The sequence below is a fragment of the Streptomyces sp. NPDC093568 genome (genome assembly GCF_044764945.1).
GTDB lineage: Bacteria > Actinomycetota > Actinomycetes > Streptomycetales > Streptomycetaceae > Streptomyces.
In genome coordinates this window covers 1-57671 of sequence record NZ_JBIWJD010000015.1, presented here as the reverse complement: position 1 = coordinate 57671, position 57671 = coordinate 1, and the positions used below count along the sequence as shown (strand labels likewise).

Annotated in this window: 42 protein-coding genes and 3 pseudogenes (1 of these 45 running past the window's edge); 23 read left to right on the top strand and 22 right to left on the bottom strand. The window is 71.9% G+C overall.

Annotation, left to right across the window (positions count from 1 at the left end):
- The 4 genes from ACIRD7_RS38075 to fxsA all read left to right on the top strand — a co-directional run.
- Positions 1-199, top strand: partial view of an Lrp/AsnC family transcriptional regulator gene (locus tag ACIRD7_RS38075; protein WP_403460543.1) — the 3' end only. Its footprint begins 242 nt before the window's first position; only the last 199 of its 441 coding nucleotides appear in the window; its start codon lies off the left edge, out of view; it ends in the stop codon at positions 197-199.
- A gap of 87 nt (positions 200-286) precedes the next feature.
- The gene (locus tag ACIRD7_RS38070) at positions 287-1891 is read left to right on the top strand and encodes an amidohydrolase (protein WP_403460542.1); all 1605 of its coding nucleotides are present in this window, start codon (positions 287-289) and stop codon (positions 1889-1891) included.
- A gap of 557 nt (positions 1892-2448) precedes the next feature.
- Positions 2449-3270, top strand: coding sequence for a polyprenol monophosphomannose synthase (locus ACIRD7_RS38065; protein WP_403460541.1), 822 nt, complete (start codon positions 2449-2451; stop codon positions 3268-3270).
- A 77-nt stretch (positions 3271-3347) separates the two neighbouring features.
- Positions 3348-3917, top strand: coding sequence for an FxsA family membrane protein (fxsA, locus tag ACIRD7_RS38060; protein ID WP_403460540.1), 570 nt, complete (start codon positions 3348-3350; stop codon positions 3915-3917).
- Positions 3918-4097: 180 nt separating this feature from the next.
- Here the strand turns inward: fxsA and ACIRD7_RS38055 are convergent, their stop codons facing one another.
- The 4 genes from ACIRD7_RS38055 to ACIRD7_RS38040 form a co-directional block, all read right to left on the bottom strand.
- A complete protein-coding gene (locus tag ACIRD7_RS38055; RefSeq protein ID WP_403460538.1) occupies positions 4098-4472 on the bottom strand; it encodes an RNA polymerase-binding protein RbpA in 375 nt (124 codons plus the stop codon).
- Positions 4473-4750: 278 nt separating this feature from the next.
- Positions 4751-6109, bottom strand: a complete 1359-nt coding sequence (locus ACIRD7_RS38050) for an MFS transporter (RefSeq protein WP_403460537.1) — start codon at positions 6107-6109, stop codon at positions 4751-4753.
- A 55-nt stretch (positions 6110-6164) separates the two neighbouring features.
- Positions 6165-6935, bottom strand: a complete 771-nt coding sequence (locus ACIRD7_RS38045) for a glycerophosphodiester phosphodiesterase (protein WP_403460536.1) — start codon at positions 6933-6935, stop codon at positions 6165-6167.
- Positions 6932-7612 carry a YitT family protein gene (locus ACIRD7_RS38040; protein WP_403460535.1) on the bottom strand — a complete coding sequence of 227 codons (681 nt, stop codon included), beginning with the start codon at positions 7610-7612 and terminating at the stop codon, positions 6932-6934. The genes ACIRD7_RS38045 and ACIRD7_RS38040 overlap by 4 nt, the downstream gene beginning before the upstream one ends.
- Before the next feature lie 101 nt (positions 7613-7713).
- On the opposite strand from ACIRD7_RS38040, the gene ACIRD7_RS38035 reads away from it, so the two are divergent.
- Entirely contained in the window at positions 7714-9213 is a 1500-nt protein-coding gene (locus ACIRD7_RS38035; protein ID WP_403460534.1) for a PLP-dependent aminotransferase family protein, read from the top strand.
- Between the two features lie 34 nt (positions 9214-9247).
- Here the strand turns inward: ACIRD7_RS38035 and ACIRD7_RS38030 are convergent, their stop codons facing one another.
- A complete protein-coding gene (locus ACIRD7_RS38030) occupies positions 9248-10969 on the bottom strand; it encodes a hypothetical protein (protein ID WP_403460533.1) in 1722 nt (573 codons plus the stop codon).
- 40 nt (positions 10970-11009) lie between these two features.
- Positions 11010-11204, bottom strand: coding sequence for a hypothetical protein (locus ACIRD7_RS38025; protein ID WP_004002760.1), 195 nt, complete (start codon positions 11202-11204; stop codon positions 11010-11012).
- A gap of 325 nt (positions 11205-11529) precedes the next feature.
- Between ACIRD7_RS38025 and ACIRD7_RS38020 the strand changes: the two genes are divergently transcribed.
- The 5 genes and pseudogenes from ACIRD7_RS38020 to ACIRD7_RS38000 all read left to right on the top strand — a co-directional run.
- On the top strand, positions 11530-11922 hold the full coding sequence (locus tag ACIRD7_RS38020; protein WP_403460532.1) for an ankyrin repeat domain-containing protein: 393 nt from the start codon (positions 11530-11532) through the stop codon (positions 11920-11922).
- Positions 11923-12222: 300 nt separating this feature from the next.
- Complete coding sequence (locus ACIRD7_RS38015) at positions 12223-13641, top strand: HEAT repeat domain-containing protein (RefSeq protein ID WP_403460531.1); 1419 nt, start codon at positions 12223-12225, stop codon at positions 13639-13641.
- Between the two features lie 198 nt (positions 13642-13839).
- Entirely contained in the window at positions 13840-14970 is a 1131-nt protein-coding gene (locus ACIRD7_RS38010) for a glycosyltransferase family 4 protein (RefSeq protein ID WP_403460530.1), read from the top strand.
- Positions 14967-16127 (top strand): glycosyltransferase, encoded by a 1161-nt coding sequence (locus ACIRD7_RS38005; protein ID WP_403460529.1) that lies wholly within the window; start codon positions 14967-14969, stop codon positions 16125-16127. Before ACIRD7_RS38010 ends, ACIRD7_RS38005 begins: the two co-directional genes overlap by 4 nt.
- Positions 16124-16957: pseudogene (locus ACIRD7_RS38000) on the top strand (SGNH/GDSL hydrolase family protein); the annotation flags it as partial. The gene ACIRD7_RS38005 and the pseudogene ACIRD7_RS38000, both read left to right, overlap by 4 nt.
- Positions 16958-17260: 303 nt before the next feature.
- Here the strand turns inward: ACIRD7_RS38000 and ACIRD7_RS37995 are convergent.
- Genes ACIRD7_RS37995 through ACIRD7_RS37975 form a run of 5 tightly spaced genes read right to left on the bottom strand, consistent with a single transcriptional unit; the run spans position 17261 to position 21653 of the window.
- Positions 17261-18130, bottom strand: coding sequence for a biotin-dependent carboxyltransferase family protein (locus ACIRD7_RS37995; RefSeq protein ID WP_403460528.1), 870 nt, complete (start codon positions 18128-18130; stop codon positions 17261-17263).
- Positions 18127-18744 carry an allophanate hydrolase subunit 1 gene (locus ACIRD7_RS37990; protein ID WP_403460526.1) on the bottom strand — a complete coding sequence of 206 codons (618 nt, stop codon included), beginning with the start codon at positions 18742-18744 and terminating at the stop codon, positions 18127-18129. The genes ACIRD7_RS37995 and ACIRD7_RS37990 overlap by 4 nt, the downstream gene beginning before the upstream one ends.
- Positions 18741-19499, bottom strand: coding sequence for a LamB/YcsF family protein (locus ACIRD7_RS37985; RefSeq protein WP_403460525.1), 759 nt, complete (start codon positions 19497-19499; stop codon positions 18741-18743). Before ACIRD7_RS37985 ends, ACIRD7_RS37990 begins: the two co-directional genes overlap by 4 nt.
- 19 nt (positions 19500-19518) lie before the next feature.
- Positions 19519-20364 (bottom strand): putative hydro-lyase, encoded by an 846-nt coding sequence (locus tag ACIRD7_RS37980; RefSeq protein ID WP_403460523.1) that lies wholly within the window; start codon positions 20362-20364, stop codon positions 19519-19521.
- Positions 20361-21653, bottom strand: a complete 1293-nt coding sequence (locus ACIRD7_RS37975; RefSeq protein WP_403460522.1) for an MFS transporter — start codon at positions 21651-21653, stop codon at positions 20361-20363. Before ACIRD7_RS37975 ends, ACIRD7_RS37980 begins: the two co-directional genes overlap by 4 nt.
- 136 nt (positions 21654-21789) lie before the next feature.
- Between ACIRD7_RS37975 and ACIRD7_RS37970 the strand changes: the two genes are divergently transcribed.
- The 4 genes from ACIRD7_RS37970 (at position 21790) to ACIRD7_RS37955 (ending at position 29857) form a co-directional block, all read left to right on the top strand.
- Complete coding sequence (locus ACIRD7_RS37970) at positions 21790-22485, top strand: GntR family transcriptional regulator (RefSeq protein ID WP_403460521.1); 696 nt, start codon at positions 21790-21792, stop codon at positions 22483-22485.
- A 206-nt stretch (positions 22486-22691) separates the two neighbouring features.
- Entirely contained in the window at positions 22692-24218 is a 1527-nt protein-coding gene (locus ACIRD7_RS37965; protein ID WP_403460519.1) for a hypothetical protein, read from the top strand.
- A 52-nt stretch (positions 24219-24270) separates the two neighbouring features.
- Positions 24271-25152 (top strand): hypothetical protein, encoded by an 882-nt coding sequence (locus ACIRD7_RS37960; RefSeq protein ID WP_403460518.1) that lies wholly within the window; start codon positions 24271-24273, stop codon positions 25150-25152.
- Between the two features lie 64 nt (positions 25153-25216).
- Positions 25217-29857: a hypothetical protein gene (locus ACIRD7_RS37955; RefSeq protein WP_403460517.1), complete on the top strand. Its 4641-nt coding sequence runs from the start codon at positions 25217-25219 to the stop codon at positions 29855-29857.
- Between the two features lie 3 nt (positions 29858-29860).
- Here ACIRD7_RS37955 and ACIRD7_RS37950 read toward each other — a convergent pair whose 3' ends face one another.
- The 3 genes and pseudogenes from ACIRD7_RS37950 to ACIRD7_RS37940 all read right to left on the bottom strand — a co-directional run bounded on the left by ACIRD7_RS37950 (position 29861) and on the right by ACIRD7_RS37940 (position 33417).
- Positions 29861-31432, bottom strand: a complete 1572-nt coding sequence (locus tag ACIRD7_RS37950) for an APC family permease (RefSeq protein ID WP_403460516.1) — start codon at positions 31430-31432, stop codon at positions 29861-29863.
- A gap of 96 nt (positions 31433-31528) precedes the next feature.
- A pseudogene (solA, locus tag ACIRD7_RS37945) lies at positions 31529-32697 on the bottom strand (N-methyl-L-tryptophan oxidase).
- A gap of 78 nt (positions 32698-32775) precedes the next feature.
- Positions 32776-33417 (bottom strand): hypothetical protein, encoded by a 642-nt coding sequence (locus ACIRD7_RS37940; protein ID WP_403460612.1) that lies wholly within the window; start codon positions 33415-33417, stop codon positions 32776-32778.
- A gap of 421 nt (positions 33418-33838) precedes the next feature.
- Between ACIRD7_RS37940 and ACIRD7_RS37935 the strand changes: the two genes are divergently transcribed.
- From ACIRD7_RS37935 to ACIRD7_RS37915, 5 genes are read left to right on the top strand one after another with little or no spacing between them, the layout of a single operon-like run.
- On the top strand, positions 33839-36688 hold the full coding sequence (locus ACIRD7_RS37935) for a nitrate- and nitrite sensing domain-containing protein (protein ID WP_403460515.1): 2850 nt from the start codon (positions 33839-33841) through the stop codon (positions 36686-36688).
- Entirely contained in the window at positions 36685-37122 is a 438-nt protein-coding gene (locus tag ACIRD7_RS37930) for a roadblock/LC7 domain-containing protein (RefSeq protein WP_403460514.1), read from the top strand. Before ACIRD7_RS37935 ends, ACIRD7_RS37930 begins: the two co-directional genes overlap by 4 nt.
- A gap of 9 nt (positions 37123-37131) precedes the next feature.
- Positions 37132-37527: a DUF742 domain-containing protein gene (locus tag ACIRD7_RS37925; RefSeq protein ID WP_403460513.1), complete on the top strand. Its 396-nt coding sequence runs from the start codon at positions 37132-37134 to the stop codon at positions 37525-37527.
- A 24-nt stretch (positions 37528-37551) separates the two neighbouring features.
- Positions 37552-41202 (top strand): hydantoinase B/oxoprolinase family protein, encoded by a 3651-nt coding sequence (locus ACIRD7_RS37920; protein WP_403460512.1) that lies wholly within the window; start codon positions 37552-37554, stop codon positions 41200-41202.
- Complete coding sequence (locus tag ACIRD7_RS37915) at positions 41183-41788, top strand: GTP-binding protein (protein ID WP_403460511.1); 606 nt, start codon at positions 41183-41185, stop codon at positions 41786-41788. Before ACIRD7_RS37920 ends, ACIRD7_RS37915 begins: the two co-directional genes overlap by 20 nt.
- Before the next feature lie 155 nt (positions 41789-41943).
- Here ACIRD7_RS37915 and glpK read toward each other — a convergent pair whose 3' ends face one another.
- The 5 genes from glpK to ACIRD7_RS37890 all read right to left on the bottom strand — a co-directional run bounded on the left by glpK (position 41944) and on the right by ACIRD7_RS37890 (position 48105).
- Positions 41944-43455 carry a glycerol kinase GlpK gene (glpK, locus tag ACIRD7_RS37910; RefSeq protein ID WP_403460510.1) on the bottom strand — a complete coding sequence of 504 codons (1512 nt, stop codon included), beginning with the start codon at positions 43453-43455 and terminating at the stop codon, positions 41944-41946.
- 22 nt (positions 43456-43477) lie between these two features.
- Positions 43478-44203 carry an MIP/aquaporin family protein gene (locus ACIRD7_RS37905; protein ID WP_403460509.1) on the bottom strand — a complete coding sequence of 242 codons (726 nt, stop codon included), beginning with the start codon at positions 44201-44203 and terminating at the stop codon, positions 43478-43480.
- 479 nt (positions 44204-44682) lie between these two features.
- Positions 44683-46335, bottom strand: a complete 1653-nt coding sequence (locus ACIRD7_RS37900) for an EAL domain-containing protein (RefSeq protein ID WP_403460508.1) — start codon at positions 46333-46335, stop codon at positions 44683-44685.
- Positions 46336-46492: 157 nt separating this feature from the next.
- A complete protein-coding gene (locus ACIRD7_RS37895; RefSeq protein ID WP_403460507.1) occupies positions 46493-47683 on the bottom strand; it encodes a lipid-transfer protein in 1191 nt (396 codons plus the stop codon).
- A complete protein-coding gene (locus tag ACIRD7_RS37890) occupies positions 47680-48105 on the bottom strand; it encodes a Zn-ribbon domain-containing OB-fold protein (protein WP_403460611.1) in 426 nt (141 codons plus the stop codon). Before ACIRD7_RS37890 ends, ACIRD7_RS37895 begins: the two co-directional genes overlap by 4 nt.
- A 165-nt stretch (positions 48106-48270) precedes the next feature.
- Here ACIRD7_RS37890 and ACIRD7_RS37885 point away from each other — a divergent pair.
- Together ACIRD7_RS37885 and ACIRD7_RS37880 are read left to right on the top strand one after the other, a co-directional pair.
- Positions 48271-48766: pseudogene (locus ACIRD7_RS37885) on the top strand (M15 family metallopeptidase).
- 47 nt (positions 48767-48813) lie between these two features.
- On the top strand, positions 48814-49350 hold the full coding sequence (locus ACIRD7_RS37880; protein WP_403460506.1) for an NUDIX domain-containing protein: 537 nt from the start codon (positions 48814-48816) through the stop codon (positions 49348-49350).
- Here the strand turns inward: ACIRD7_RS37880 and ACIRD7_RS37875 are convergent.
- The gene (locus tag ACIRD7_RS37875; protein ID WP_403460505.1) at positions 49341-51719 is read right to left on the bottom strand and encodes a TIM-barrel domain-containing protein; all 2379 of its coding nucleotides are present in this window, start codon (positions 51717-51719) and stop codon (positions 49341-49343) included. The genes ACIRD7_RS37880 and ACIRD7_RS37875 overlap by 10 nt on opposite strands.
- Positions 51720-51933: 214 nt before the next feature.
- On the opposite strand from ACIRD7_RS37875, the gene ACIRD7_RS37870 reads away from it, so the two are divergent.
- Both ACIRD7_RS37870 and ACIRD7_RS37865 read left to right on the top strand, forming a co-directional pair.
- The gene (locus ACIRD7_RS37870; protein ID WP_403460503.1) at positions 51934-53901 is read left to right on the top strand and encodes an acetoacetate--CoA ligase; all 1968 of its coding nucleotides are present in this window, start codon (positions 51934-51936) and stop codon (positions 53899-53901) included.
- A 178-nt stretch (positions 53902-54079) separates the two neighbouring features.
- Positions 54080-54973, top strand: coding sequence for a hypothetical protein (locus ACIRD7_RS37865; protein ID WP_403460502.1), 894 nt, complete (start codon positions 54080-54082; stop codon positions 54971-54973).
- A 71-nt stretch (positions 54974-55044) separates the two neighbouring features.
- On the opposite strand, the gene ptsP is transcribed toward ACIRD7_RS37865, so the two are convergent.
- Together ptsP and ACIRD7_RS37855 are read right to left on the bottom strand one after the other, a co-directional pair.
- Positions 55045-56715 carry a phosphoenolpyruvate--protein phosphotransferase gene (gene ptsP / locus ACIRD7_RS37860; protein ID WP_403460501.1) on the bottom strand — a complete coding sequence of 557 codons (1671 nt, stop codon included), beginning with the start codon at positions 56713-56715 and terminating at the stop codon, positions 55045-55047.
- 83 nt (positions 56716-56798) lie between these two features.
- Positions 56799-57248: a PTS glucose transporter subunit IIA gene (locus ACIRD7_RS37855; RefSeq protein WP_403460500.1), complete on the bottom strand. Its 450-nt coding sequence runs from the start codon at positions 57246-57248 to the stop codon at positions 56799-56801.
- Positions 57249-57671: the final 423 nt, after the last annotated feature.

Below are 57671 nucleotides of genomic sequence, written 5' to 3'. Positions count from 1 at the left end.
CGACCGGTTGGCCGGGGTGCCGGAGATCGAGGCGTGCCACAGCGTCGCGGGCGACGAGAACTACATCCTCAAGGTTCGGGTGGCGACGCCGCACGAGTTGGAGGAACTGCTCGGTCGGGTCCGGGCGCTGGCGGGGGTGTCCACGAGGACGACGGTGGTGCTCTCCACGCCGTACGAGGCGCGGCCGCCGAGGGTCTGACCGCCGCCCGGGCCGTGGCCGTCCTGCGGCGGCTTTGACGTGGCCCCATGTCCGGAGCGCAAGGGGCGAGGCGCGAGACTGTTCCCCATGAGTGAGTCCAGCGCCCCGTCGAAGACCGTCCTCCTGCGCCGCGGAGAAGTCCACAGCCCCGCCGACCCCTTCGCCACCGCGATGGTCGTCGAGCGCGGCCAGGTCGCCTGGGTCGGGTCCGAAGGGGCCGCCGACGCCTTCGCGGACGGCGTGGACGAGATCGTCGACCTCGACGGTGCCCTGGTCACCCCCGCGTTCACCGACGCCCACGTGCACACCACCGCCACCGGTCTCGCCCTCACCGGCCTCGATCTGACCGGTGCGCCCTCCCTGGAGGCCGCTCTCGCCCTCGTCCGGGCCTTCGCCGCCGCCCGCCCCAACGACCGCGTCCTGCTCGGCCACGGCTGGGACGCCTCCCGCTGGCCCGGTGGCCGCCCGCCGACCCGCGCCGAGCTCGACGAGGCTTCCGGCGGACGCCCGCTCTACCTCTCCCGCGTCGACGTCCACTCGGCGGTCGTCACCACGGCCCTGCTGGACCTGACGCCCGGCGGCCTCGGTGCCGTCGACGCCCCGCTGGTCGCCGACGCCCACCACGCCGTACGCGCCACCGCGCTGGCCTCCATCACCCCCGCCCAGCGCCACGAGGCCCAGCGCGCCGCCCTCGCCCGTGCCGCCTCCCTCGGGATCGGCACCGTCCACGAGTGCGGCGGGCCGGACATCTCCTCCGAGGACGACTTCACCGGCCTGCTCCGGCTCGCCGCCGAGGAGGCCGGGCCGCGGGTCGTCGGCTACTGGGCGGAGCGGGACGTGCGCAAGGCGCGCGAGCTGGGCGCGCTCGGCGCGGCCGGCGACCTCTTCGTGGACGGCGCTCTCGGCTCGCACACCGCCTGCCTGCACCAGCCGTACGCCGACGCCGCCCACACCGGCACCGCCTACCTTGACACGGCCGCCGTCGCCGCCCATGTCGCCGAGTGCACCGAGGCCGGCCTCCAGGCGGGCTTCCACGCGATCGGCGACGCCGCCGTGACCGCCGTGGTGGAGGGCGTGCGTGCCGCCGCCGAGAAGGTCGGCCTCGCCCGCGTCCGGGCCGCCCGCCATCGCGTCGAGCACGCCGAGATGCTCACCCCGGACACCGTCGCGGCCTTCGCCGAGCTGGGCCTGACCGCCTCCGTGCAGCCCGCCTTCGACGCGCTGTGGGGCGGTGAGGACGGCATGTACGTCCAGCGCCTCGGCGCCGACCGCGCCCGCACCCTCAACCCCTTCGCGGCCCTGCTGCGCGCCGGCGTCCCCCTCGCCTTCGGCTCCGACAGCCCCGTCACGCCCCTCGACCCCTGGGGCACGGTCCGCGCGGCCGCCTTCCACCACACTCCGGAGCACCGGGTCTCGGTGCGCGCCGCGTTCACGGCGCACACGCGCGGCGGCTGGCGGGCCGTCGGTCGCGACGACGCGGGTGTCCTGGTGCCGGGCGCGCCCGCCGACTACGCCGTGTGGCGCACCGACGAACTGGTGGTCCAGGCCCCCGACGACCGGGTCGCGCGCTGGTCCACCGACCCCCGCTCCGGAACCCCCGGGCTGCCCGACCTGAGCCCCGGCCGCGACCTCCCGGTCTGCCTGCGCACGGTGGTGGGCGGACGAACGGTCTTCGTACGGCCGGGCGAGTGATCTCCCGGGGTGGCGCGAACCCGATTACTTCGCGCCGCCCCGTCGCGCGACCTGCGTATCCTCTGCGCTGACCACCAAGGGGGGTGAAAAACCGCAGGTCAAACGGCTGTTGACAGGCGGAGGCCGGGGGCCGGTAGGTTCGGCCGAGTCCACCACCGGACGCCCGACCGGACAACCGGGGAACTTCCGGGAAACCCGTCGCAACGCCGCTGGGTCAGGGACGGTGTGCCGCACCGGGGCACCGCCACTGGGAGCCAGGCTCAGCGCTCGCGCGGCGACGACGGAACTTTCCGGCCGGTCGGGGAGGTGTGACCCGGGTGGGGCCCGGGCGCTCAGTAGACAACGGCTTTCGGTCGACCCGCAGCCAGCGGGTCCCAGGTCGGCCCGAAGGGCGCCGGGCCCCCATCCGTAGCTTGGGTCCCCCGGGGCGCGGTCACGCGAAACCCACACTTACTTCGCTCTTGTGCAATCGGCACCGGCATACGAACGTGCTGTCACGTCAGCGCAGGCCGCGCCCACTATGGTGGACGTCTGCGTACGGAAGTGAAGGGGCAGCAGTGAACGACGGCGACGGGACCCTCGGGGCACAGGACCGCGAGAGGCGATTCGGGCCGCTCGGCACGGCGTTGGTGATCATTCCGACCTACAACGAGGCGGAGAACATCAAGAGCATCGTCGGCCGGGTCCGCAAGGCGGTCCCCGAGGCGCATGTGCTGGTGGCCGACGACAACAGCCCCGACGGGACCGGAAAGCTCGCGGACGAACTGGCCGCCGAGGACGACCATGTGCAGGTCCTGCACCGCAAGGGCAAGGAGGGCCTGGGCGCCGCCTACCTCGCGGGCTTCCGCTGGGGCATCGAGCACGACTACGGCGTCCTGATCGAGATGGACGCCGACGGCTCCCACCAGCCCGAGGAACTGCCCCGGCTGCTGACCGCCCTCAAGGGCGCCGACCTGGTCCTCGGCTCCCGCTGGGTGCCCGGTGGCCGGGTGGTCAACTGGCCCAAGTCCCGCGAGTTCATCTCCCGCGGCGGCAGCCTCTACTCCCGGCTCGCGCTCGATCTGCCGCTGCGCGACATCACCGGCGGCTACCGCGCCTTCCGCCGCGAGACGCTCGAAGGGCTCGGCCTCGGCGACGTCGCCTCCCAGGGCTACTGCTTCCAGGTCGACCTCGCCCGGCGCGCGGTCAAAGCCGGCTACCACGTCGTCGAGGTGCCGATCACCTTCGTCGAGCGGGAGCTCGGGGACTCGAAGATGAGCCGCGACATCCTGGTCGAGGCGCTGTGGCGGGTCACCACCTGGGGCGCGCAGGAGCGGGTGGGCAAGCTGCTGGGCCGAGCGAAGCCGTCATCGTCGCCGCAGCCCCCGAACCAGGCATAGGCGTACGAGCGCACAGGCGGCGCCGGCCGGCCCGTCCCCTTATCCCGCTCTGAGGCGGGCCCAGGCACACTGGACGCATGACGACTGGCGCACCGACCCCCACCTATCCCGCCCCGCCCCGGCGCTCCCGGCTGCGCACCTTCCTGCCGCTGGGCATCGCCGCGTGGCTGGTGCTGGAGATCTGGCTGCTGACCCTGGTCGCGGGCGCGACGAGCGGGCTCGTGGTGTTCCTGCTGCTGGTCGCCGGCCTCGTGCTGGGCTCGGTCGTCATCAAGCGGGCGGGTCGGCGGGCCTTCCAGGCGCTGAACGAAGCCCTGCAGCGCGGCGGCACCCCGTCGAGCGGCGGTGGCAACGGTCTGATGATGCTGGGCGGCCTGCTGATCATGCTGCCGGGCCTGATCTCGGACGCGCTGGGCCTGCTCCTGCTGATCCCGCCGGTCCAGAAGGTCCTGAGCCGTTCCGCGGAGCGGGCCCTGGACAAGCGCATGGGGCAGGCGGCCCCCGGTTCGTTCGGGGACGCCTTCCAGCAGGCCCGCATTCACCGCCCCGACGGCAAGGTCGTGCAGGGTGAGGTCATCAGGGACGAGCCCGGGGACACCCCGCACGGAGGCACCCAGCAGGGGCCGAAGCCGCCGCTGACGAGCTGAGCCCTCCGGGCGACGAAGGGCACGCGCAGGGCACGCGCAGGGCACCCGAAGGCCACGCCCAGGGCACACGAAGGCCACGCGCAGGGACACGAAAACCGCGGGCGCCGTACGTGAGATCACGTACGGCGCCCGCGGTTACATGCCTTGCCTGGGTCAGATGCGACCGAGGCCGCGCAGGGACTAGGCCGTCTTGCGGCTGTCCCGGGGGTGAACCGCGATGTTCATCGCCCCGGAGCGCAGAACGGCGAGACGCTCCTCGAGGACCTCTTCGAGTTCCTCGCGGGTGCGCCGCTCCATCAGCATGTCCCAATGTGTACGCGCGGGCTTGGCCTTCTTCTCCTCTGGGCCGTCGCCATCCACGAGGAGTGCCTGGGCTCCGCAGACCTTGCACTCCCACTCCGGCGGGATCTCCGCCTCGACCGAGAAGGGCATCTCGAAGCGGTGCCCCTTCTCGCATGCGTACTCCACGGCCTGGCGCGGGGCCAGGTCGATGCCGCGGTCCGTCTCGTAGCTGGTCACCACGAGGCGCGTGCCGCGAAGAGCTCGCTCACTCATGAATCGTGCCTCCCGGGCTTGTCGCCCACAGGACTGGTGTCGCTGTCGTCGTCATCCGGTCAACGTCCGGTCGGCGGTAAAGATTCCCGTTCCGCGTCACGTTCCGGGTCGTGCGTCGCCGTCGTAGCCGCAGCCTTGCTGACCAATGTCGTACCCACCGGCGCCCGGTTTGTCACATCTGCTAGCAGATGTAACCCAGCGTTTCGGCTTCTTTGACGCGCAGTAACGGTACGCCTGGCAGGCCAAACGCGTACACTACCGCCCTTTCACGCGGAACGCTAAATCGTTGTCGGGACCGGATTGCCCGCGTCATTGATCGCCCGGCGCACCGGAACCCGTGCGAGCAGGGCGAACCCGATGACGAAGAAGGCCACCAGCGAGATGATCGCGTCCCGATAACTTCCGGTCAGCTGGTAGGTGAGCCCGAACAGCAGGGGCCCCAGCCAGCTCATGCCGCGGTCGCTGATCTCGTAGGCCGAGAAGTATTCGGCCTCCTTGCCCGGCGGGACGAGGTGGGAGAACAGGGACCGGGAGAGCGCCTGACTGCCGCCCAGGACCAGGCCGATGCCGCCAGCGAGGACGAAGAACCAGACCGGGGCGCCGGCCGGCAGGAAGTACCCGGCCGCCAGCGTCACCGTCCACGCGACCAGCGAGCCGAGGATCGTCCGCTTCGCCCCGTAGATCCGGGCCAGCCGCCCCATCGTCAGGGCGCCCGCCACCGCGAGGACCTGGACCAGCAGCACGGCGCCGATCAGCGTGGACTGCCCGAGGCCCAGTTCCTCCGAGCCGTAGATCGACGCCTGGGAGATCACGGTCTGGATGCCGTCGTTGTAGATGAGGTAGGCCAGGAGGAAGGCGAGGGTCAGCGGGTGGCGGCGCATGTCGCGGATCGTCGCCGCGAGCTGCCGGAAGCCCATCGCGCCCGGCGCCCGGTCCGCCCCCTCGCCCTTGGCGGGGCGGTCGCGCAGCCGCAGCAGCGGGATGAGGGCGAAGGCGCCCCACCACAGACCGGCCGACGCCAGGCAGATCCGCACGGCCGTGCTCTCGGAGACGCCGAAGGAGTCGTGGGCCAGGTACAGCACCAGGTTCACGATCAGCATCAGCGAGCCGGAGGCGTAGCCGAAGGCCCAGCCCCGGGAGGAGACCGCGTCGCGCTCCTCGGGCGGGGCGATCTGCGGGAGGTAGGAGTTGTAGAGCATCATCGCGACCGACTGCGCGGCGTTCGCGACGATCAGCAGCAGGCCGCCGAGCAGATAGCGGTCGCCGTCCAGGAAGAACATGGCCGCGGTGGCCGTGGCCCCCAGATAGGCGGCGGCCGCGAGCAGGGGCTTCTTGCGGCCCGTGCGGTCGGCGGCCGCGCCCACGAGGGGCATCACCAGGACGGCCACGATGACCGACAGGGACACGGAGTACGCGAAGAAGGAGCCCGCGCGCACCGGGATGCCCAAGGGGTGGACGAACCCGTCCGCGTCCGCCGCCTTCTCGGCGACCGACGTCAGATAGGGGCCGAGGAACACGGTGAGCACGCTCGTCGAGTAGACGGAGCACGCCCAGTCGTAGAAGTACCAGCCGCGCTGCTCGCGGCGGCGCCCGGCGGCCTCGTCGGCCGCGTCCGTCCGCACGGTGTCGATGCCCACCCCGCGCCCTCGCTTCCCCGTGGTGATTCCGCGCGAGGGCGGAAGTCGGGCCGGGTCAGACCCAGACGCCCCGGTCCTCCATGACCTTGCGCAACGTGTCGATGTGATCGGTCATGATGCCATCGACTCCCAGGTCCAGGAGCCGGTGCATCGCATCGGGCTCGTTGATGGTCCACACGTGCACCTGCAGCCCGCGCGCGTGGGCGGCCCGGACGAAGCGGTGGTCCACCACCTGGATGCCGGACTGGGCCTCGGGCACCTGGGCGGCGACCGCCGAACGGCGCAGCGCGGCCGGCACACCCCAGGAGCGCAGCCGCAGGTTCAGCACGCCGCGGGTGCCGTACGAGGTGGCGAGGCGCGGTCCGGCCAGCCGCTGGGCGCGGATGACCCGGGCCTCGGAGAAGGAGCCGACGCAGATGCGGTCCCAGGCGTTCGTGCGCTCGATCAGCTCCAGGAAGGGGTGGAGCGCCGACTCCGCCTTGAGGTCGACGTTCCAGCGCACGTCGGGGAAGGTCTCCAGCAGTTCCTCGAACAGGGGCACCGGCTCCTTGCCCGCCACCCGGGCCTGCCGTACGTCCTCCCAGGGCAGGTCGGCGATCCGGCCCGCCCCGTCCGTCACCCGGTCCAGCGTGGAGTCGTGGAAGGCCGCGAGCTTGCCGTCGCGCGTGGCGTGGACGTCGGTCTCGATGTACCGGTAGCCCAGTTCGACCGCGCGCCGGAACTGGAACACGGTGTTCTCCAGGCCGTCCGCCGCCCCGCCCCGATGGGCGAACGGGATCGGGCCGGGATGGTCGAGGTAGGGGTGCCGTATCCGCGTGGTGCTCACGGACGCAGTATCGCTCGCCGGGGTTGCCCGGTGGCAACGACCGTGCTGCCGTCGGATGCCGCGGGGACGGCGAACACGCGCAGGAACAGCTGGGCGAGCGGGCCGATGGACAGCGCGTACAGCACGGTGCCGACGCCGACCGTGCCGCCGAGTGCGAAGCCGGTGACCACGACCGCGACCTCGACGGCCGTGCGCATCAGGCGGATCGAGCGGCCGGTGCGCCGGTGCAGACCGGTCATGAGGCCGTCCCGGGGCCCGGGGCCGAAGCGGGCGGCGATGTAGAGGCCGGTGGCCACGCCGTTGAGCAGGATGCCGGCCAGGAGGAGGGGGACGCGTACGGCCAGGGAGTGCGCCTCGGGGAGCAGGGCGAGCGTGCCGTCCATGGCGATGCCGACCACGAAGACGTTGGAGACGGTGCCGAGCCCCGGGCGCTGGCGCAGCGGGATCCACAGCAGCAGCACCGCCGCGCCGACGATGATCGAGACGACGCCGATCGTCAGGCCGGTGAGCTCGGCGAGGCCCTGGTGCAGCACGTTCCACGGTTCCAGGCCTAGTCCCGCCTCGACGAGCAGCGCCGAGCTCGCGCCGTAGAGCGCGAGCCCGATGTAGAGCTGTGACAGCCGCCGTGGGAGATGTCCCTGTACGGGCCTCTCGGCGGGTTGCTCCTGCTTGGACAAGACGTGCCCCCCTGGTGGTGGTAGTGGCCTGATGCATGACACCCTGTGGCTTGGGATGCGACGCGCTCCATGGCCAATTCGGAGAAGGTGGACTGGAAATCATGCCGCAGTGGACTTCGGCGGTGGGTGCCGCACAGCTCGCCCGGCTCCTCACCTCCCAACAGGATCGCCCGGCCGGGCCCGGCAGCAGGCGCCCGCCCGCGTACCGGGCGCTCGCCGACGGTGTCCGGCTGCTGGTCCTGGAGGGCCGCGTTCCGGTCGCCGCGCGGCTGCCCGCCGAGCGCGAGCTGGCCCTCGCTCTGTCGGTGAGCCGTACGACCGTGGCGGCGGCGTACGAGGCGCTGCGCGCCGAGGGCTTTCTGGAGTCGAGGCGCGGGGCCGGGAGCTGGACGGCCGTACCGGCCGGCAACCCGTTGCCCGCGCGCGGGCTGGAGCCGCTGCCGCCGGAGGCGCTCGGCTCGATGATCGACCTGGGCTGCGCGGCCCTGCCCGCGCCCGAGCCCTGGCTGACCCGCGCCGTGCAGGGCGCCCTGGAGGAGCTGCCGCCGTACGCCCACACGCACGGCGACTATCCGGCCGGGCTGCCCGCGCTGCGGTCGATGATCGCCGACCGGTACACCGCGCGCGGGATCCCGACCATGCCCGAGCAGATCATGGTGACGACCGGCGCGATGGGCGCCATCGACGCGATCTGCCATCTGTTCGCGGGGCGCGGTGAGCGGATCGCGGTCGAGTCGCCGTCGTACGCCAACATCCTCCAGCTGATGCGGGAGGCGGGGGCCCGGCTCGTGCCGGTCGCCATGGGCGGCGGGCTGACCGGCTGGGACATGGACCGGTGGCGGCAGGTGCTGCGGGAGGCGGCGCCGCGGCTCGCGTACGTCGTCGCCGACTTCCACAACCCGACCGGGGCGCTGGCCGACGACGACCAGCGGCGGCGGCTGGTGGACGCGGCAAGGTCGGCGGGGACGGTGCTCGTCGCCGACGAGACGATGAGCGAACTGTGGCTCGATCCGGACGTCGACATGCCGCGGCCGGTGTGCGCCTTCGATCCCGCCGGGTCGACCGTCATCACCGTCGGGTCGGCCAGCAAGGCCTTCTGGGCGGGGATGCGGATCGGCTGGGTGCGGGCGGCTCCGGATGTCATCCGCAGCCTCGTGGCCGCCCGCGCGTACGCCGATCTGGGCACGCCCGTCCTGGAGCAGCTGGCGGTGAACTGGCTGCTCGGCACCGGGGGTTGGGAGCAGGCCGTGGAGGTGCGGCGCGGTCAGGCGCGGGAGAACCGGGACGCGTTGGTCGCCGCCGTGCGGCGGGAGCTGCCCGGCTGGGAGTTCGAGGTGCCGCGCGGCGGGCTCACGCTTTGGGTGCGCACGGGCGGCCTGTCGGGGTCGCGGCTCGCCGAGGTCGGCGAGCGGGTGGGGGTCCGGGTGCCGTCCGGACCCCGGTTCGGGGTCGACGGGGCGTTCGAGGGGTATGTGCGGCTGCCGTTCACCGTGGGGGGCGCGGTGGCCGAGGAGGCCGCGCTGCGGTTGGCCGCGGCGGCCAGGCTGGTGGAGAGCGGGGCCAGCGGGGGCGGCGACACGGTGCGGCCGTTCGTGGCGTGAGCGGCGTGAGCGGTGTGGGGGTGGGTGGTGGCGGCTACGACGTCTCCGCCACCACGGCTTCCGCAGGCACGGCCTTCGCCGCCACGGGTTCTGCTGGCACGGCCTTCGCCACCACGGCTTCCGCCGGCACGGCCTTCGCCACCACGGCTTCTGCCGGCACCGGCGCCGGTTCCGGCTGCTTGTCCAGCTTGCCGAGGGGCTCGGCCTCGACGGGAGTGGTCCGCTCCGGCAGCAGGTCCAGTACGGCCTGCCGATGCGCGTCGCTCGTCGCGTCGTCGTACGGGTCCGGGGTCGCCGGCACCTGGAGTCGGTGGACCGGGCCGGTGCCCAGGCGGGCATAGCCGCGGCCGGGCGGGATGTCGGCGACCGGCGTGGTGTGCGGGGGAGCGCCGAGGACGCTTTCCAGCTGCTGGGCCGTCGCGGGTCCGAGCACGACACGCGCGCGCGTGTGCTGCCGTACGGCGTCGGACAGGGCGTCCAGGCCGTCCCACTGCTCGGCCACGACCACCGTGACGCCCGCCGCGCGGCCGTGTCGCAGCGGGACCTGGAGCAGGGACTGCGGGTCCTTGCGGTCGTCCGCGGCGGCGAGGTGGGAGAACGCGGTCGGCCGGTCGAGCAGCAGCCACAGCGGGCGCTTGGTGTCGTCCGGCGGGGGATTGCCGGCCTGGCGGGCCCGGTTCACGGCGATCAGACGCCGCTCGGTCTCCGTCGCCGCCCATTCCATGCTGGCGACCGCCCCCGCCAGCCCGCACTCGACGGCCAGGACGCCGTCGCGGCCGGTCAGGCAGGCGTACTCGCCGGTGCTGCCGCCCTCGACGATGACGACGTCGCCGTACTGAAGGGCCTGCAGCGCGATGGAGCGCAGCAAGGTCGAGGTGCCGCTGCCCGGCTGGCCCATGACCAGCAGGTGCGGCTCGGTGGAGCGGATGCCGGTGCGCCAGACGACCGGCGGGACGTCGCGCGGCTGCGCGCCGTGGGTGAGGGGCAGCGTGCGCTGCGTCCGGCTGGGGTCGGTGAAGCCGAGGACCGTCTCGCCGGGGGCCGTCACGAAGCGCTGGGCGGCGATGTCGGTGGGCAGCGGGGCGAGGACGGTGACCGTGAGCTCGTTGCCCTCCTCGTCCCAGTCGAACTGGTACTCGCGACCGCGGCCGGACTTCGTGGTCAGCAGGTGCTCGATCCGCGCACGGGCCTGCGCCTCGCCGTCGGTGAAGTAGGCGGGGTAGCGGATGAGCAGGCCGCTGATGCGTCCCGTGCCGTCGAACTCGAACTCCTCGAAGGCCTTCTCCCACGAGCCGCCGTGGGTGTACAGCGGCTCGGGGTCGTCGGCCGTGGAGAAGTAGGGGACCAGCGCCTCGTACAGCGCCCGCAGCCGCTCCCGCTGGGACTCGTCGGGGCCCTCGGGCGTGGCCGGTTTGCGGTCCCTTCCCTGCCAGGCTGCCGCCGCCATCAGGGTGATGACGGCGAGCAGCGGGCCGTACGGCACGAGTGCCACGACCAGGATCACCGAGGCCACCAGGAACAGCAGCGGTCCGCGCTTGTCCTTGGGGGTCTCGGCCCATCTGCGCCGCCCGGCCGAGGCCAGCCGGCGCAGACCACGGGTGATCGTGATCAGTGGATGGAGAACGTCAGAGGCGCTGTCGCCGGCCGTTCGGGCCAGCTCCCGGCTTCGGGCGAGCTGCGCCCGGGCCAGCTCCCGGCTCCGGGCGATCTGCGTGCTGCCTGTGCTCAGGATGCGGGGGAGGGGGCGGCGGGCCACTGCTGTCTCCTACAGGTGCGTACGGGCGGGTGGGGCGGCGTCAGAACTGGATGCCGCCCAGGAGGCTCGCGAGACTCTCGCCGCCGGCCTTGATGCTTGGGGCGATGGCCGTGCTCGCCAGATAGAACCCGAAAAGGGCCGAGATCAGGGCGTGCGACGCCTTGAGTCCGTCCTTGCGGAAGAAGATGAAGACGACGATGCCCAGAAGAACGACGCCTGAGATGGAGAGGATCATGTGAGTGCTCCTGGTTTGTGGGGACAGTCACCATGAGTACTTCCAGGCTCACAGGATGTATCCATACGATAAAAGGTGCAACTGGGTGAAAACCGGCAGATTTCCCACGGGTGGCGGAGTGTCCTTGACCGGATGAGCTTGGGTCTCGCCTCCGGTCGTGTCTGCGATGATCTTTGCCGGGTACGCGGCGGGTCATGTGCCGCGCGAGCCAGTACGCTGGCGAATCACTCGTACGGCCGAGCACCGCTCGCCGGCCGTACCCTTGGCTCCCCGGAGCCCCGCGGTTCCCCACAGTCCCCGTTCGCAGTGAGAGGCGGTCCGGCCGATGACCGAAGCCCCCGACCCCGAGGTCGTGGAGCTGGCGACCAAGATCTTCGATCTGGCCCGGCAGGGGCAGACCGAAGCGCTCGTGGCGTACGTCGACGCGGGCGTTCCGGCCAACCTCACCAACGACCGCGGCGACTCCCTGGTGATGCTCGCCGCCTATCACGGCCATTCCGACGCGGTACGCGCCCTGCTCACCCGGGGTGCCGAGGCGGACCGTGTCAACGACCGAGGCCAGACACCACTCGCCGGTGCCGTCTTCAAGGGGGAGACGGACGTCATCAAGGCACTTCTCCAGGGCGGCGCCGACCCGACCGCGGGGACCCCGTCGGCCCTCGACACGGCCCGCATGTTCGGCAAGACGGATCTGCTCGAACTGTTCGGCGCACACTGAGCCGACTGCTCTGACCAGCTAAAACACAGAAAACGGGGGAGGCGGTACAGGGCCGCCGAAATTTCGGTCGCGGCAGATGTAAGTGCCGAGTCATCATGACGTCGTGATTCACGGACGCGATGGCTGGGCAGGTGTTGCCGCACCGCGCGGGCCGTGATCGGTCCGCATGGGCCACCGACGAGAGGCAGAGGAAGATGGTCTACAGCAAGCAGGAAACGGCGGGCGCCCCGACGTGTTGTCACGCGGCCAGGTGAAGCAAGAACCCCGGTTGCGTCGACGCTTGATGTGAGGCTGTTTCCCATGTTCGAACCGGTCATAGCGCCCAGCGGTACGCTGCTCGGCCTGCTTCAGCGGGGTCGCGGCGACGGAACACTGCACGCGCTCACCGCCCCGCGCGCCGAGGCGCTCGCGGCTCTGAACCACTGTGTGCTGCGGGACCCCCGCCACGACTGGCAGGTGGAGAACCGCTCCCTGTACTACGCCCGTCTCTACCTCGACCTCAGCGGCGAGCTCGACGAGATCGAGGCGCACCTCTTCGACGTCGAGGACGCCCTCGACACCGAGGAGTCACGCACCGGGCTGGCCCTAGCCGTCCTCGGGCACCTCGCCTCCTACGGCAGGCGGGACGCCCTCGAACTGCTGCGCAGGTACGCCGCCTCGGGCTCCAACTGGGCCTGGGCGCTGGACGAACTGGCGCTCAGGGACGACGACACCGGGCTGCGCGCCCTCGCCGCGCCCGTGCTCGCCCGTTTCCCGGCCGATCCCGAGGGCGAGGCCGAGCTGGCCGCCGCCGTACGCGATGCTTTTGAGCCACGGCCGTGGCGGCTGTGGGCCGACGATCCGCGTGAGTCGATCGCCGGCCGGGTGCGTGCCGCTCAGGAAGCCGGCTGTTTCGACCGCTGGCAGCGGCAGATGCGACCTACCGGGCCCCGTCCGGGGTGGAGCGTGCAGGCCGTCTTCGACTGGGCCCAGCAGGGCATCGAGCGCGGTGCGGCGCTGCATGTGCCCGCCGCGCGGTGCCTCGTGGCCGTCGCGGGCCCCGAGGACCGGCCCGAGATCGTCGCCGCCGCCAAGGACGGCACCGACGGAGCCCGCTGCACGGCCTTGCGCTACCTCGCCGACAGCAACGACCCGGAGGCCCTGGACCTGATCGAGGCCGCTGTGGTCACCGGCTCGCTGACGGTCGTGGAGGCCGCCGTCGACGCATTCGAACGTATGCGCAGTATCGCCGCCGTCGACCGCGCGCGGGGCTGGGCCCGACGGCCCGATCCGCTGGGCGCCGCCGCCGGACGCATGCTCGCCTGCCGGGGCGGAGCCGAGGACAAGGACCTCGTCCTCGCCGCGCTACGGGAGGCCGTGCGCGGCGAAGGGCCCGACGCGCCGACCCTGTGGACCCTCGTCGACGGCACCGGACGGCTGGGCATCACCTGCGCCGCCCCCGTGCTGCGCCATGTCTACCGCGAGACCGCCTCCTCCCACCTGCGCGGCCGCACCGCCCGCGCCCTAGCCGCAACCGACCCCTCCTTCGCCTCGGGATTCGCCGTCGAGTGCCTCTGGGACTGCGAGGAGACCACCCGCGAGATCGCCGCCCGGCACGCCGAGACCGGAGACACCCGCGTCGTGGAGCGACTGCGCCGGCTCGCCGCCGATCCGGCCGAGGAGGCCGAGGTGCAGACGGCCGTACGCAGCCGGATCGGACCGGACCCGACCGCCGGCTGATCAACGAACCGCAGTTGTGTTCGCGCTGTGAACGTCGGGGAGATCCGCCCGCAGGGTGAACACGGGATGACCGGCGGGTCAGGTGCGCGTGGCCGGAACCTGACCCGCTCGGGTGCGCAGCGGAACGCTCATGGGACGTTTGTCGTTCGGAAAGATCCACTTTGACGCGGCCACGTCCAGCACGGCGACAACACGGGTATGCGTGTCGTCATCGTGACTGAATCCTTTCCCCCCGATGTGAACGGCGTGGCCCACTGCGCGCTCCAGACCGCCCGACACCTCGTCGATCGCGGTCACGCTCCCCTCGTCGTCGCACCCGCCCCGGCGCCCGGTAACAAGCTCGCCGCCCTCGCGGCGCCCTGCCCGGTCGTCCATGTCCCCTCCCTTCCGCTCCCCGGCTACCCCCAGGTCCGCGTCGCCCTCCCCAGCCGGCGCCTCGCCGCGGCGATGATCCAGCACCGCCCGGACGTCGTGCACCTGGCCAGCCCCTTCGTCCTCGGCGTGCGCGGAATGGCCGCCGCCGCCAAGCTCGGCATCCCCGCCGTGGCCGTCTACCAGACCGACCTCGCCGGATACGCCCGCACCTACATGGGCGCCGGCGAGGCGGCCGCCTGGCGGCGCATACGGTCCGTCCACTCCGCCGCCGACCTCACCCTCGTCCCGTCCAGTGCCTCCATGAACGATCTGGAGACCCACGGCGTTCCCCGGCTCAAGCTGTGGGCACGCGGCGTGGACACCGCCCGCTTCCGCCCCGAGCTCCGGGACGACAGGCTGCGCCGCGAACTCGCCCCGAACGGCGAGGTCATCGTCGGCTACGTCGGGCGGCTCGCCCCGGAGAAGCACATCGAGCTGCTCTCCGGCGTGTGCGCCACGCCGGGCGTGAAGGTCGTCATCGTCGGCGACGGGCCGAGCCAGCCCGCACTCGCCGAGGCGCTGCCCGGCGCGGCCTTCCTGGGCCGGCGCGGCGGGGACGACCTCGCCCGGATCTTCGCCTCGTTCGACATCTTCGCCCACACCGGCCCCTTCGAGACCTTCTGCCAGACCGTGCAGGAGGCCATGGCCAGCGGTGTCCCGGTCGTCGCGCCCGCCGCGGGCGGTCCGCTCGACCTGGTCGACCACGGACGCACCGGCCTGCTGGTGCCGCCGCGCGACGCCGCCGCCGTGAGCGACGCGGTGCGGTCCCTGGTCGCCGACCCGGCGCTGCGCGCCGCTTACGGGGCCGCCGGACGCGAGACGGTCGAGGGCCGCACCTGGGCCACCATCGGCGACCAGCTGATCGGGCACTACGCGGACGTGGTCGCCGCGCGCCGGGCGGTGGTGGCGGCATGACCGGCCTGCGGATCGTCCGCCTCGCGAACTTCGTCGCGCCCGCCTCCGGCGGGCTGCGCACCGCGCTGCGCGAGCTGGGCAAGGGCTTCAAGCTGGCGGGCCACGACCCCGTCCTCATCGTGCCCGGTGAGAAGTACAGCGACTGCGAGACCGAGCAGGGCCGGGTGATCACCCTGCCCGGCCCGATGCTGCCCGGCACCGGCGGCTACCGCGTCCTCGTCGACAAGCGGCGGGTCGCGACCCTCCTGGAGGCGCTCGGCCCCGACCGCCTGGAGGTCTCCGACCGCACCACGCTGCGGTGGACCGGCAAGTGGGCCCGCCGCGCCCGCGTCCCCGCCGTGATGGTCTCCCACGAGACCGCCGACGGTGTGCTGCGCACCTGGGGCCTGTCGGAGACCCTGTCCCGGCGCGCCGCCGACGCCCTCAACCTCCGTACGGCCCACACGTACTCGAGGGTCGTGTGCACCACCGAGTTCGCCGAGCGCGAGTTCGTGCGGATCGGCGCCCGCAACGTCGTACGCGCCCCGCTGGGCGTCGACCTGATGAACCGGCGTCCCACCCTGCGTGACGCCGCCCTGCGCGCCACGCACGCGCGCGCGGACGAGACACTGCTGGTGATGTGCTCCCGGCTCTCCGTGGAGAAGCGGCCCGGCACCGCGCTGGACGCCCTGGAGTCGCTGCGCCGGCGTGGAGTGCGCGCCGTGCTCGTCGTCGCCGGGAACGGGCCGCTGCGCCCGGGGCTGGAGAAGCGGGCGCAGGAGCGGGACCTGCCGGTCACCTTCCTCGGGCACGTCGCCGACCGCAGCCTGCTCGGCGCCCTCCAGGCCTCGGCCGACGTGGCCCTGGCCCCCGGGCCCGCCGAGACCTTCGGACTCGCCGCGCTGGAGGCCATGGCCTGCGGCACGCCCGTGGTGGCGAGCGCCTCCTCCGCGCTGCCCGAGGTGATCGGAACCGCCGGCGCGACCGCCGCGGACAACGGGGACGCCTTCGCGGACGCCGTGGAGATGCTCCTCGAGCGTCCCGAGCGCGAGCGCCGGGAGGCCGCACGCGCGCGTGCCGAGTGCTTCGGGTGGGGCACGGCGGTCGACGCCTTCCTCACCGCGCACGACGCTGCTCTGCCGGCGCGTCCCTTCGTGCGTGCGGAGGGCGCGGCATGAGACCGCTGCGTTACGTCGCCCTCGGTGACTCGCTGACCGAGGGCGTGGGCGATCCGCTGGGCAACGGGTGGCGCGGCTGGGCCGCGCTGCTCGCCGGAGGGCTGTCCGAACCGGCCGCCGAGTTCACCAATTTCGCGGTCAGCGGGGCACAGACGCGGGACGTGCTGGAGACCCAGCTGCCCGCGGCGCTGGACCTGCGGCCCGACGTCGCGTCCGTCCTCGTGGGCGTCAACGACACGCTGCGCAGCACCTTCGACATCGAGAAGATCGCCGAGCGCCTCGACAAGGTCTACGCGTCGTTCACCCGCCAGGGCACGGCCGTGCTCACGGCCTGTCTGCCCGACCCGGGCACGATGCTGGGACTGCCCGGGGTCCTGGGCAGCCCGCTCGCCCGGCGGCAGCGGGCCGTCAACACGGTGGTCCACACGCTGTCCGAGCGGTACGGGGCCGTGCATCTGCACGCGGTCGACGACGCCTGGATCATGGAGCGCTCGATGTGGAGCGCGGACCGGCTGCACCCCGGGGAGCGCGGGCACCGGCAGATCGCCCTGCGCTTCCACGCGATGCTGGCGAACCGGGGCATCGCGACGCAGGCCGCGCCCTCGCCCGAGCCCGAGTTCGCGCCGCCCACCAAGTCGGCGAGCGTGCTGTGGCTGGCCACCGCCGGGACCGCCTGGGTGATCCGGCGCTGCAACGACCTGCTGCCCCAGCTGGTGCGGCTCGCCGTCGTCGAGATGCGGCATCGGGCGAAGGGCACCAGCGAGCGGCTCGACCGGCGCGCGGCCCACGCGGTGTCCAAGGCGCTGGCCGCGCTGTCGGCGCCCGAGCGGGTGGGGTTGTCCGGGCATCGGTGGATGTCGGAGCCGTTGGGGGTGGCTGAGCGGTCGGGGGTGACCGAGCCGTTGGGAGTGGCTGAGCGGTTGGGGATGACCGAGCCGCTGGGAGTGCCGGGGGAGTTGTCTTTGGCGGACGGGCCGGCGGTGTCCGAACGGCGGTTGGTGCCCGAGCACCGGTCCGTATCGGAGCACCTGGCCCTGCCGGACGGCGTGTCGATGCCCGTGCCCGGACAGCGCTCGGTCCCGGGGCAGCACCCGGCACCGGAGGCGGCGTAGGGCACGCGTGCGTGCCGGGCGTCAACGGCGACGTACGGCCACGAAGCGCACCGGCGTGCCCGGTACCGCCTGGGCGGCGGCCGGGAGGTCGGCCGCGCGTACGACGGCGATCACGGGGTAGCCGCCCGTCGTCGGGTGGTCGGCCAGGAACACGACCGGCCGGCCGTCGGGCGGAACCTGGACCGCGCCCAGGACCACGCCCTCGCTGGGGAGTTCGCGAGCGAACGCCCGTTCCAGGGCGGGCCCCTCGGTGCGCAGCCCGATGCGGTTGCTCGCGGGGGAGACGCGGTACACGCGGGAGGTGAAGGCACGCAGGGCCTTCGGCGTGAACCAGTCGTCGCGCGGGCCGGGCGTCACACGCAGGACGAGTTCGGCGGGGGGCGCCGGCTGCGGGGCGACGTCCACGCGCGCGTGCCGCGGCGCCGGCTGCCCGACGGGGAGGACCATGCCGTCGGTGAGGGGAGGCGGGCCGAGGCCGGACAGCAGGTCGGTGGAGCGGCTGCCGAGGACCGGCTCGACGGCGATGCCGCCCGAGACGCCGATGTAGCTCCGGATGCCCGATTGGGCCGCGCCCACGTCCAGCAGCGCGCCCGCGGGCACGTGCACCGGGGCGCCCCAGGCGACCGGGCGTCCGTCCACGGTGACCCGGCAGGGCGCGCCGCCGATCGCCACGGTGACGGCCGAACGAGGCCGCAGACCGCAGCCGCCCAGCGTGGTCTCCAGGACCGCCGCCTCCGGGGCGTTGCCGACCAGCCGGTTGACGAGAGCCGCCGCGGGGCCGTCGAGCGCCCCCGAACGGGGAACGCCGAGGTGCGCGTGGCCGGGCCGGCCGAGGTCCTGCACGGTGGTCAGCGGGCCCGCGCGGACGACGGACAGCGCACGGTCGGTCATGAGCTCCCCACCGGAACGAAGCGCACGCGCGTGCCCGGCGACAACAGCGCGGCCGGCACCCGCGTGACGTCCCACAGCACCGTGTCCGTGGTGCCGATCAACTGCCAGCCACCGGGCGACGAACGCGGATACACGCCTGTGTACGGCCCCGCCAGTGCCACCGCGCCCCCCGGGACGGCCGTACGCGGAGTGGCCCGGCGAGGCACGTCATAGGACGGCGGCAGGCCGGTGAGATAGCCGAAACCGGGGGCGAACCCGCAGAAGGCGACGCTGAATTCGGTGCCCGCGTGGATGCGGGCCACCTCCCGCGTGGACACGCCCCAGTGCGCGGCGACGTCCTCCAGGTCCGGTCCGTCGTAGCGCACCGGGAGTTCGACGACGTCACGCGCGCGTGGGGGAGCGGGCGGCACCCGCGAGGCGGCCAGTTCGGAGGCGAGGCGGGCCGGGTCGGCCAGGCCGTCGAGCAGGACCGTGCGGGCCGCGGGGACGATCTCGCGGACCGACAGCGCGCCCTCGGCACGGCGCCGCAGCAGCTCCGCGTGCAGCGCCTGGGCCTCCTCGCCCGAGGACACCTCCACGAGCAGGGCGTCGTCACCGACCGGCAGCGCCCTCATACGAAGGCCTCCACCCGGACGCCCGACTCCTCCAGCCGCGCCCGCACCTCGCGGGCCAGCTCCACGGCGCCGGGCGTGTCGCCGTGCAGGCACAGGGAACGCGCGCGTACCTCGACCCGCGCCCCTGAGCGCGAGGTGACCGCGCCCGAGCGGACGAGGCCCACCGAGCGCGCCACGACGGCCTCCGGGTCGGTGACCACGGCACCTTCCTGGCCGCGCGGCACGAGCGTGCCCTGGTCGGTGTACGCGCGGTCCGCGAACCCCTCCGGGACGGCCGGGAGACCGGCCTTGGCGGCCACCTCCAGCAACCGCGAGCCGGGCAGGCCGAGCACGGGGAGCGTGGCGTCCGCCAGGAGCACGCCGTCGACGACAGCCCCGGCCTGCTCCTCGTCGTGCACCACGCGGTTGTAGAGGGCGCCGTGCGGCTTGACGTACGACACGCGCGTGCCCGCCGCTCGCGCGAAGACCTCCAGGGCGCCGATCTGGTAGGCCACTTCGGCCGCGAGCTCGGCGGGCGGCACGTCCATCGCGCGCCGCCCGAAGCCCGCCAGATCCCGGTAGGAGACCTGGGCGCCGATCCGTACCCCGCGCTCGGCCGCCTGCTCGCACACCCGCCGCATGGTGGCCGCGTCCCCGGCGTGGAAGCCGCAGGCCACATTGGCGCTGGTGACGACCGACAGCAGCCGCTCGTCGTCGGTGAGCCGCCAGCGGCCGAAGCCCTCGCCGAGGTCGGCGTTGAGGTCGATGGAGATCATGCGTCGGTCGTCTCCGGTGTCAGGCGACGATGCGGTACTGCTCGTCGCGGGCGTCGGTCAGGAACATCTGGCCCGGTGCGTGGGTGAGGGCGAACGGCGGGCGCGAGGCCATCACCGCGGCCTGCGGGGTGACCCCGCAGGCCCAGAACATGGGGATCTCCTCCGGCTCCAGGTCCACCGGATCGCCGAAGTCGGGCCGGCCGAGGTCCGCGATGCCGAGTGCCGAGGGATCGCCGCAGTGCACGGGGCCGCCGTGCACCGCCGGCAGCAGGCCGGTCTCCCGCAGGGCCGCCGCCACGTGCTGCGGCGGCACCGGGCGCATGGACACCACCATGGGGCCGCGCAGCCGCCCTGCGGGACGGCACTGGCGGCCGGTGACGTACATCGGGACGTTGCGGCCCTGCTCGATGTGCCGGATCGGCACCCCCGCGCGGGCCAGCGCCCACTCGAAGGTGAAGCTGCACCCGATCAGGAACGACACCAGGTCGTCCCGCCAATGGGCCCGCACGTCCGTCGGCTCGTCCACCAACTCGCCGTCCCGCCACACCCGGTAGCGCGGCAGATCGGTGCGCAGGTCGGCACCCTCGGCGAGCGGGGTCGTCCAGGAACCGGCGTCCGTGACGTCCAGGACCGGGCAGGGCTTCGGATTGCGCTGGCAGAACAACAGCATCTCGTACGCCCAGTCGGCGGGCACCGAGATCAGGTTCACCTGGGTGTGGCCCGCCGCGACCCCGGCCGTGGGGCCGGTGAGGCCGTCCCGGAAGCGGGCGCGGGCCGTTCGCGGACTCCACGCGTGCGCGTGCTCGTCGACGAGGGTGAGCGGACGGTCTTCCGTCCCGGCGGTGAGCGGACCCGTGCGGTTCACACCAGCTCCTTCCCGCGCGTCTCCGGCAGTCCGATCAGGGCCAGCGCCGCGATGCCGTAGCCGATCGCGCCGAAGACCAGCGCGCCGCCCACGCCCCAGCTGTCGGCCAGGAAGCCGACCGTGGTGGGGAAGACCGCGCCGACCGCGCGGCCGGTGTTGTAGGTGAAGCCCTGCCCCGTGCCGCGCACCGCCGTCGGGTACAGCTCGCTCAGGTACGAGCCGAAGCCGCTGAAGATCGCCGACATGCAGAACCCGAGCGGGAAACCGAGCACCAGGAGCAGGGTGTTGGCGCCGCTCGGGATGTTCGCGTACGCCAGGATGCACAGCGCCGACAGCAGCGCGAACAGCCAGATGTTGCGCCGGCGGCCCAGCCGGTCGGTGAGGTATCCGCCGGTCAGATAGCCGATGAAGGCGCCCGAGATGAGGAACGTCAGATAGCCGCCGGTGCCGACGACCGACAGTTCGCGCTCGGTCTTGAGGTAGGTCGGAACCCAGGTGGCGAGGGTGTAGTAGCCGCCCTGGACGCCGGTGGAGAGCAGCCCCGCGAAGACCGTCGTCCGCAGCAGACCGGGCTTGAAGATGGCGGCGAACGAGCCCTTCTCGCCGCCCTTCTCCCGTACGGCCACGGCCTCGGGCGCGTCGTGCACGCGGCGCCGCATCCAGATGACGAGCAGCGCGGGCAGCGCGCCGGTCCAGAACATCACCCGCCAGGCCAGGTCGTCGCCGACGAGCGTGAAGACCAGGGTGTACATGATCGCGGCCAGCGCCCAGCCGACGGCCCACGAGCTCTGGATCGCGCCGAGTGTGCGCCCGCGGTGCTTGGCGCTCGCGTACTCGGCGACGAGGATCGCGCCGACCGCCCACTCGCCGCCGAAGCCGAGACCCTGGAGGGCACGGAAGACCAGCAGGGTCTCGTAGTTGGGCGCGAAGCCGCAGGCGACCGTGAAGACCGCGTAGGTGATGACGGTGATCATCAGCGCCTTGACCCGGCCGATCCGGTCGGCCAGCACTCCCGCGAGGGCGCCGCCTATCGCGGAGACGACGAGCGTGACGGTGGTGAACAGGCCGGTCTGGCCGCTGTCCAGGCCGAAGTACGCGGCCAGCGCCACCATGCTCAACGGCAGGGTGAAGTAGTCGTACGAATCCAGGGCATAGCCGCCGAAAGCGCCCGCGAAGGCGCGGCGACCGCGCGGACCCAGGGCGCGCAGCCAGCCGAACGCGCCGTCGTCGGCGGCGCGTTCGTCAGTGGTGGGGTGGGTCAGGGCCTGCGGTGGAGGGGTCGTGCTCATGGGCACCTCGCAGAGATGGGGGGACGGAGGGTGCGGGGAACTGAGCCGTGCCGGTGCGAAGTACCGTAGAGGATTGTTCAACGATCCCTCAATACCCATGTTGTTTCGTTCTTGTGGTCTGCGATTGAATTCCGGCATGGAAGAGCACCTGACCTCACTTGCCGAGGACCGCGCGCTCCTGGGGCGGACGAGCACCGCGGAGCGGGTCTCGGACATCCTCAGGAGCCGTATCGCCGAGGGGTTCTTCCCTCCCGGCACCCGCCTGTCGGAGGACAGCATCGGCGGCGCCCTCGGTGTCTCCCGCAACACCCTGCGCGAGGCGTTCCGGCTGCTCACCCATGAACGCCTGCTCGTGCACGAGCTCAACCGGGGGGTCTTCGTCCGGGTGCTCACGGTCGAGGACGTCGAGGACATCTACCGCACCCGCGGCCTGGTCGAGTGCGCCGTCGTACGGGGTCTCGGCGCGCCCCCGCACGGCCTGGACGCGCTCTCCGAAGCCGTCGAGGCGGGGTCGCGGGCGGCGCGCGAAGGTGACTGGAAAGGGGTGGGTACCGCCAACATCCACTTCCACCGCGAGCTGGTCGCCCTCGCCGGAAGCGCCCGCACCGACGAGCTGATGCGCAGCGTCTTCGCCGAGCTGCGGCTCGCCTTCCACGTCGTGGACGACCCGAAGCGGCTGCACGAGCCGTACCTGGTGCGCAACCGGCAGATCCTCCAGGCGCTGGAGGCGGGGGACAAGAGCGAGGCCGAGAAGCTGCTCGCGGTCTATCTCGAGGACTCGCTGGAGCGGGTCGTCGAGGTCTACCGACGCCGGGTGACGAGCACGCCCTAGGGGCGCGGGGCTGTATCGATGTGCGGCTCTGCCGCGGGGGCATCGAGGTGCGGCTCTGCCGCGGGGGCATCGATGTGCGGCTCTGCCGCGTGGGCGCGAGGAACCACGGGCGACCCGCACGGACAAGATGACCCGCAGTTCCCGGCTCCCCCGGCCGAGCGTCTTCGTTTGGGTCGATGTCAGACCCAGGACCTAGTCTGTGCACCGTGACTTCGCCTGCATCGACGGACCGTGTTCCGCCCCAGCTCAGCGCGGGGCCGCGCCCCGCTCCGGGCCCGGCCGCCGACGAGGGACTGGCGCGGCGGCTGCGCGCGCTCGCCTGCACCGCGCCGCTGCACGACCTCGACACACGCAAGGCCAACCTCGCGGGCGAGTACTCGGTCTACGGCATGGCGGAGGTGGCGCTCGCCGCCATCGACCTGGTCACCCTGAACATGGACTTCGACACCGGCGCCGACCACGACCAGATAGTGGCCCGCCTCATCCCGCGCATCGCCGCCCAGGCCCCGCGACGCCCCGTCGCCGAGCACGAGCGGGTGGCCCGCTGGGTCCTGGAGAACCTGATCAACGTCGGCAGCGTGGACCGCGGCTTCCGGGCCGTCTATGGCACGTTCGCGCCGGACGGCAGCTATGTCCGCCGTGACTACGACTTCAAGCTGATCGAGGAGGTCCCGGGCCCCGGCGGCACGGTGTATCTGCGGACCACCGACGAGGCGGTCAACGTCCTCGTCGGCGCCCTCGACACCGACGTGACCAGCGCCCAGATCGCCGCCGAGGTCAAGCTGGAGGTGCTCATCAACCGCGGCCGGCTCGCCGACGCCCAGCTGGCCGCCGAGCAGGCCCGGTACCGCACCGTGCAGTACTCCGAGACACTCCGCCGCGCCCTGGACGCGACCCGGCGCAACGTCCGGGCGGTCGACTGGCTGAGCGCCGTACCGGACATGATCGCCGAGGCCCTCGACCACGTCGCCGACCGCTACCGCCACGAGAACGCCATCCTCACCAACATCCGCAAGGCCCGCGACGAGACCGAGGACCCCGAGCACAAGCGCCGCGCGGCCGAGCTCGTCGACATCGTCAAGGACTGCATCCGACGCCACACCCAGCTGCAGTCCCGCCTGCTGGAGGCCGGCCCCCTGTTCCGCGCCGAGCAGGACCGACAGGCCTTCGCGACGCCCATGACGACGTCGGGTACGGACCTGTACGGCCATCTCCTCGCGCCCGTGCTGCCGTTGCCGCTGGAGCGGGCGGTCCGGGTCACGGACGCCTTCTTCGCCCGCGGGACGGGACTGCGTACGCCGGTGTCGGTCCGGGTGGGTGATCTCGTCGACATACTGCTGACGCCGCCCGTGGAGCGGGAGCACCTGGGCGCCGAGATGCCCGAGCCCGACCTCATCGCGACACCGGACGACAGCCGGTTCAGCGAGGAGCAGCTCGCCGCGGCCATGGTCCTGCTCGACCTGCCGGCCGACGCGCCGCGCCGGCTGTCGGGCCTGCTGGCCGAGGCACGGCGGCGGGATCCCGAGCTGCCCTACCTGGTCGCGCTGTTGGCGGTGCACGCCGCCAGTCCGCCGGTGGGCACCGCCTATCGGCAGGGCGAGGAGAAGCTGCTGTTCGCCGTGGACGACGGGACCGAGCTCGACGACCCGGAGTTCGGCGGCGCCGACCTCATCGTGGGCACGGCCCTGCTGGACGCCGCGGGGATGGCGGCCGACCGAACGGAAGCCGCATGAGCCGCGCCGACCACCGTACGAACCAGCAACACCGCAGCAAGGAGCCGAAACCGTGACCGAGCACGTCGATCGGAGCGACCCGGAGGCCCCCGCACCGTCGGCGACCGCCGCCGTCACCCCTGCCGACGCCGCCGACGCGGCGCGGCTCGTCGCCTTCGGGCTGCAGCCCAAGCTCCAGCCCGCGCGCGACCAGGAGTACGCCGACCTGCTGCGCCGCTACCGCGAGGACCCGCCGTTCGCACGGCTCGCGGACGCCGTGGCCGCCGGGCTGGGGCTGGTCGTGCTGGAGGTGTCCCCACGCGCGGGCATGGCCGTGACCGCCGCCGAGGACTCGGTGTTCGCCGTGCGCATGGGCGACTACGCACGCCGCACGTCGGCCGACGGCAGCGACCGCTTCCTGCACGGGCTGGCCCATCTCGCCGTCGCAGCCATGGCGTTCCCACGGCCCGAGGACCTCGCCGACGACGGCTACATCGGACGGGTCACGGTCAACGGCGTCGACGCCTTCGTCCGGCAGGCCTGCCGCCGGCTGGAGGAGCGCGCGCAGGAGCAGGGGGAGAACACCGACCCCGCCACGGACGCGCCCGGCCTGGAGGCCGCCTGGCGGATCTGGGTGAGACGCAGCGCGACCGGCGCCACCAAGGACGCGCGCCGGCTCGCCGGCTCCACCACCGGCATCGTCGGCAAGGCCGCGGCGTTCCTGACCGACTCCGGATTCCTCCAGCGCACCGGCGACGACAACGGCGGCACGTACCGCACGACCGCCCGCTATCAACTCCAGGTGCGCGACATGGCGGGCAGCGCCGCCATGGCCGAGCTGCTGGAGCTGGGCGTGGTCCCCGTCACCGACGGCACGGCGACCCTGCTGCCCGCCGAGGCGACGGACGACCTCGAGCTGGTGGCCGACGCGGGACTGCCGTTCCACTCCGCCTGAGGCTCACGGCCCCGCGAGCCTCCCCGAACTTCCCTGATCTGACGAAGACTTACGAGAGTCCGCCATGTACGAGCTGTCCCGCGTCCGCCTCTACTCCATCGGGCCGGCCGGTGCGCGCTACGCCGACACCGTGCTCGACCTGCGCGGGGTCGGCGAGCCCGTGCCCGACCCCGCCCCGACGCAGGCGGAGTTCTTCGAGGAGGAGCCGGTCGGACCGCCGCGCCGGCCCGCGCCCGCCGGGGTGCTCTTCCTGGAGAACGGCGGCGGAAAGTCCGTCCTGCTCAAGCTGATCTTCTCCGTGATGCTGCCGGGCCACCGCAACACCCTCGGTGGCGCCAGCTCCGGCGTGCTGCGCAAGTTCCTGCTCGCCGACGACTGCGGGCATGTGGCCCTTGAATGGCAGCACACGCTGACCGGCGAGTGCGTCGTGGTCGGCAAGGTGAGCGAATGGCGCGGGCGCCAGGTCTCCAACGACCCCCGCAAGTTCGCCGAGGCCTGGTACTCCTTCCGCCCCGGACCCGGGCTGAGCCTGGACAACCTGCCCGTCGCCGAGTCCACCGCCGTACGGCCGCCCGTCGAGGGCCAGTCGGGCGCACAGGGCCGGCGGCGCACCATGAAGGGCTTCCGGGACGCCATCACGGAGGCGGGCAAGGCGTATCCGCATCTGGAGGTCCACTGGGAGGAGATCCACGACCGGTGGATCGAGCACCTCGGCGACCTCGGCCTCGACCCCGAACTCTTCCGCTACCAGCGGGAGATGAACGCCGACGAGGGTGAGGCGGCCGGCCTCTTCGCGGTCAAGAAGGACTCCGACTTCACCGACCTGCTGCTGCGGGCCGTGACCGACACCCGCGACACCGACGGCCTCGCCGACCTGGTCAGCGGCTTCGGCAACAAGCTGGGCCGGCGCGCCGAACTGATCGCCGAACGCGACTTCACCGCCGGGTCCGTCGACCTGCTCGGGCGGATCGTCGAGGCCGCCGAGGCACGCTCACGCGCGCGTGACATCCACGCCGGTGCCGAACGGCGGACCCGGAGCCTGGCCCGGCGGCTGTCCGCGCGGGGCGTCCAGGAGCGGGTGCGGGCCGCCGACCTCGCCCAGCGGGTCACCGCCGCCGCGTACGCCGTCACCCATGCCGAGGCGGCACGCGAGCGCAGCGCGCTGATCTCCGCCGAACTGGCCTTCCGGCACGCCTCGTTGGCGCTGGCGGCGGCCGAGAAGTCGGCGGCGGCGCAGAAGCGCGAGCTGGCCGACGCGCGCACCCTGCACTCCGCCTGGCAGGCCGCCGAAGCGGTGCTGCGGCACCGCGCCGCCTCCGACCGGGTCGCGCGCGTGGCCGCCGCCATCCAGGAGGCCGAGCGGGACGCTGCTCCCGCCCTGGCCGCCCGCGCCAAGGCCGCCGTCGACCTCGTACGGGCCCTGCACGCGGCCGCCGAGAGCGCCGAGACCCTCGCCAACGAGGGGGAGGAGCGCTCCGCCGCCCTCCAGGAGGTCAGCGAGTCCGCGTACCGCGACTCCACCGCCGCCGCCACCGACGCACAGCGGGCCCGCAGCGAGGCCGGACACCTGCGCCAGCGGTTGACGGAGGTCGAGCAGGAGACCGCCGAGGCCGTCCGCGCGGGCTGGCTCGACGACAGCGCGCCCGACGCCGACCCGGCCCGTGCGGCCCTCGCCGCGAGTGACGCCGAGAAGACGGCCGTCGCCGCCTGGGACACCGCCCGCGAGGCCTCGCGGCGCGCCTCGGAGCACTCCCGCGAGGCGGCCTCGGCCGAGTCCCGCGCGGAGCTGACCGCGGCCCGTGCGGCGGACGCGGCGACCGCCGCGGAGCGCTCCTACGACGCCGAACGCCGACTCGCCGAGGGGCTGGCGGCGGAGGAGCGGCTCGCGGAACTGCTCAGCCTGACCGGCGAGCCCGTCGTGAAGCGCGCGTCCGTGCCCGCCCCGCGCGCGGAAGACGACGGCAGGGCAGGCGCGCCCGCGCGCGAGGGTGCCCTCACCCCGGAGGAGCTGGACCGGTTCGCCGACGAACTGCGAGAGCTCCTCGACGACGCCGTCTCCGCCGCCGAGCGCCAGCTCTTCGAACTGCGTACGGCAGCCGCCGACGACGCCCGCATCCTCGGCGCGCTCGGCGACGGCGGACTGCTGCCGCCCGGCCCGGACGTGCTGGCCACCGTCGAGTTCCTCGGTGAGCAGGGCATCCCCGCCCTGCCGGGCTGGCGCTACCTCGCGCAGGCCGTCGACCCCGCCGACCACGCGCGCGTGCTGGCCGCCCGGCCCGAACTGGTCGACGGCGTGATCATCACCGACCCCGACACGCACGCGCGGGCCCGCGAGGCACTGGGCGACGCGGCCCTGCTGCCCCGGTCCGCCGTCGCCGTGGGCACGGCGGCAGCCCTCCTCGCCCCGACCCCGGCCGACGACGCACCGGGCGGCGACGTCTTCCTCGTACCGCCCAACCCGGCCATGCACGACGAGCACGCCGCCGACGAGGAGCGACAGGCCCTGCGCGCCCGGGCGACCGAGCGGGACGAGGGAATCCGCACCCTCGCCGCGCGGCTCGGCAAGGACCGGGAGCTGGCGGCCCGGCTGGCCTCGTGGCGGACCGGCTGTCCGGCCGGACGGCTGGTCGAGCTGGCGCAGGCCGCCCAGGACACGCGGGCGTTCGCCGAGGAGTCCGAGGCGGAGCTCGCCGAGGCGCGCACCGTGCGGGCCGAGGCCGAGGAGGCCGCCGTAGAGGCCGCGCGGATCCGCGACGAGCGGCAGGAAGCGGCCCAGAAGGCCCGGCGCTCCGCCGACGCCCTGGCGGGGCTCGCCTTCCGGCTGCGCGAGCGGTCCGGCTGGCAGGTCAAGCTGCGCGAACTGGCCGACGAGGCCACCGAGTCCGAGGCCCGCGCCCAAAGCTGCCTGGAGCGCGCCCGCGCCGCCGACGAGGACCGCCGCGCCGCCCAGCGCGCAGCCGACGACGCGCGCCGCACCGCGCGCGCCCTGCGCGCCGAGCGCTCAGAGATCGCGGGCGCCCCCGACGACGTACCGGACACCGACGCGGAGGCCCCGAAGGCGTCCCTGCCCGCCCTGCGCGAGGCGTACCGAGCCGCCTCCCAGGTGTACGAGAAGGTCGGCGTCGGCGCCGACCTGCGCGCCGAGCAGGCCCGCGCCGAAAGCGACGAGAGCGCGGCGCGCGCGGAGCTGGACCGGCTCAGCAACAAGGTCCGCACCCGCGCCGAGCAGCTCCTTCAGTCGCCCGACGGCTCCGACGGGCCGTCCCGGCAGGCGGCCGCCGCACGCGCGGAGGAGCTGGTCCAGCTGCTGGAGGCCCGGATGTCCAGCGCGAGCGAGCAGCTCGGGCGGCTCCGGGGAGAGGCCGAGCGGCACGCCCCCGAGGAGGGCGAGGCACACACCGACCTGTCGGAGGAGCTCCAGCCGCGCGACGCCGACCACGCGCAGGCACTGCTGCGCACCGCCACCGCCGAACTGACCTCCCGCACCGAGGCGTTGACCCAGGCCCGCGAGGCGCACGCCGAGCTCCTCGACGCCCACCGCGCCGCCGAGGACGCGGCCGGCGGCTTCGACGAGATCGCCGCGATGCTGCGTGACCTGCTGCGGGAGCACACCGCGGACGAGGAGCGGGAGGAGCCCGAGCCCTATCCCGGCAGCCCCGAGGAGGCCCGGCAGTCCGCCGCCGAGGCCCGCCGGTCGCTGCGCGGCTGCGCCGCCGACCTCTCCGCCGCCGAGGCCGCCGTGCGCGAAGCGAGCGACGTGCTCGTACGGCACGCCAACTCCACCCGCTACGAGCAGGTCCGCACCCCCGCCCGCCAGCAGATCCGCGAACTGCCCGCCTCGGCGCTGCCCGAGCACGCCCAGAAGTGGGCCGACGCCTTCGCGCCCCGACTCCGCGTACTCACCGACGAGTTGGCCCAACTGGAACGCAACCGCGACTCGATCGTGGACCGGCTGCGGGGCCTCGTCGAGTCCGCCCTGGCGACCCTGCGCTCCGCCCAGCGGCTGTCCCGGCTCCCCGAGGGGCTCGGGGAGTGGTCCGGGCAGGAGTTCCTGCGGATCCGTTTCGAGGAGCCGGACCAGGCGACCTTGACCGAGCGTCTCGGCGAGGTCATCGACGAGGCGACGCGGGCTGCCGTGAAGAAGAACTCCGACCTGCGGCGGGACGGAATGTCCTTGCTGCTGCGGGGAGTCGCGGCAGCGCTCCAGCCCAGGGGTGTCGCCGTCGAGATCCTCAAGCCGGACGCGGTGCTGCGCGCCGAGCGCGTGCCCGTCGGTCAGATGGGCGACGTCTTCTCCGGCGGCCAGCTGCTCACCGCGGCCATCGCGTTGTACTGCACGATGGCCGCGCTCAGGTCGAACGACCGGGGCCGGGACAAGCACCGGCACGCGGGCACGCTGTTCCTGGACAACCCGATCGGCCGGGCCAACGCGACGTATCTGCTGGAACTCCAGCGCGCCGTGTCGGACGCCCTGGGCGTCCAGCTCCTGTACACCACCGGCCTGTTCGACACGACGGCGCTGGCGGAGTTCCCGCTGGTCATCCGCCTGCGCAACGACGCCGACCTTCGGGCGGGCCTGAAGTACATCAGCGTCGAGGAGCACCTCCGCCCGGGGCTTCCCCAGCAGCCGCAGGCGGGGGAGGCGGTGCACAGCGAGATCACGGCGACACGGATGTTCAAACGTCCGGCGACCGCGACCCCCTGACGGTCAGTCGGCGGTCGGCTCGGTGAGGGGAGAGGCGGGCGGCGTCGCGGTGGGCGCCAGGCTGTGCTCGGCGAGGACGCCTGTGCGGTGCCGCTGCACGAACCAGTAGTAGGCGAACCCGCCGCCCGCGATGACGGCGACGAACAGGACCGCGCCCCAGCGCAGGTACCAGTGGTACGGCTCCGTGGCGTTGTAGACGGCGGCGCGCGGCCAGATCAGGTTGAGCGTCATGCCCGCGCCCCACACCACGGCGACGATGTTGACCAGCAGTCCCCACCGTCCCAGCGAGAACTTGCCGTCACCCGCGGGCTGCCCCCTGCCGCGCAGCCGCGCGACCAGCATCGGCGCGGTCACGCCGAGGTAGGCGAGGTAGATCATGATGATGCCGATGCTGGTGACGACGGTGAAGATCTGCGGCTGGCGGATGTTGACCACCAGGATCGCGAGGGCCAGGATCCCGATGATCACCGTCGGCAGCACCGGCGTCTGGAAGCGCGGGCTGACCCGCGAGAGCCGCGAGGACGCCGGCAGGTTGTTGTCCCGGGCCATCGCGAACGCCAGCCGGATCGCCGCCGTGTGGACGGCCAGCGCACACACCGTCACCGCGATCAGCACGCACCACAGCATCGCCTTGCCGGCCGTGGGGCCGAGGACGTCGAGCACGACGTACTGGAGACCGTCCGTGGACAGCTTCTCGCCCTTCAGGCTGGAGACGCTCATCAGCGCCAGCAGCAGGATCAGCCCGCCGAGGACGAACGAGGCCACGATGGCGCGGATGATGGCACGCGGCGCGTTGCGGGACGGGTCCAGGCACTCCTCACCGAGGGAGGAGGCCGTGTCGAAGCCGTACATGACGTACGCGGACGCCAGCGAGGCCACGAGGAACGCGCCCAGGTACCCGGTGCCGTAGTCCGCGCCGGTGCCGTTCGTCTCGAGGACGACCTGCGGGCCGCGCGTGATGTGCACGGCGAACAGGACGATCAGCACGACGGTGGCGATCAACTCGATGAACACACCCGCCGTGTTGATGCGTGCCATCAGCTTCACGCCGAAGGCGTTCACCAGGGTGGTGAACAGGATCAGCACCGTGGCCAGGATCACCGCGTTGGTCGCCACGTCGTACGTGCCGGTGCCGTCCCCCACGAACTGGAACGCCGACGAGATCTGGGGCAGCGTCAACTGGTAGGCGAGCGCCACGGCGGAGATGGACACGATCGACGCGACCAGCATCATCCAGCCGGCGAGCCAGCCAAGATGCGGATTGCCTATCTTCTTCGACCAGTTGTAGACCGAGCCCGCCACGGGATAGCGGGCAGCGAGCTCGGCGAAGCACAGGGCGACCATGAACTGGCCGACGAACACCATCGGCCACGACCACCAGTAGGCGGGGCCGCCGCTGCCGTAGCCGAAGTAGAACAGCTGAAAAGTGCCGGTCAGGATCGAGATGTAGCTGATCCCGGCGGCGAAGGTGTGGAAGTTGCCCAGCGTGCGCTTGAGTTCGGGCTTGTAGCCGAACTCGGCGAGTTCGGCGTCGTCATGACTGTGCGGGCTGGCGGGTTGCTCCGTGGTGGGCATGAGCGGACTCCTCGTGGGCCGGCGGTGGGGGAGGGAGCGGCTCGGGCGGTGTGTCGATCAATGAGGCGCGACGGTGTCAGCGGGCCGGGACGCCTGTCAATGAGGCGGGTCGGCGGGAATGAACCGGGCCGGGTCGAACAGCCCGATCGGATGCCGGGTGCCGCCGTGCCGCCGGTCAGCGCGAGGTCGGCGAGGATCTCACCGACGACCGGCACGAACTTGAATCCGTGCCCTGAGAACCCGCAGGCCACGGTGACCGACTCCGGGTGCGCCGGATGGCGGGCGACGACGAAGTGCTCATCGGGAGTGTTGGAGAACATGCAGGTCGCGGCCTTGAGGAAGCGGCCGGGCAGATCCGGGACACGACCGGACATGTGGTCCGCCATGGCCCGGATCTCGTCATCGTGGACGGTCCGGTCGATCGTCTCCGGCGTGGTGACCTGGCCCTTGTGGAAGAACGCCACCTTGGCGCCGAGATCCGGTCCGTCGATGGCGGGGAAGCCGTAGACGTGGACGCCGGCCGCGTCCTCCCAGATGTAGACCGGGAGATGCGCGGGGAGGAACGGATCCGTGCCTTGCTTCGGCTGAAACCAGTACATGACCTGCCGCTCGATGGAGAACGGCACTCCGAGATCGGTCAGCAGCCGAGGCGCCCACGCACCCGGGCAGATCACCAACTGGCCTGCGCTGTAGGTACGTTCGGCCGTGTGGACGCGTACGCCCTCCCCGGTCGGCTCCCAGCGCGTCACCGGCTCCTCGAAGTGCAGGTCGGCGCCCTGCGAGGTGGCCAGCCGAAGATGCGCGGCGACGGTGTTCTCCGGCCGCAGGAGGCCGGCCTTGCGCTCGTAGAGCGCGACCTCGTCGTCCTTCGGCGCGAGCGTCGGGAAGCGGCGGCGGATCTCCTTCGCGTCCAGCGTCTCGTGCGGCAGGCCCCACTCCCGCGCCGACAGCAGCGAGCCGGCGACGGTGCGTGAGGCGGGCGGGCCGACCATCACGCCGCCGCAGAGGACGGCGATCTCCCGGCCGCTCGCCCGCTCCAGCTCGTCGTACAGCTCATAGGCACGCAGCAGCAGCGGGACGTAGGCCGAGTCCTCGAAGTAGGACTGCCGGGTGATCCGCGAACCGCCGTGACTGGAGCCGCGGTCGTGCACGGGCCCGAACTTCTCCAGGCCCAGCACTCGTGCGCCACGCGCGGACAGGTGATGGGCGGCCGCGCTGCCCATACCGCCGAGCCCGATGACGATCACATCGTGGGTGGGGGACACGGCGTCTCCTGTCGACGGATGCGGTCATCCACCGTACGACGTGCCGCCTCGCGGAGGGCCGCCCGTGGGCGGCCGCGCTCAGGGATGCGACAGCTGCCCGGCTCCGCCGTGCTGACGTATCCGCTCCTGGGCGCGCTCCGCCTCCCGCCCCTGGTCTCGCGACCGGCGCCGCTCACGTCGCAGGGCGCGCGCCGTGCTGCTCGGCGCCGAAACCACGCCGTTGCGCTGGTTCCAGACTTGGCGGGTCACCCAGACGTCGACGGCACCCCAGGTGGCCACCACGGTGCTGGCCACACTGCTGATCACCATGGGGAACGCCAGCCACGACCCCGCCATGGTGCACAGGAAGGCCACCATCGCCTGGATCAGGGTCACCGAGATGATCAGCACCGCTCGCACCGCCGACGTCCGCACCGGGTCGGGCATCCGCCGGCGCCGCGCCGGCTCCTCCACCCACAACGGCCGGTAGCTCGACCAGCCCTGAGTCGCCCCGTCGTCCACGGCCCCGTCCTCGTCCATCGCCGTCGCGCCACCGGAGCCGGTCACCACGTAGTCCTCTTCCCCCGTCACCACGCCTGCGCCTTCCGGAATCCCGCGGCTTCCCTTCCCCGGGAGCGAGCCCGCCCGAATGTCGCGATCCAGCGCCTCGGGGCCGCGTCGCGCCTTCACATGCGCCGCAGCGCCGTCCTCGGGCGTCTCACGCCGCTCCGCCGTGCCCATCACCGTGTCACTCCCCACCGCCGGCAACCCGCTTGCCGTGTCCGAAGGCACGGCTCCCCAGCGGTTGCCCGGCTTGCGCTGTTTTACGCCCGTCGGAGGCACGATGCGGCTCCTGTGGCCCATTCCGCCCCCGTTTCCCATACAGAAGGACGAAGAACGAGCCCGGAAGATTCCCAAGAAAGATAAAAATCCGGCCAACTGACCACAGAGACCGTCCGGTTCCCGCCACCTCGGCGTCTCGGGATCGCGGTAGGCAATCTCCCGCAATGCCCGGACAACTCCCCATGTCTCGCCGCCAGTGCGGAAGTTCTGGTTCCGGACGGCTCTTCGAGTTAACTGTGCGTCGGTAGTAGGCTCGCGCCGATTGTTGACGCACAGGTGTGCCCCCCTGACCCGTGGGGGGTTTGAGCTGGGGGAGGCCATGCGCTTTCGCGGGAAGTCGATCCGCCGGAAGATGGTGGCGCTGCTTCTCGTGCCGCTGGTGTCCCTGACCGCGATCTGGGGTTTCGCCACGGTACTCACGGGGCGAGGCGTGGCCCAGCTGTTCACGGTCTCGTCCCTCGTCGAGAAGCTCGGCTACTCCACCGAGGACGCCGTGCGTGTCCTCCAACAGGAACGCCGTCAGGCGCTCGTGTATCTCGCGGACCGCCGGGCCTCGGACGCGCTCGCCGCGCTGCGCGTCACACGGAACGCGACCGACGCCGCCGTCGCCGAGATCCGCAAGAACGCCAAGGACCCCGATGTCCGCGACGGCATGGACGGGGGGGACGCGGAGCGACTCACCGCGGTCCTGGACGCCTTCGACGGCATCAACTCCCTGCGTCGCAGCATCGAGGACGGAACGGTCACCCGCCCCCAGGCCCTCTACCTCTACAACCGGCTCGTCGACCCCTGCTACGCCCTGCTGGGGTCCATCGACGGCATCGACAGCGTCGCGATGGACAAACAGGCCCGCGCCCTGCTGAACGTCACCCGCGCCCGCGAACTGCTCTCCCGCGAGGACGCGTTGCTCAGCTCCGCCCTAGTGGTCGGCAAGCTCACGCGCGACGAGATCCGCGAGGTCTCCGACCTCATCGCCCAGCGCACCGTGATGTACGACATCAGCCTGACTGACCTGCCCTCCTCCGACCGTGAGCGCTACGAGCGCTTCTGGAAGAACGCCTCCACCGCCCCCCTGCGGGTCTCCGAGCAGGCCGTCATCTTCTCCCAGCCCGGCAGGCCCAGCACTGTCGACGCCAAGAGCTGGGACACCGCCGCCGGCAGCGTTCTGGAAGAGCTCAGCAAGCTCGACGACGAGGCGGGCAGCCGCTATCAGGACCGTGTCCAGCCCGTCGCGATGGGCGTCATCGTCAAGGCCGCCATCGCCGGCGTCCTCGGCCTGGTCGCCCTGCTGCTCTCGCTCGTCCTGTCCGTGCGCATCGGCCGCAGCCTCATCCGCGACCTGAGGCAGTTGCGCCTGGAGGCCCACGAGGCGTCCGGCGTCCGACTGCCCAGCGTGATGCGCCGCCTCTCGGCGGGCGAACAGGTCGACGTGGAGACCGAGGTCCCGCGCCTGGAGTACGACAAGAACGAGATCGGCGAGGTCGGCCAGGCCCTCAACAGCCTCCAGCGCGCCGCCGTCGAGGCCGCCGTCAAGCAGGCCGAACTGCGCGCCGGCGTCTCCGAGGTCTTCGTCAACCTCGCCCGCCGCAGCCAGGTCCTGCTGCACAAGCAGCTCACGCTCCTCGACACCATGGAACGCCGGACCGAGGACACCGACGAACTCGCCGACCTGTTCCGCCTGGACCACCTCACCACCCGCATGCGCCGCCACGCCGAGGGCCTGGTGATCCTCTCCGGCGCCGCTCCCTCCCGGCAGTGGCGCAAGCCCGTCCAGCTCATGGACGTCGTACGCGCCGCCGTCGCCGAGGTCGAGGACTACGAGCGCATCGAGGTGCGCCGGCTGCCCCGCGTCGCCGTGACCGGCCCGGCCGTCGCGGACCTCACCCACCTCGTGGCCGAACTCCTGGAGAACGCCACGGTGTTCTCCCCGCCGCACACCGCCGTCCAGGTCCTGGGGGAGCGGGTCGCCAACGGCTTCACCCTGGAGATCCACGACCGCGGTCTGGGCATGGCGGCCGAGGCCCTGCTGGACGCCAACCTCCGGCTCGCCGAGACGCCCGAGTTCGAACTGTCCGACACCGACCGGCTCGGCCTGTTCGTGGTCAGCCGCCTCGCGCAGCGGCAGAACGTCCGGGTCTCCCTCCAGCCGTCGCCGTACGGCGGCACCACCGCCGTCGTCTTCATCCCCGACGCGCTGCTCACCGACGACGTGCCGGACACCAACGGCATCGGGTTCCGCCTCGACCGGCCCGCTCCCTCGAAGGAGGCCGAGCTGGAGGAGTCGCGCCGGGCCGCCCTGACCCAGGTGCCCGCCCGCGTGCCCGGTCTGCCCACCTCGCTCCTGGACGGCCCGGTCGAGCTGGAGGCCCCCGTCGACCTCGACGCCCTCGGCGACTTCCCGAACGCTCTCGACGACGAGGACAGCGAGCGCGGCGGCCTCTTCCGCCCGCGCCGTGCCCTTCCCCAGACGGAGGACGGGCCGACGGGCCCGCTCGGTGAACCGCACCCGGTCGCCGGACTGCCCGGCGGGCAGGACCCGTCCGACGCCGACGACGTCAGCGCCCCGGTGCCGCTGCCCCGCCGCAGCACGCCCAAGCTCGTCAGCTCGCACGGCCGTCCGGTCACCGAGCAGCGCTCCCGGCGGGACAAGGCGGACCCGGGGCCTCCGGCGGGCCCGAGCCGCGCGGAGCCGAACGGCCTCGCACCGCTGCCGACCCGCCGCCGCCAGACCGGACCCCGGGGGGAGACCGCCGCCGGACCGGACCGGACCGACGACCGCGCCGCCACCGCCTCGCCGGCCGGACGCGACCGCGGTGAACCGTCGCAGTCCCCGGCACTCCCCAGACGCACCCGCCGCCCCGCGATCGCGTCGAGCGGCACCGACGACTCCGTACCGACCACGCCCGCCGCGCAGGGACCGAGCGGCGCCGGGGCGGGAGCACTTCCCCGGCGAGTACGGCAGGCCAACCTGGCGCCCCAGCTCAAGCAGAGCCCGGCGCCGCGCACCGACGAAAAGCCCGAGCTCACCGAGCGGGACGCGGACGAGGTGCGCAGCAGAATGGCCTCGCTCCAGCGCGGCTGGCAGCGCGGCCGCCGGGAGAACGCCGCGGGCGACGACGCCCACAGCGGCACAGCACCACAAGGAACGACTAAGGGGGACGGTCGATGACCGCACCGAAGGCGACCGGCCACACCGCGACCAACGCGTCCGGGGAGCTCAACTGGCTCCTCGACGACCTGGTGGAGCGCGTCGCCAGCATCCGCAAAGCCGTCGTGCTCTCCAGCGACGGCCTGCCGACGGGTGTGTCCAAGGACCTGACCCGCGAGGACAGCGAGCACCTGGCAGCCGTGGCGTCCGGGTTCCACAGCCTCGCCAAGGGCGTGGGCCGCCACTTCGAGGCGGGCAACGTCCGGCAGACGGTCGTCGAGCTCGACGACGCCTTCCTGTTCGTGACAGCCGCCGGCGACGGCAGCTGCCTCGCGGTGCTCTCGGACGCCGACTCCGACGTCGGCCAGGTCGCGTACGAGATGACGCTCCTCGTCAAGCGGGTCGGCGTACATCTCGGCAGCGCTCCGCGCACCGATCTGCCTTCGGGCGGGTAGTGGGATGGCATGAGCGCTGACGGTCAGGGAAGAAGCCACTGGTTCGACGACGAGGCCGGACCGGTCGTACGTCCGTACGCCATGACACGCGGCCGCACCTCCAGTGCGGCCCAGCACCGCCTCGACCTGATCGCGGTGGTCGTCGCGGAACCGCACGCGGACGACCCGGACGCAGACTCGACGCTGTCCCCGGAGCACGTGGACATCGTCGAGCTGTGCCGTGACGCCCCGCAGTCCGTCGCCGAACTCTCCGCCGAGCTCAATCTGCCCATCGGAGTCGTACGCGTCCTCGTCGGGGATCTCGTGGACTCGGAATTCGTCCATGTGAACCGGCCCGTACCCCCGGCCGAACTGGTCGACGAGAGTATTCTGCGCGACGTGATCAACGGCCTGCGGGCGCTGTGAGCGGCGTGGAAGCGGGGTAGTGACGTGACAGGCTGGCAGTTCTGGGTCGACCGTGGTGGCACCTTCACGGACATCGTCGCGCGACGCCCGGACGGCCGTCTGCTGACGCACAAGCTTCTGTCGGAGAACCCGACGCACTACTCCGACGCGGCCGTCGCGGGCGTGCGCGAGCTGCTGGACGGTTCCCACGACCCCATCGAGGCCGTGCGCATGGGCACCACGGTGGCCACGAACGCCCTCCTCGAGCGCAAGGGCGAGCGGACGCTGCTGGTCATCACCCGCGGCTTCCGCGACGCCCTGCGCATCGCCTACCAGAACCGCCCGCACATCTTCGCCCGCCGCATCGAACTGCCCGAGCTGCTGTACGAACGGGTCGTCGAGGTCGACGAACGCATCGCGGCCGACGGCACCGTCCGGCACACGCCCGACCTGGACTCGCTGGCCGGCCCCCTGCAGGAGGCGTACGACGACGGGATCCGCGCCGTCGCCGTGGTCTGCATGCACAGCCATCTCCATCCCGCGCACGAGCAGGCCGTCGGCGAGCTCGCCGCCCGCATCGGCTTCCCGCAGATCTCGCTCTCCAGCGAGGTCAGCCCGCTGATGAAACTCGTCCCGCGCGGGGACACCGCTGTCGTCGACGCCTACCTCTCGCCCGTGCTGCGCCGCTACGTCCAGCACGTCGCCGAGCAACTCGAGGGCGTGCGGCTGATGTTCATGCAGTCCAACGGCGGTCTCGCCGAGGCCGGGCAGTTCCGAGGCAAGGACGCCATCCTTTCCGGCCCCGCGGGCGGCATCGTCGGCATGGCACGGATGTCCCAGCTCGCCGGCTTCGACCGCGTCATCGGCTTCGACATGGGCGGCACGTCCACCGACGTCTCGCACTTCGCCGGCGAGTACGAACGCGTCTTCACCACGCAGATCTCCGGCGTCCGGCTGCGCGCCCCCATGCTGGACATCCACACCGTCGCGGCCGGCGGCGGCTCGGTCCTCCACTTCGACGGGTCCCGCTACCGCGTAGGGCCGGACTCGGCGGGCGCGGATCCGGGGCCCGCCTGCTACCGGGGCGGCGGACCGCTGGCGGTGACCGACGCCAACGTCATGCTCGGGCGCATCCAACCCGCCCACTTCCCCAGCGTGTTCGGCGCCGAGGGCGACCAACCCCTCGACGACGCGCTCGTCCGTGAGCGCTTCAGCGCCCTGGCGCGCGAGATCCGGGAGCAGACCGGCGACGACCGGACCCCCGAGCAGGTGGCCGAGGGGTACCTCCAGATCGCCGTCGCCAACATCGCCAACGCCGTCAAGCGGATCTCGGTCCAGAAGGGCCACGACATCACGCGCTACGCCCTCACCACCTTCGGCGGCGCGGGCGGGCAGCACGCGTGCATGGTCGCGGACTCGCTCGGCATCCGTACCGTCCTCGTGCCGCCCATGGCCGGTGTCCTCTCCGCGCTCGGAATCGGCCTCGCCGACACGACGGCCATGCGCGAACAGTCCGTCGAGGCGCCCCTGGAGACCGGCTCGATGCCAGGCGTCCTCAAGACGGCGGAAGACCTGGAAGCGGCCGCCCGCACCGAACTTCTCGACGAGGACGTCCCCGAGGACCGCGTCGAGGTCACCCGGCGGGCCCAACTCCGTTACGACGGCACCGACACCACCCTCACCGTCGAACTCACCGAGCCCGACTCGATGCGGCGCGCCTTCGAAGAACGTCATCGCGCCACGTACTCCTTCACGCTCGACCGCCCGATCGTCGTCGAAGCCCTCTCCGTCGAAGCCACCGGCCTCACCGAACCCCCCGATCTCTCCGCTCTCGCCCCCTACGAGGCCACCCCTGAAGGCAGCCCGGCCGCCCCGCGATCGGTCCGCCTCCACACCGGCGGCACCTGGCGCGACGTCCCCCTCCACCGCCGCGAGTCGCTCCCTCCCGGCGAAACCGTCACCGGCCCGGCGATCATCACCGAGGCCGGCGCGACGACCGTCGTCGACGACGGCTGGCAGGCCGCGACGACCGACGACGGGCATCTGGTCATGGAACGCGCGGCGATTACGGAGAGTTCCGATCTCGGCACGAAAGCCGACCCGGTTCTTCTCGAGGTCTTCAACAACCTGTTCATGTCCATCGCCGAGCAGATGGGCGCCCGCCTCGAATCCACCGCCCAGTCCGTCAACATCAAGGAACGCCTGGACTTCTCCTGCGCGCTCTTCGACCCCGACGGAAACCTGGTGGCCAACGCCCCCCACATCCCCGTCCACCTGGGCTCCATGGGCACGAGCGTCAAGGAGGTCATCCGGCGCCGCGGCTCCCGGATGCGTCCCGGCGACACCTACGCCGTCAACGACCCGTACCACGGCGGCACCCACCTGCCCGACGTCACCGTGATCACCCCGGTCTTCGACACGGGAAGCACGACGACCACGGAGGGTGACCCCGGCATCCTCTTCTACGTCGCTTCCCGCGGCCATCACGCCGAGATCGGCGGCATCGCCCCCGGCTCGATGCCCGCCAACAGCCGCACCATCGAGGAGGAGGGCATCCTCTTCGACAACTGGCTGCTCGCCGAGAACGGCCGCTTCCGCGAGGAGGAAACCCTCCGCCTGCTCACCGAGGCGACCTACCCCTCCCGCAACCCGAAGACCAACCTCGCCGACCTGCGCGCCCAGATCGCGGCCAACCAGAAGGGCGTCGACGAGGTCGGCCGCATGATCGGGAACTTCGGCCTCGACGTCGTACAGGCGTACATGAAGCACGTCCAGGACAACGCCGAGGAAGCGGTACGCCGGGTCATCGACGCCCTGGACGACGGCGAGTACGCCTACGAGGCCGACTCCGGCGCCGTCATCCGGGTACGCGTGCGCGTGGACCGCGCGAACCGCTCCGCGACCGTCGACTTCACCGGCACGTCCCCGCAGCTCGGCACCAACTTCAACGCGCCCTTCTCGGTTGTCAACGCGGCCGTCCTGTACGTCTTCCGCACGCTGGTCGCCGACGACATTCCGCTCAACGACGGCTGTCTGCGCCCCCTCGACATCGTGGTGCCGCCAGGCTCCATGCTCGCCCCCGAACCTCCGGCGGCGGTCGTCGCGGGCAACGTGGAGACCTCCCAGGCGATCACCGGCGCTCTCTACGCCGCGCTGGGCGTCCAGGCCGAGGGCTCCGGCACCATGAACAACGTCACCTTCGGCAACGAACGCCACCAGTACTACGAGACCGTGGCCTCCGGATCCGGCGCGGGCGACGGCTTCCCCGGCGCGCCCGTCGTCCAGACCCACATGACCAACTCACGCCTCACCGACCCCGAAGTGCTGGAGTGGCGACTGCCCGTACAGCTCGACGAGTTCGCCGTACGGCGTGACAGCGGCGGTGCCGGGCAGTGGCGCGGCGGCGACGGAGCCGTACGCCGCATCCGCTTCCACGAGCCCATGACCGTCTCCACGTTGTCCCAGCACCGCCGCGTCCCGCCGTACGGCATGGCGGGCGGTGAGCCCGGCGCGCTGGGAGCCAACCGAGTCGAACGCGCGGACGGCACGGTCACCACGCTCGACGGCAGCGACTCGGCGGACGTCGGACCCGACGACGTACTCGTCATCGAAACCCCCGGCGGCGGAGGGTACGGCCCACCGTCGCGCGACCCCCATCAAGCAGGAGAAGAGATCGATGATCTTCGGGCGTTCTGAGCGCGGGAAGCCTCCGGTCGAGCCCGTCACGCTCAAGATCCTGGTGGCCGGCGGCTTCGGCGTGGGCAAGACCACCCTGGTCGGCGCGGTCAGCGAGATCAGGCCGCTGCGCACCGAGGAACTGCTCACCGAGGCAGGCCGCCCGGTCGACGACACGAGCGGTGTCGAGGGCAAGCGCACCACCACCGTGGCCATGGACTTCGGCCGCATCACCCTGCGCGAGGACCTGGTCCTGTACCTCTTCGGCACCCCCGGCCAGGAGCGGTTCTGGTTCATGTGGGACGAGCTCTCGGAGGGAGCGCTCGGAGCCGTCGTACTCGCCGACACCCGGCGCCTGGAGGACTGCTTCGCCGCCGTCGACTACTTCGAACGGCGCTCCATACCCTTCCTCGTCGGCGTCAACTGCTTCGAGGGATCCGTCCGTTACCCGGCGGAGGACATCAGGCAGGCCCTCGACCTCGATGAGGGCGTACCTCTGCTGCTGTGCGACGCGCGCGACCGGGAGTCCGTCAAGGAGGTCCTCATCGGCGTCGTCCAGCACGCCATGGCCTATCAGGCCGACCGGCGGCAGACCGTGACCACCTGAAGGCCCGAGGCGTACGGCACGGCCCGTACCCCCGCCGACCGGGGTACGGGCCGTGGCTCATGGGCACGCGCGTGAAGCTCAGGAAACGCACGCGCGCGTGAGCCTTACGGGACGCACGCGCGCGTGGACCCTTCTTCGGCGCAGGCCGTCCGTTCTCAGCCGGCGCCGTCCTCCTCCCAGCCGAAGCTCTTCTCCACCGCCTTGCGCCAGTTGTGGTACTCGCGGTCACGCACCTGGGCACTCATGGTGGGCGTCCACTCGGCGTCCTTCGCCCAGTGCGCCTTGAGTTCGTCCAGGTCGTTCCACACGCCCGTGGCAAGCCCCGCCGCGTACGCGGCGCCCAGGCACGTCGTCTCGGAGATCTTCGGGCGTATCACCGGCACGTCGAGCACGTCCGCCTGGTGCTGCATCAGCAGGTTGTTCTTGGTCATGCCGCCATCGACCTTCAGGGATGTGATCTGGACCCCGGAGTCCTGGAACATGGCGTCGACGACCTCACGCGTCTGCCAGCTCGTGGCCTCCAGGACCGCCCGCGCGAGGTGCGCCTTGGTGACGTAGCGCGTCAGCCCGGTGACGACGCCGCGCGCGTCGGAGCGCCAATAGGGCGCGAACAGGCCGGAGAAGGCGGGCACGATGTAGGCGCCGCCGTTGTCCTCGACGCTCGCCGCCAGTGGCTCGATGTCGTCGGCGGTCGCGATGATGCCCAGCTGGTCACGGAACCACTGGACCAGCGCGCCCGTGATGGCTATGGCGCCCTCCAGGCAGTACACCGGTGCCTCGCTGCCGATCTTGTAGCCCATCGTCGTCAGCAGACCGCTCTTCGACGGCACCGGCCGGTCGCCGGTGTTCAGCAGCAGGAAGCTGCCCGTGCCGTAGGTGTTCTTCGCCGTGCCCACGTCATAGCAGGCCTGCCCGAAGACGGCCGCCTGCTGGTCGCCCAGGGCCGAGGCGACCGGCACACCGGCCAGCTGGCCGACGGCGGTCCCGTACACCTCCGAGGAGGACTTGATCTCCGGCAGGACGGCCTCGGGCACGTTCATGGCCGAAAGGATCGAGGGGTCCCACTCGAGGGTGTTCAGGTTCATCAGCATGGTGCGCCCGGCGTTGGTCACATCGGTGACGTGATGGCCGCCGTCCGTGCCGCCGGTGAGGTTCCAGATCAGCCAGGAGTCGATCGTCCCGAAGGCGATCTCGCCCCGCTCGGCCCGGTCCCTGAGGCCGGGCACGTTGTCCAGCAGCCAGGCCGCCTTGGGGCCGGAGAAGTAGCTGGCCAACGGCAGTCCGGTCTGCTCGCGGAAACGGTCCTGCCCGTCCGTGCCACCGAGCTGGTTGCACAGCGCCGCGGTACGGGTGTCCTGCCACACGATCGCGTTGTGCACCGGCTTGCCCGTCGCGCGGTCCCACAGGACCGTCGTCTCGCGCTGGTTGGTGATGCCGAGCGCGCTGAGCTGGTCGGCACGCAGCCCTGCTTTCGCGATCGCCCCGGCGACCACCGCCTGCACCTTGGACCAGATCTCGGTGGCGTCGTGCTCCACCCAGCCGGGCTTCGGGAAGATCTGGCGGTGCTCGCGTTGGTCGACGGCGACGATCGCGCCGTCCTGGTTGAAGACGATGCAGCGGCTCGAGGTGGTGCCCTGGTCGATTGCGGCGACGAACTTGTCCGTCATGACGTCCCCTTCGTCGGTTCCTTCAGAACGCTGCGTTGAAGATGACCCCGGACAGACACCCGCCGATCAGCGGTCCCACCACGGGAATCCACGCGTAACCCCAGTCCGAGGTGCCCTTGTTGGGGATCGGGAGCAGGGCGTGCACGATGCGCGGGCCCAGGTCACGGGCCGGGTTGATGGCGTATCCCGTGGGACCGCCGAGCGACAGACCGATGCCGACCACCAGGAACGACACGATCAGAATCGCGGTGCCGGACACACCGAGCCCCTTGGTCAGGCCGAACGCCAGGATCGGCAGCACCAGCGCGATGGTCGCGATGATCTCGGTGATCAGGTTGGCCACGGGATTTCGGATCGTCGGCGTGGTGGAGAAGATCCCGAGGGTCGGCTGAGCCAGTTTCTCGTCGGCGTTGGCCTGGAACTGCGCCAGGTAGACCAGCCAGCACAGCACGGCCCCGAGCATCGCGCCCACCATCTGGCCGGCGATGTAGATGAGGACCTTGTCCCAGACCCCGGTGTCGATGGCGATCCCGATCGTCACGGCCGGGTTGAGCTGTCCACCGGACAGCGGTGCGGCGGTGTAGGCGCCGGCCATCACGCCGAATCCCCAGCCGAAGGCGATGACGATCCAGCCGGCGTCCTTTGCCTTGGAATAGTTGAGTAGGACGGCGGCGACCACTCCGGCTCCGAAGAGGATGAGGATCGCGGTGCCGATGACCTCACCGAGGAATATGTCTCCGTTGCTCATTGCGGCTCCTAGGCCCTGGCCGGGACGATCAGCCCCGGTTCTCCGTGCGGGGTGCGCTTCCCATGGCGTCTTCAGCCGAAGGCAGGGAGTCTCGCGCGCCCCGCCCGGCGTCAGTGACGAGCGTGCCGTCGCAGCCGAAATCGCGCGTGGGGGAGTGGGCCTTGGTACAGGTCGAACCGCGCGGCGCAGAGCGTGGATACGCCGAGAATGTGCGGCGATGTCGGCTGACACCGGGAAGTGTTCACCGGCGTTCAGAGGGCGTCAAGGTCGCCGACGCCAACGGTTGACGGCGTGCCGACGGGGCACGGACCCACGGTGACCGTGATCCGGGCATGCCGCTCCGGGGCGGGGCGTAGGGCCAGGCCCTGCTGAGGCCGGCAGGCAGGCCTTTTCCTGCTGGACCCGGCAGAGGCCGAAGGCCTTGGCGGTGCTGAGGCCCACGGTCACCTTTCGGCCACCGCCGACCTGGGGAAAGCGTCTCACCCCCGGCCCGGCTCCGCCACCGCGCACGGGGCGGGCGCCGCGCCCCCTTCCATCCCGCGCAGGATCTCGTGGCCCGGCAGCCCCGCCCGGCCCAGCACCCAGCTCGCCCCGCTCAGGGACTTCGCCGCCTTCTTCAGGGGTGCGAGACAGGAGGCGGCCTGCCGGTGATCCGTCACGCTCCCGGGCGCGCAAAGGACCGTGGCCAGCGACAACGTCACCGGACGTCCCCCAGCCGACCAGGGCGCGTCCAGCATGGAGACGGCCAGCGGACTCAACCCCTCCGGATCGGCGAGGACCAGAAAGTCGTCCCCTCCGATGTGGCCCACGCGCGTGCTGTCCGACGCCGCGTGCTGCAGCGCCCGCCCGACCGACCGGATCAGCTCGTCGCCCGCCGCGAACCCGGCCCCGTCGTTGACCTGCTTGAAATGGTCGACATCCAGCCAACTCAGCGCGAACGTCCGACCGTCCGCGATCCGCCGGTCCACCTCGCCGGTGATCGCGTCCGAGCCCGGCAGCCGGGTCAGCGGATTGAGCCCGGCCGCCTCCTCGACCCGGGTCTCGGCGAGGGCTCGTACGAGGTCCGCCAGCCGTACGACGCCCACGCACCGCCCGTACCGGTCGACCACGGCCACATCGTCCGACGTACGGTCCCGGCCGCCGTCCGCGACCACGTCCAGCACCTCCCACGCGGTGGCGTCGACGCCGACCGTGCGGGGCGGATCACCGAGCTTCGCGGCGGGCCGGTCGGCGTACAGGGCATGGCCGTAGCGCCCCGACATCGACAGCAGGAAGCGGGAGCGATGGACCGACCGCACCGGAACGCCGTACGTGTCCACCAGCAGCACACCCGACACGTCCGGCGACCCGGTCAGCAGCGCCCGCACCTGGCCGGCCGACGCCGTGGCGGGCAGCAGCGCGGCCGGCCGGACGAACTCCCGCACCGAGGGCCCCGAGGGAGGCGTCACCGCCAGTCCGGACGAGCGCGGCGGAACGTATACCTCCGCCGCCGGCAGCCGGGCAGGCGGAGCGAACAGCTCACCCTGGGCCAGCTGCGCCCCCGCCGACCGTGCCGCCGCGCACTGCAGCTCGGTCTCCACGCCCTCGACGCACAGGAGCGCTCCCAGCTGCTCGCACAGCGTCCGCATCGCCCCGATCGCCGCGGGCCGCGCCAGCAGGGACGCGTCGAGCTTCACCAGCTCCGGCATCATGTCCGTGAGCAGCCGCAGCGGGATGTCCCCGTCCCCGACGCCGTCCGCGCTGGTCCGGAAACCCTGCTCACGCAGCGCGCCGACTGCCTCCAGAAGCGCCTGCTGCGGAACGTGTGTGTACGGCGGGCCGATGTCGATGGTCACCTCCCACGGCAGCCGCCCGGCCGCCCGCACGGCGTCGTGGAGGGGAGTGAGCCCGCCGAGGTCGCCGAGAGTGCCGGCGAACACGTTGACGTACAGGGGGAGCAGTGTCTCCTTGCGAGCCGCGGCACGGAACGCCAACACGGCGAGCTGGCCGTCGAGTTCGGGATCGCGGCGCGCCTCGGCCAGGACGTCGCCGGTCTCCGGGCGCGCGAGTATCTCCAGCCCCGCGACCGCGCCGGTCGTCAGATTGACGACCGGTTGGAAGGCGAAGCGGAGAGTATCCGGCCAGGACTGCACGAGAGCATGATTTCGCCGCGAAAGCGCGCCCGAGCCCAGTTCATAAGACGTTCACGCAGGATTCCTGCCTGCTCACACAGTGTAGATAAATGCTGATCGCCCCAGGTCGCCCGCTGACCCCACGCGGGTGCCTGAGAGCCGGTCGCGCAGCCTGTCCCTATCGCATCGCCACCACCGCCGACCCGTGCCCGAACAGGCCCTGGTTCGCCGCGATGCCCACGCGGGCGCCATCGATCTGCCGGTCACCCGCATCGCCCCGCAACTGCCAGGTGAGCTCGCACACCTGGGCGATGGCCTGGGCGGGGACCGCCTCGCCGAAGGACGCGAGACCGCCGCTCGCGTTCACAGGCACGCGTCCTCCGAGCGCCGTCGTGCCCTCCCGAAGGAGCTTCGCGGCCTCTCCCTCCGCACACAGACCCAGATCTTCGTACCACTGCAACTCCAGCGCGGTGGACAGGTCGTAGACCTCCGCGAACGAGAGGTCCGCGGGGCCGATGCCCGCTTCCTCGTAGGCCGCCCGGGCGATCGACTCCCGGAACGTCCCGGCCGCCGGCCGCACCGCCACCGCGGAGTCCGTCGCGATGTCCGGCAGATCCAGGACGGTGTTGGGATAGCGCGGAGTCACGGTGGACACCGCCCGGATCCGCACCGGGTTCGCGGCCCCGTGCCGACGGGCGAAGTCCATACCGGCCAGCACGAGCGCCGCGCCCCCGTCCGACGTGGCGCAGATGTCGAGCAGCCGCAGCGGGTCGGCGACCACGGCGGAGGCAGCGACCTCCTCGGCGGTGACCGGCTTGCGGTAGCGCGCGTAGGGATTCAGCGCACCCTGGGCCGCGTTCTTCACCTTGACCTGGGCGAAGTCCTCCGGTGTCTCCCCGTGCAGGGCCATCCGCCGCCGGGCGTACAGCCCGAAGTAGGTCGGATTCGTCGCGCCGAGGACTCTGAAGCGCAGCCAGTCGGGATCGTCGGGCCGGTCGCCACCTGCCGGACGGAAGAAGCCCTTGGGAGCGGCATCGGCACCCACCACGAGCACCACGTCCGCCAGTCCCGAAAGTATCTGCGCCCGCGCGGCGTTGATCGCCTGCGCCCCGGACGCGCAGGCCGCGTACACGCTCGTGACCCGGGCGCCCTGCCAGCCGAGCGCCTTCGCGAACGTCGCCCCGGCCACATAGCCCGGATAGCCTCCGCGCACGGTGTCCGCGCCGACGATCGACCCGATGTCCCGCCACTGCAGCCCCGCGTCGGTGAGTGCCGCGCGGGCCGCCGCCGCGCCGTACTCGACGAAGCTGCGCCCCCACTTGCCCCACGGATGCATGCCCGCGCCTAGCACCGCCACGTCGTCCGTCATGCCGTCACCCCCGTCGGCCGCCACTGCCAGGTCGTCCAGGTCGTCTCCGAGTCCTTATGGAGCACGCCGGGGACGACCTCCACCTCCAGGCCCACCGTCAGATCGGCGACGGTGACCCCGGGAGCCGCCTGCCCCAGCACCACGAGGCGCTCGGACTCCAGCTCCACAGCGATCAACGTGTACGGCTCCCACGGAAGTTCCGGATCGGTCACATAGGGTGACGGAGGCCGGTATCGGCTGTCCGTGTAGGACCAGACGCGTCCGCGCTTCGAGAGGGGCACTTCCTCCAGATCGCCGCCCGGACAGCCCGGGTTGCGGCAGTGGGCGTCCTCGCGGGGGAAGAAGACCGAGGTGCACGCCGCGCAGCGGGTGCCCACGAGCCGGAAGTCCTCTCCGTCACCGGTGAACCATCCGGCGACCACAGGCGTGCGCGTACCTGCCATGATCCCTCCCGACCTCGATCTGACGATGCGTCAGAAGTGTGCCACGGGCGACGGGCATCCGGCAGGGGAGGTGTTCGGCCTTCAGGGTGGACCGCGCCGGTTCGCTTCCCCCGGGGGACTCAACCCCTGGTAGATGCAGAAGACATGACACAACTCGCGACCGGGGCAAGGGGACTCGCCGCCACGCTCGCCACCCTGCTGGCCGTGACCGCCGCTCCCGCCCCGGCTCAGGCGAAGACCGAGCCCAAGGCGCCGAAGGACTTCGTGGCGCTGCGAACCGTGGACCCCACCATCGTCCGGGAGATGCGGTACTCGTCAAGCTGCCGGCCACGCCCACCAGGCCGTACCGGCCGGCAGAGCCCCTGGTGCCCTGCTTCGCTCCCCAGAGCGAGCGATTCCCGACAACTCCCTCGACATGGGCACCGGCTTCGACTGTTTCGACACCCTTTCGTACACCCTCGACCCACGCATCCAGGGCGCACAGCGGGCTAACCGACTGCTGCTCAAGGACACCCTCGAACCCCTCGGGTGCGTGAACCTCGCCGAGGAGTGGTGGCACTACACGTACAAGCCGGAGCCCTACCCGGACACCTACTTCGACTTCCCCGTGTCCTCGAAAGCTCTTTCAAGGCACTGGTGACCGACCCCCGGAAGACTCCGTTCCACTGATCGGATACAGTCCGCCGCGTGTCCGAAACTCAGCACTCCGCCCCCAACTCCGCAGCTGGCTCCCACTGTTCGAGCTGCGGCGCGCCCTACGGAGAGGGCGTCTCCGGCTGGCCGCGCACCTGCCCGGTGTGCGGCGCCATGGCCTACCGCAATCCGCTGCCGGTGGCCGTCGCACTCCAGCCCGTGTACGACACGAAGGGCACCGCCCTGGTCGTCATCACCCGAACCATCGCCCCCGCGCGCGGGGGCATCGCCCTGCCCGGCGGCTACATCGACGACCGCGAGGACTGGCGGCAGGCCGTCGTCCGTGAACTCAAGGAAGAGACCGGGATCGACGCGGCCGGCCGCGACGTGCGCCTGGTCGACGCGATGAGCTCACCCGACGGGCACCTGCTGCTGTTCGGCCTCCTCCCGGAGCGGCCGACCGAGCACCTGCCGACGTCGGCCGTCACGGACGAGACCGAGGGCTGGCACCTCCTGCGCAGGCCGGAGGAGCTGGCGTTCCCGCTGCACACGCTGGCCGTACGAGCCTTCTTCGAAGGCCGCTACATCTGAGCCGGGCCCTCGCCGAGCCCGCGTACACGCACCGGACGGGGCGACGGGGTCACCCCGTCCTCGTGCTCCAGCTCGACGACCACCTTGTGGCCCTCCCAGCGGGTGACGTACCGCTCGATCTCCGGCTCGTCCCACCCGTCACCCGCGTCCGGCACCACAAACCCGCCCCCGGTACGCCCTCGGGCGGGCGCCCACACCTCCAGTTCCAGCCCGCCGTCGTCCCCGCACATCGGGACGACGGCACCCGAGCGCACCAGCACCGGGATCCGTGACATGGGCGCGTCGACGAGCACCTGGCCCGGCCCCTCGTACGAACTCTCCGTCGCCGTGTCGTACCAACGCCCGCGCGGCAACTGCACCGCACGCCGGTCGGCACCCGGATCCAGCACCGGCGCCACCAGCAGACAGTCGCCCAGCAGAAACGCGTCCCCGCAGTCGCGCAGCGCGCGATCCTCCGGCGCCGACCACCACAGCGGGCGCACATAGGGCGCCCCCGTACGCCGGGCCAGATGCGCCAGCGTCACGAAGTACGGCAGCAGCCTCCGCCGCTCGACGAGCGCCACGCGCGCGTGCTCCAGCACCTCGGGACCGAACTCCCACGGCTCCCGACGCCCCGCCCGCAGACTCGCGTGCGTACGGAACAGCGGCAGATACGAGGCCAACTGGAACCACCGCAGATACAGCTCCGGCGACGGACTCCCGTCGAATCCGCCGACGTCCGGCCCCGAATAGGGCACCCCGCACAGCCCGAGGCCTATGACCAGCGACAACGAGGCTCGCAGGCCGGGCCAGCCCGTGGCCACGTCCCCCGACCAGGTGCCCCCGTAGCGCTGCAACCCCGCCCATCCGGAGCGCGAGAAGACGAAGGGACGCTCCTGGGGCGCCAGTTCGCGCAGCCCTTCATAGCCGGCTCTGGCCATGCACAGGCCGTAGACGTTGTGCGCTTCCCGGTGGTCGCCGCCCCGGCCCTCCAAGGAGTGCCTGGCCGAGCGCGGCAGCGTCGACTCCCCGAACGCGGTGAACGAGGTCGGCTCGTTCATGTCATGCCAGAAACCCGAGAAGCCCTGCGCCAGCCGCTCCTCGTACAGCGCACCCCACCACGCACGCACGCGCGCGTGCGTGAAGTCGGGGAAGACCGCCTCCCCGGGCCAGACCACGCCCCGCACGGGCTGCTCCGAAGCGTCGCGTACGAACACGTCCTCGGCAGTGCCGCTGTCGTACACGGCGTTACCGGGCGCGGCCTTGACCGCCGGATCGACGATCGACACCAGGCGGATCCCGTCCCGCCGCAGATCCTCGGCGAGCTGCGGCAGCTTGGGGAAGGCCTCAGGGTCGACCGTGAACACCTGATGCTCGTCGTAGTGGTCGATGTCCAGATGAACCGCGTCCAGCGGAAGGCCACGCTCCTGGTAGCCCGAAACGATCCGCCGGACCTCCTGCTCACTGCCGAAGCCCCACCGCGCGTGATGGTGCCCCAGCGCCCACGACGGCGGCAGCGCCGGCGCACCCGTCAGCGAGGCCCAGACGAGCAGCACGCGCGCGGGCGTGCCCACCACCACCCAGCAGCGCAGCGGACCACCGTCCATCCGCAGCTCGCTCGTCCCGGCCAGATCATGACCGGAACCGGCGCCTTCCTCACCCTCCCGCAGCGTCACCGTGCCGTCCCACGAGGTGTCATGGAACACCAGATGCGTGCCGGCGTCGGCGACGACCAACTGCACCGGCATGGTGATGTACAGCGGATCGTCGCCGGGAACGAACGGACGCCCGGGATCGGTGTTCCAAAGCCGGTACGTGCCGTCCCGCAGCCGGGGCCCCGATGCCCGCCCTCCGAGCCCGAAGAACCGCGCGTCCGACGCCACCTCCGAGCGCTGCATCCACCGGGCCTCACCACCCGCCACGGGCTCCCACCAGCGCGGCGGCAGATCACGCCGCAGCGTCACACCGCCGGGCGTCTGCACCTCCACGGCGCCGTGCCGCGAGATCACCACCGTCACCCGCTCGGCCACGACCCGCCAGCCACCGTCCTTGTCGGGCTCCAGGACGGCCCGCGGATCCGGTTCCGGACAGCGGTCCGTGAGCGCGTACGACGGCTCAGGACCGGCCCCGTCCCAGCCCCAGAAAACGGCCCCGTTCACGGTCACGGTGACACACAGCTCGGACCGGCTGAACCGGATCACCCCACCGCCCGGACCGGGCCGCACCTCCTGGACGGGCCCGGGCACCCGGGCGCGCTCGGCACCCCGGGGCGGCAGCCCCACGGCGTCCGCGCGCTTCCTGCGCCACGCCGCTCGTACGGTACGCAACCCCTGGGCCGCCCCCACAGAACCGACCACCTTCATCGAACGCACCAGGTCACGACCGTCCATGCTGCTCAGCCTGCCATTCACCGACCCACACGCGTGCGCCGTTCAACTGCCGTTCACCCGTGCCGGGACCACATCTTCACGACACGGACTATGTGGGGCGGACCCTGGTGCTGAAGTCGATCACATGGCATCGTCCGTGTCATCCGCGTCACGCGCACACCCCCGCCGTGCGCGGATGACGCACACGACGCGCACAGTTTCCGGGAGCCGCTCCATGTCGATCGTGAACCCCCAGCCGCTGTGGCAGCCAGACCCGCAGCGCATCGCCCGAGCACAGGTCACCCAGTTCCAGGCCTGGGCCGCCGAGAACCACGGTGCCCCCGCCGAGGGCGGCTACGCGGCGCTGCACCGCTGGTCGGTCGACGAACTGGAAACCTTCTGGAAAGCCGTCACGGAGTGGTTCGACGTACGCTTCTCCACCCCCTACGCGCGCGTGCTCGGCGACCGCTCGATGCCCGGCGCCCAGTGGTTCCCCGGCGCGACCCTCAACTACGCCGAGCACGCCCTGCGCGCTGCCGCGACCCGCGCGGACGAACCCGCACTCCTGCACGTCGACGAATCCCACGAGCCCCGCCCGGTCACCTGGTCCGAGCTCCGCCGCCAGGTCGGCTCCCTCGCCGCCGAGCTGCGCGCCCTCGGCGTACGCCCCGGAGACCGAGTCAGCGGCTACCTCTCCAACATCCCGCAGGCCGTCGTAGCCCTCCTCGCCACGGCCGCCGTCGGCGGCGTCTGGACCTCGTGCGCCCCAGACTTCGGCGCCCGCAGCGTCCTGGACCGCTTCCAGCAGGTCGAACCGGTCGTGCTGTTCACCGTGGACGGCTACCGCTACGGCGGCAAGGAACACGACCGCCGCGAGACCGTCGCCGAACTCCGCCGCGAACTGCCGACCCTACGAGCGGTCGTGCACATCCCGGTCCTCGGCACCGAGGCCCCCGAAGGCGCCCTGGAATGGTCGGCCCTCACAGCCGCCGACGTGGAACCCGTCTTCGAACAGGTCCCCTTCGAGCACCCCCTCTGGGTCCTCTACTCCTCCGGCACGACCGGCCTGCCCAAAGCCATCGTCCAGTCCCAGGGCGGCATCCTCGTCGAGCACCTCAAACAACTCGGCCTGCACTGCGACCTGGGCCCCGAGGACCGTTTCTTCTGGTTCACCTCGACCGGCTGGATGATGTGGAACTTCCTCGTCTCCGGCCTGCTCACCGGCACCACGATCATCCTGTACGACGGCAGCCCCGGCTATCCCGACACCGGCGCCCAATGGCGCATCGCCGAACGCACGGAAGCCACCCTCTACGGCACCTCGGCCGCCTACGTCATGGCCTGCCGCAAGGCCGGCGTGCATCCCGCGCGCGACTTCGACCTCTCCAAGGTGCAGTGCGTCGCCACCACCGGCTCGCCACTGCCGCCCGACGGCTTCCGCTGGCTGCACGACGAAGTCCGCGACGACCTCTGGATCGCCTCTGTCAGCGGCGGCACGGACGTGTGCTCCTGCTTCGCGGGAGCTGTGCCCACCTTGCCCGTGCATATCGGTGAGCTCCAGGCCGCCGGCCTCGGGACCGACCTCCAGTCCTGGGACCCCAGCGGCAAGCCGGTCATCGACGAGGTGGGGGAGCTCGTGGTCACCAACCCCATGCCGTCGATGCCGATCCACTTCTGGAACGACCCCGACGGCAGCCGGTACCACGACAGCTACTTCGACACCTATCCCGGCGTATGGCGCCACGGCGACTGGATCACGATCACCTCACGCGGCTCCGTCGTCATCCACGGCCGCTCCGACTCGACGCTCAACCGCCAGGGCGTCCGCATGGGATCGGCCGACATCTACGAAGCCGTCGAGCGCCTCCCCGAGATCAAGGAATCCCTCGTCATCGGCATCGAACAGCCCGACGGCGGCTACTGGATGCCCCTGTTCGTACACCTGGTCCCCGGCGCCGTGCTCGACGAGGCCCTCCTGAACCGCATCAAGCAGACCATCCGCGAGCAGCTCTCCCCACGGCACGTCCCCGACGAGGTCATCGAGGTCCCCGGCGTCCCGCACACCCTCACCGGCAAGCGCATCGAGGTCCCGGTCAAGCGCCTCCTCCAGGGCACACCCCTGGACAAGGCGGTCAACCCCGGCTCCATCGACAACCTCGACCTCCTCCACTTCTACGAGGAACTCGCCCGCAAGCGCGCCTGACCGACAGCCGGTCTCTGACTCACCGTGCACGGCGAGTCAGAGACCGGCTGTCGGAACCAACTCCTCGACCTGCACAAACACACGCGCCGCTCGGTCCGCGGCCCCGGACCCCGGGGCCGTTGTCAGTCCCGCCGGTTACTGTGAGTGAGCATTGATCGACCGTGCACGAGGGGGAAACATGACGCACACCGACCACCAGACGATGCGACGCGTCCTGCGCCGCGAGATCGCCGGCACGATCGGCCTGCTGACCGACGAACACGACTTCCGGGCCATGCGGCGCTACCGCAGCTTCACCTTCGACGACCACAAGATCTATCTCGAACAGGTGGAGGCTCTGCTCAGGACACGGGCGTCCATGGGCAGCCATACGACCATCGCCCTGTTCGACCCCCAGGAGTACGCCGAGTACTGCGCGGAAACGGGCCTCGACCCCGACGCCCCGTCGAGCCGCACCCGCTTCACGGCCGAACTCGCGGCCAAGGGACCCACCATCCCCTACGACGGCCGACCCCTGGCGGACGTCGTCCCGGCCCTGGTCGACGAGGCCGTCCGACAAGCCACCTGGGAGTACGCCGCCACCCTCCTGGCCCGCCTCGGATCCTGCGCCACCTGTGGCGAGGACATCGGCCGCGCGGCCTTCACCCGCGCCTCCGGCCTCGTCGTACGCATCCTCGACACCGCCCCGCCGGGCAACCGACACCTCGTCTGCAGCATCACGGGAACCCCGGAAACACTCGTCTCCGTACTGCACGCGGACGAGGACGACCAGGGCGCCACACACCTGGACGAGGCCGAAGCCCTGGAGTTCACCACGGTCGTGGCCCTCGGCCTCGCCACCCGCGGCCCCGGCGGACTGGTGATGCGGACCAGCGCCCCCGGCACCCCCGATCGGATCTACGGATGGCGCCTCCGCGGAGACGATCTGGAACCCCTCACCGCGGGCGAGGTCTTCGACGCCTACTGCACCGACCTCGACTCCGGAGATCTCATCTCCCCGGAATCAGGCGTCGACTACTGCGTGCCACCGGACCTCGGAAGTGACACCGCGCCACCCGGGCACCAGCACTGAAACGTACGAGGGGCGTTCCCTCCGCAGATGGAACGCCCCTCCACGACAGGCACACACCCGTCGTGCTCCGACTACTCGCCGGACAACACCGCCTGCGCGGCATTGCGCGCTTCCTCAGCGCTGTCCGCCGCCCGAGCGGCCGAGGCGGCACGCTCGCACTGCGCCAGCGTGTACTTGGCCAGCGTGGCCCGGACATAGGGAATCGAGGCCGAACCCATGGACAGGGAGGTGACACCCAGGCCGGTCAGCACACACGCCAACAGCGGGTCCGACGCGGCCTCACCGCATACGCCACAGCTCTTGCCCTCGGCCTTCGCCGCCTCGGCGGACAGCGCGACCAGGTCGAGCAGCGCGGGCTGCCACGGGTCCTGAAGCCGGGAGACCGCACCCACCTGACGGTCCGCGGCGAAGGTGTACTGCGCGAGGTCGTTGGTGCCCAGGGACAGGAACTCGACCTCCTGGAGGATCGAGCGCGCCCGCAGCGCGGCGGACGGGATCTCCACCATCGCACCGAACTTCGCCTGCAACCCGGCCTCACGGCACGCGTCGGCGAACGCCTTGGCGTCGGCGCGGTCCGCCACCATCGGGGCCATGACCTCGAGGTAGACGGGCAGCCCCTCCGCCGCCTTCGCCAGCGCCGTCAGCTGGGTGCGCAGCACCTCGGGGTGGTCCAGCAGCGTCCGCAGGCCACGGACACCCAGCGCGGGGTTCGGCTCGTCGGCCGGCGTCAGGAAGTCCAGCGGCTTGTCCGCGCCCGCGTCCAGGACACGAACGACGACCCGGCCCTCGGGGAAGGCCTCGAGAACCTGTCGATAGGCCTCGACCTGCTTCTCCTCCGACGGGGCCTTCTTGCTGTCGTCGAGGAACAGGAACTCGGTACGGAACAGACCGACACCCTCGGCACCCGCTTCGACGGCGGCCGGAACGTCCGACGGTCCGCCGACGTTGGCGAGCAGCGGCACCTTGTGGCCGTCGGCGGTGGCACCCGGCCCCGTTGACGCAGCGAGGGCCGCCTTGCGAGCGGCGGCAGAGGCCTCCAGCTCGGCCTTCTTCTCGGCGCTCGGGTTCACAAAGATGTCGCCGGTGCTGCCGTCGACCGCGATGACCGTGCCCTCGGCAAGCTCACCGGCCCCGGGAAGCGCGACCACGGCCGGCACACCCAGCGCCCTCGCGAGAATCGCGCTGTGGCTGGTCGGCCCACCCTCTTCGGTGACGAAGCCGAGCACGAGGGTCGGGTCCAGCAGCGCGGTGTCCGCCGGGGCGAGGTCGCGAGCCACCAGGACGTAGGGCTCGTCGCTGTCCGGGACACCCGGCATCGGGACCCCCAGCAGCCGGGCGACGATACGATTCCGCACGTCGTCGAGGTCGGCCACGCGACCGGCGAGGTACTCACCGGCACCGGCCAGCAGCTCGCGGTACGCGGCGAAGGCGTCGTACACGGCCCGCTCGGCCGTGCTGCCCACGGCGATACGCCGGTCCACGTCCGACATCAGCTCGGGGTCCTGGGCCATCATGGCCTGCGCCTCGAGCACCGCCTGGGCTTCGCCCCCCGCCAGATTGCCGCGCGCTATCAGGTCGGCCGCCACAGCCTCCACCGCCTGGCGGGCGCGCCCCTGTTCACGCTCCGCGTCCTCGGCCGGAATCTGCTTGGCAGGCGGTTCGAGGACCGCCGTTCCCATGTGCCGAACCTCGCCGATCGCCACACCGTGGCTCACGCCGACGCCTCGCAGCGTTGTCTCCATCTCACCCGTCTCCGAATAGTGCGGCGGGTCCCGCCGCCGCGATGGTTGTCGTTCCTACATGCCGCCATGCGACGGCACTGACGTCACTTCCAGACGAAGAGACTGTCTCCGGCCTTCACATCGCCGTCGTGACGCAGTTCGGAGAGAGCCTCGGCCGTGGCCTCGAGGGCGACGATCGGGCACACCGGGGACTTGCCGGCGGCCTCGACCGCGGCGGGGTTCCAGCGCACGATGCTCTGACCACGCGTCACGGTGTCGCCCTTGTTCACGAGCAGCTCGAAGCCCTCGCCGTTGAGCTGCACAGTGTCGATACCGAGGTGAGTGAGTACGCCGTGCCCTTGCTCGTCGACGACGACGAAGGCGTGCGGATGGAGAGAGACGATGACACCGTCCACGGGCGAGACGGCCTCGGAGGGCTCACGCACGGGGTCGATCGCGGTGCCCGGGCCGACCATGGCCCCGGAAAAGACAGGATCCGGTACGGACGCCAGTCCGACGGCGCGTCCTGCCAGTGGGGACGTGACGGTGGTCATGGGAAGCCTCCCAGGGGTGGAGATCGTTATGGGCCGTCGCTGCCTGTGCCGGACGGCACACTGTTCAGCAGGGTATGTCACATGAAGTGCCGGTTCCGCCCGGGCACTCCAGAGTGGTCTAGACCATACCGCAAACCGATTTGCACGTGCTCCGAGGCCCCGTGTACAGTCGTACTCCTGCTTGGGGCTGAGTGACGCGACTAGGCGCCCTTGCCCGGCAGCATCAAACTTGTCAGATCCTATCTCGGGGTCACCTTCTGCATGTCTGCAGAACGGTGGTCAGAGGGCCGGAAAAACACTGATAGAGTTTGAAACACCGAAGGGAAGCGCCCGGAGGAAAGCCCGAGAGGGTGAGTACAAAGGAAGCGTCCGTTCCTTGAGAACTCAACAGCGTGCCAAAAGTCAACGCCAGATATGTTGATA

What these genes read in the sequence shown, in the direction of transcription:
- ACIRD7_RS37985 (WP_403460525.1), bottom strand. Translation starts at nt 19,499, where the DNA reads ATGATCTCCATCGACCTCAACGCCGACCTCGGCGAGGGCTTCGGCCGC.
- ACIRD7_RS37930 (WP_403460514.1), top strand. Translation starts at nt 36,685, where the DNA reads ATGACCGCACCGAAGGCGACCGGCCACACCGCGACCAACGCGTCCGGG.
- ACIRD7_RS37865 (WP_403460502.1), top strand. Translation starts at nt 54,080, where the DNA reads ATGACGCACACCGACCACCAGACGATGCGACGCGTCCTGCGCCGCGAG.
- ptsP (WP_403460501.1), bottom strand. Translation starts at nt 56,715, where the DNA reads ATGGAGACAACGCTGCGAGGCGTCGGCGTGAGCCACGGTGTGGCGATC.
- ACIRD7_RS37905 (WP_403460509.1), bottom strand. Translation starts at nt 44,203, where the DNA reads ATGAGCAACGGAGACATATTCCTCGGTGAGGTCATCGGCACCGCGATC.
- ACIRD7_RS37895 (WP_403460507.1), bottom strand. Translation starts at nt 47,683, where the DNA reads ATGACGGACGACGTGGCGGTGCTAGGCGCGGGCATGCATCCGTGGGGC.
- ACIRD7_RS37995 (WP_403460528.1), bottom strand. Translation starts at nt 18,130, where the DNA reads ATGACCGACCGTGCGCTGTCCGTCGTCCGCGCGGGCCCGCTGACCACC.
- ACIRD7_RS38020 (WP_403460532.1), top strand. Translation starts at nt 11,530, where the DNA reads ATGACCGAAGCCCCCGACCCCGAGGTCGTGGAGCTGGCGACCAAGATC.
- ACIRD7_RS37950 (WP_403460516.1), bottom strand. Translation starts at nt 31,432, where the DNA reads ATGCCCACCACGGAGCAACCCGCCAGCCCGCACAGTCATGACGACGCC.
- ACIRD7_RS37855 (WP_403460500.1), bottom strand. Translation starts at nt 57,248, where the DNA reads ATGACCACCGTCACGTCCCCACTGGCAGGACGCGCCGTCGGACTGGCG.
- ACIRD7_RS37875 (WP_403460505.1), bottom strand. Translation starts at nt 51,719, where the DNA reads ATGGACGGTCGTGACCTGGTGCGTTCGATGAAGGTGGTCGGTTCTGTG.
- glpK (WP_403460510.1), bottom strand. Translation starts at nt 43,455, where the DNA reads ATGACGGACAAGTTCGTCGCCGCAATCGACCAGGGCACCACCTCGAGC.
- ACIRD7_RS37870 (WP_403460503.1), top strand. Translation starts at nt 51,934, where the DNA reads ATGTCGATCGTGAACCCCCAGCCGCTGTGGCAGCCAGACCCGCAGCGC.
- ACIRD7_RS37925 (WP_403460513.1), top strand. Translation starts at nt 37,132, where the DNA reads ATGAGCGCTGACGGTCAGGGAAGAAGCCACTGGTTCGACGACGAGGCC.
- ACIRD7_RS37955 (WP_403460517.1), top strand. Translation starts at nt 25,217, where the DNA reads ATGTACGAGCTGTCCCGCGTCCGCCTCTACTCCATCGGGCCGGCCGGT.
- ACIRD7_RS37935 (WP_403460515.1), top strand. Translation starts at nt 33,839, where the DNA reads ATGCGCTTTCGCGGGAAGTCGATCCGCCGGAAGATGGTGGCGCTGCTT.
- ACIRD7_RS37940 (WP_403460612.1), bottom strand. Translation starts at nt 33,417, where the DNA reads ATGGGCACGGCGGAGCGGCGTGAGACGCCCGAGGACGGCGCTGCGGCG.
- ACIRD7_RS38025 (WP_004002760.1), bottom strand. Translation starts at nt 11,204, where the DNA reads ATGATCCTCTCCATCTCAGGCGTCGTTCTTCTGGGCATCGTCGTCTTC.
- ACIRD7_RS37990 (WP_403460526.1), bottom strand. Translation starts at nt 18,744, where the DNA reads ATGAGGGCGCTGCCGGTCGGTGACGACGCCCTGCTCGTGGAGGTGTCC.
- ACIRD7_RS37970 (WP_403460521.1), top strand. Translation starts at nt 21,790, where the DNA reads ATGGAAGAGCACCTGACCTCACTTGCCGAGGACCGCGCGCTCCTGGGG.
- ACIRD7_RS37975 (WP_403460522.1), bottom strand. Translation starts at nt 21,653, where the DNA reads ATGAGCACGACCCCTCCACCGCAGGCCCTGACCCACCCCACCACTGAC.
- ACIRD7_RS38005 (WP_403460529.1), top strand. Translation starts at nt 14,967, where the DNA reads ATGACCGGCCTGCGGATCGTCCGCCTCGCGAACTTCGTCGCGCCCGCC.
- ACIRD7_RS38015 (WP_403460531.1), top strand. Translation starts at nt 12,223, where the DNA reads ATGTTCGAACCGGTCATAGCGCCCAGCGGTACGCTGCTCGGCCTGCTT.
- fxsA (WP_403460540.1), top strand. Translation starts at nt 3,348, where the DNA reads ATGACGACTGGCGCACCGACCCCCACCTATCCCGCCCCGCCCCGGCGC.
- ACIRD7_RS38055 (WP_403460538.1), bottom strand. Translation starts at nt 4,472, where the DNA reads ATGAGTGAGCGAGCTCTTCGCGGCACGCGCCTCGTGGTGACCAGCTAC.
- ACIRD7_RS38035 (WP_403460534.1), top strand. Translation starts at nt 7,714, where the DNA reads ATGCCGCAGTGGACTTCGGCGGTGGGTGCCGCACAGCTCGCCCGGCTC.
- ACIRD7_RS38070 (WP_403460542.1), top strand. Translation starts at nt 287, where the DNA reads ATGAGTGAGTCCAGCGCCCCGTCGAAGACCGTCCTCCTGCGCCGCGGA.
- ACIRD7_RS37915 (WP_403460511.1), top strand. Translation starts at nt 41,183, where the DNA reads ATGATCTTCGGGCGTTCTGAGCGCGGGAAGCCTCCGGTCGAGCCCGTC.
- ACIRD7_RS38010 (WP_403460530.1), top strand. Translation starts at nt 13,840, where the DNA reads ATGCGTGTCGTCATCGTGACTGAATCCTTTCCCCCCGATGTGAACGGC.